This is a genomic window from Adlercreutzia sp. ZJ176 (genome assembly GCF_011038975.1).
Lineage (GTDB): Bacteria > Actinomycetota > Coriobacteriia > Coriobacteriales > Eggerthellaceae > CAAEEV01.
Genome location: NZ_JAAKEC010000017.1, coordinates 1 through 57,671 on the forward strand (window position 1 = coordinate 1; position 57,671 = coordinate 57,671).

Annotated in this window: 45 protein-coding genes; 16 read left to right on the plus strand and 29 right to left on the minus strand. The window is 59.4% G+C overall.

The genetic code is table 11. The features are described 5' to 3' along the window. The 4 genes from ricT to G7Y50_RS09535 all read right to left on the minus strand — a co-directional run. Positions 1-1,544 (minus strand): regulatory iron-sulfur-containing complex subunit RicT (gene ricT, locus G7Y50_RS09520; RefSeq protein WP_165057040.1); only part of this gene is annotated, 1,544 nt, incomplete at its 3' end. Then, positions 1,522-2,679, minus strand: coding sequence for an ATP-binding protein (locus tag G7Y50_RS09525; protein ID WP_165054645.1), 1,158 nt, complete (start codon positions 2,677-2,679; stop codon positions 1,522-1,524). The genes ricT and G7Y50_RS09525, both read right to left, overlap by 23 nt. After that, positions 2,672-3,508 carry a dTMP kinase gene (tmk, locus tag G7Y50_RS09530; protein ID WP_165054650.1) on the minus strand — a complete coding sequence of 279 codons (837 nt, stop codon included), beginning with the start codon at positions 3,506-3,508 and terminating at the stop codon, positions 2,672-2,674. The genes G7Y50_RS09525 and tmk overlap by 8 nt, the downstream gene beginning before the upstream one ends. A 19-nt stretch (positions 3,509-3,527) precedes the next feature. Beyond that, positions 3,528-4,703 carry an NADP-dependent malic enzyme gene (locus G7Y50_RS09535; protein WP_165054653.1) on the minus strand — a complete coding sequence of 392 codons (1,176 nt, stop codon included), beginning with the start codon at positions 4,701-4,703 and terminating at the stop codon, positions 3,528-3,530. 174 nt (positions 4,704-4,877) lie between these two features. Here G7Y50_RS09535 and G7Y50_RS09540 point away from each other — a divergent pair, with 174 nt between their 5' ends. Both G7Y50_RS09540 and G7Y50_RS09545 read left to right on the plus strand, forming a co-directional pair. Continuing rightward, on the plus strand, positions 4,878-5,843 hold the full coding sequence (locus tag G7Y50_RS09540) for a fumarate hydratase (protein ID WP_241156495.1): 966 nt from the start codon (positions 4,878-4,880) through the stop codon (positions 5,841-5,843). Then, entirely contained in the window at positions 5,840-6,391 is a 552-nt protein-coding gene (locus G7Y50_RS09545) for a FumA C-terminus/TtdB family hydratase beta subunit (RefSeq protein WP_165054657.1), read from the plus strand. Before G7Y50_RS09540 ends, G7Y50_RS09545 begins: the two co-directional genes overlap by 4 nt. Before the next feature lie 181 nt (positions 6,392-6,572). Here G7Y50_RS09545 and G7Y50_RS09550 read toward each other — a convergent pair whose 3' ends face one another. The 5 genes from G7Y50_RS09550 to G7Y50_RS09575 all read right to left on the minus strand — a co-directional run bounded on the left by G7Y50_RS09550 (position 6,573) and on the right by G7Y50_RS09575 (position 14,534). Beyond that, complete coding sequence (locus G7Y50_RS09550; RefSeq protein WP_165054661.1) at positions 6,573-7,877, minus strand: ATP-binding protein; 1,305 nt, start codon at positions 7,875-7,877, stop codon at positions 6,573-6,575. 382 nt (positions 7,878-8,259) lie between these two features. Further along, on the minus strand, positions 8,260-10,776 hold the full coding sequence (locus G7Y50_RS09555; RefSeq protein WP_165054665.1) for a DNA topoisomerase I: 2,517 nt from the start codon (positions 10,774-10,776) through the stop codon (positions 8,260-8,262). 211 nt (positions 10,777-10,987) lie between these two features. Further along, positions 10,988-12,283 (minus strand): DUF1385 domain-containing protein, encoded by a 1,296-nt coding sequence (locus tag G7Y50_RS09560; protein WP_165054669.1) that lies wholly within the window; start codon positions 12,281-12,283, stop codon positions 10,988-10,990. A 1-nt stretch (position 12,284) separates the two neighbouring features. After that, the gene (thyX, locus tag G7Y50_RS09565) at positions 12,285-12,965 is read right to left on the minus strand and encodes an FAD-dependent thymidylate synthase (RefSeq protein WP_165054673.1); all 681 of its coding nucleotides are present in this window, start codon (positions 12,963-12,965) and stop codon (positions 12,285-12,287) included. Between the two features lie 324 nt (positions 12,966-13,289). Continuing rightward, positions 13,290-14,534, minus strand: a complete 1,245-nt coding sequence (locus G7Y50_RS09575) for a lipopolysaccharide biosynthesis protein (protein WP_165054676.1) — start codon at positions 14,532-14,534, stop codon at positions 13,290-13,292. A 164-nt stretch (positions 14,535-14,698) separates the two neighbouring features. Here G7Y50_RS09575 and G7Y50_RS09580 point away from each other — a divergent pair, with 164 nt between their 5' ends. Next, positions 14,699-15,619, plus strand: coding sequence for a phosphorylcholine transferase LicD (locus G7Y50_RS09580; RefSeq protein ID WP_165054679.1), 921 nt, complete (start codon positions 14,699-14,701; stop codon positions 15,617-15,619). Between the two features lie 224 nt (positions 15,620-15,843). On the opposite strand, the gene G7Y50_RS09585 is transcribed toward G7Y50_RS09580, so the two are convergent. Next, positions 15,844-17,904 (minus strand): DUF6541 family protein, encoded by a 2,061-nt coding sequence (locus G7Y50_RS09585; RefSeq protein WP_370458022.1) that lies wholly within the window; start codon positions 17,902-17,904, stop codon positions 15,844-15,846. Between the two features lie 237 nt (positions 17,905-18,141). On the opposite strand from G7Y50_RS09585, the gene G7Y50_RS09590 reads away from it, so the two are divergent. From G7Y50_RS09590 to G7Y50_RS09605, 4 genes are all read left to right on the plus strand, one after another. Further along, the gene (locus G7Y50_RS09590; protein WP_165054685.1) at positions 18,142-19,923 is read left to right on the plus strand and encodes a phosphotransferase; all 1,782 of its coding nucleotides are present in this window, start codon (positions 18,142-18,144) and stop codon (positions 19,921-19,923) included. Between the two features lie 99 nt (positions 19,924-20,022). Then, on the plus strand, positions 20,023-21,132 hold the full coding sequence (locus tag G7Y50_RS09595) for a hypothetical protein (protein ID WP_165054688.1): 1,110 nt from the start codon (positions 20,023-20,025) through the stop codon (positions 21,130-21,132). A 2-nt stretch (positions 21,133-21,134) separates the two neighbouring features. Beyond that, positions 21,135-21,413, plus strand: a complete 279-nt coding sequence (locus tag G7Y50_RS09600; RefSeq protein WP_206214824.1) for a hypothetical protein — start codon at positions 21,135-21,137, stop codon at positions 21,411-21,413. 248 nt (positions 21,414-21,661) lie between these two features. Continuing rightward, complete coding sequence (locus G7Y50_RS09605) at positions 21,662-22,030, plus strand: Hpt domain-containing protein (protein ID WP_165054691.1); 369 nt, start codon at positions 21,662-21,664, stop codon at positions 22,028-22,030. Between the two features lie 6 nt (positions 22,031-22,036). Here G7Y50_RS09605 and G7Y50_RS09610 read toward each other — a convergent pair whose 3' ends face one another. The 5 genes from G7Y50_RS09610 to G7Y50_RS09630 all read right to left on the minus strand — a co-directional run bounded on the left by G7Y50_RS09610 (position 22,037) and on the right by G7Y50_RS09630 (position 31,567). After that, positions 22,037-23,830 carry a hypothetical protein gene (locus tag G7Y50_RS09610; protein WP_165057042.1) on the minus strand — a complete coding sequence of 598 codons (1,794 nt, stop codon included), beginning with the start codon at positions 23,828-23,830 and terminating at the stop codon, positions 22,037-22,039. Between the two features lie 2 nt (positions 23,831-23,832). Further along, on the minus strand, positions 23,833-25,938 hold the full coding sequence (locus G7Y50_RS09615) for an N-acetylmuramoyl-L-alanine amidase (RefSeq protein ID WP_206214825.1): 2,106 nt from the start codon (positions 25,936-25,938) through the stop codon (positions 23,833-23,835). Positions 25,939-26,128: 190 nt separating this feature from the next. Beyond that, positions 26,129-27,868 (minus strand): hypothetical protein, encoded by a 1,740-nt coding sequence (locus G7Y50_RS09620; protein WP_165054702.1) that lies wholly within the window; start codon positions 27,866-27,868, stop codon positions 26,129-26,131. Between the two features lie 15 nt (positions 27,869-27,883). After that, positions 27,884-28,846 carry a glycosyltransferase family 2 protein gene (locus tag G7Y50_RS09625; RefSeq protein WP_165054705.1) on the minus strand — a complete coding sequence of 321 codons (963 nt, stop codon included), beginning with the start codon at positions 28,844-28,846 and terminating at the stop codon, positions 27,884-27,886. A gap of 15 nt (positions 28,847-28,861) precedes the next feature. After that, positions 28,862-31,567, minus strand: coding sequence for an RICIN domain-containing protein (locus tag G7Y50_RS09630; RefSeq protein WP_165057044.1), 2,706 nt, complete (start codon positions 31,565-31,567; stop codon positions 28,862-28,864). A 177-nt stretch (positions 31,568-31,744) separates the two neighbouring features. On the opposite strand from G7Y50_RS09630, the gene G7Y50_RS09635 reads away from it, so the two are divergent. Then, a complete protein-coding gene (locus G7Y50_RS09635; protein ID WP_165054711.1) occupies positions 31,745-32,863 on the plus strand; it encodes an acyltransferase in 1,119 nt (372 codons plus the stop codon). Positions 32,864-33,078: 215 nt separating this feature from the next. On the opposite strand, the gene G7Y50_RS09640 is transcribed toward G7Y50_RS09635, so the two are convergent. The 14 genes from G7Y50_RS09640 to G7Y50_RS09705 all read right to left on the minus strand — a co-directional run bounded on the left by G7Y50_RS09640 (position 33,079) and on the right by G7Y50_RS09705 (position 48,111). Then, positions 33,079-34,344, minus strand: coding sequence for a lipopolysaccharide biosynthesis protein (locus G7Y50_RS09640; protein WP_165054714.1), 1,266 nt, complete (start codon positions 34,342-34,344; stop codon positions 33,079-33,081). 1 nt (position 34,345) lies between these two features. Next, positions 34,346-35,314, minus strand: a complete 969-nt coding sequence (locus tag G7Y50_RS09645) for a glycosyltransferase (RefSeq protein WP_165054717.1) — start codon at positions 35,312-35,314, stop codon at positions 34,346-34,348. Positions 35,315-35,541: 227 nt separating this feature from the next. Further along, positions 35,542-35,925, minus strand: a complete 384-nt coding sequence (locus G7Y50_RS09650) for a DUF2304 domain-containing protein (protein WP_165054720.1) — start codon at positions 35,923-35,925, stop codon at positions 35,542-35,544. Continuing rightward, positions 35,922-36,626 (minus strand): glycosyltransferase family 2 protein, encoded by a 705-nt coding sequence (locus G7Y50_RS09655; RefSeq protein ID WP_165054796.1) that lies wholly within the window; start codon positions 36,624-36,626, stop codon positions 35,922-35,924. Before G7Y50_RS09655 ends, G7Y50_RS09650 begins: the two co-directional genes overlap by 4 nt. A 193-nt stretch (positions 36,627-36,819) precedes the next feature. Further along, on the minus strand, positions 36,820-37,413 hold the full coding sequence (locus G7Y50_RS09660) for a DapH/DapD/GlmU-related protein (RefSeq protein ID WP_206214827.1): 594 nt from the start codon (positions 37,411-37,413) through the stop codon (positions 36,820-36,822). 20 nt (positions 37,414-37,433) lie between these two features. Further along, on the minus strand, positions 37,434-38,342 hold the full coding sequence (locus tag G7Y50_RS09665; RefSeq protein WP_370458023.1) for a glycosyltransferase family 2 protein: 909 nt from the start codon (positions 38,340-38,342) through the stop codon (positions 37,434-37,436). Next, complete coding sequence (locus G7Y50_RS09670) at positions 38,248-39,093, minus strand: NAD(P)-dependent oxidoreductase (protein ID WP_206214828.1); 846 nt, start codon at positions 39,091-39,093, stop codon at positions 38,248-38,250. The genes G7Y50_RS09665 and G7Y50_RS09670 overlap by 95 nt, the downstream gene beginning before the upstream one ends. Before the next feature lie 9 nt (positions 39,094-39,102). Beyond that, complete coding sequence (gene rfbC, locus G7Y50_RS09675) at positions 39,103-39,699, minus strand: dTDP-4-dehydrorhamnose 3,5-epimerase (protein WP_165054726.1); 597 nt, start codon at positions 39,697-39,699, stop codon at positions 39,103-39,105. 13 nt (positions 39,700-39,712) lie between these two features. Next, a complete protein-coding gene (gene rfbB / locus G7Y50_RS09680; RefSeq protein WP_165054729.1) occupies positions 39,713-40,735 on the minus strand; it encodes a dTDP-glucose 4,6-dehydratase in 1,023 nt (340 codons plus the stop codon). A gap of 24 nt (positions 40,736-40,759) precedes the next feature. Beyond that, on the minus strand, positions 40,760-41,653 hold the full coding sequence (rfbA, locus tag G7Y50_RS09685) for a glucose-1-phosphate thymidylyltransferase RfbA (protein ID WP_165054732.1): 894 nt from the start codon (positions 41,651-41,653) through the stop codon (positions 40,760-40,762). A gap of 873 nt (positions 41,654-42,526) precedes the next feature. Beyond that, positions 42,527-44,590: a DUF6541 family protein gene (locus tag G7Y50_RS09690; RefSeq protein WP_165054738.1), complete on the minus strand. Its 2,064-nt coding sequence runs from the start codon at positions 44,588-44,590 to the stop codon at positions 42,527-42,529. Positions 44,591-44,681: 91 nt separating this feature from the next. Then, a complete protein-coding gene (locus G7Y50_RS09695; RefSeq protein WP_165054741.1) occupies positions 44,682-45,794 on the minus strand; it encodes an acyltransferase in 1,113 nt (370 codons plus the stop codon). After that, a complete protein-coding gene (locus G7Y50_RS09700) occupies positions 45,787-47,034 on the minus strand; it encodes a glycosyltransferase family 2 protein (RefSeq protein ID WP_165054744.1) in 1,248 nt (415 codons plus the stop codon). The genes G7Y50_RS09695 and G7Y50_RS09700 overlap by 8 nt, the downstream gene beginning before the upstream one ends. Positions 47,035-47,040: 6 nt before the next feature. Continuing rightward, the gene (locus tag G7Y50_RS09705) at positions 47,041-48,111 is read right to left on the minus strand and encodes a glycosyltransferase (RefSeq protein WP_165054747.1); all 1,071 of its coding nucleotides are present in this window, start codon (positions 48,109-48,111) and stop codon (positions 47,041-47,043) included. Positions 48,112-48,349: 238 nt separating this feature from the next. Here G7Y50_RS09705 and G7Y50_RS09710 point away from each other — a divergent pair, with 238 nt between their 5' ends. The 8 genes from G7Y50_RS09710 to G7Y50_RS09745 all read left to right on the plus strand — a co-directional run bounded on the left by G7Y50_RS09710 (position 48,350) and on the right by G7Y50_RS09745 (position 57,627). Continuing rightward, a complete protein-coding gene (locus G7Y50_RS09710) occupies positions 48,350-49,138 on the plus strand; it encodes an ABC transporter permease (RefSeq protein ID WP_165054750.1) in 789 nt (262 codons plus the stop codon). A 33-nt stretch (positions 49,139-49,171) separates the two neighbouring features. Continuing rightward, positions 49,172-51,031, plus strand: a complete 1,860-nt coding sequence (locus G7Y50_RS09715; RefSeq protein WP_165054754.1) for an ATP-binding cassette domain-containing protein — start codon at positions 49,172-49,174, stop codon at positions 51,029-51,031. Between the two features lie 204 nt (positions 51,032-51,235). Beyond that, positions 51,236-52,324 carry a glycosyltransferase family 2 protein gene (locus G7Y50_RS09720; RefSeq protein ID WP_165054757.1) on the plus strand — a complete coding sequence of 363 codons (1,089 nt, stop codon included), beginning with the start codon at positions 51,236-51,238 and terminating at the stop codon, positions 52,322-52,324. Beyond that, on the plus strand, positions 52,321-53,415 hold the full coding sequence (locus G7Y50_RS09725) for a glycosyltransferase family 2 protein (protein ID WP_165054760.1): 1,095 nt from the start codon (positions 52,321-52,323) through the stop codon (positions 53,413-53,415). The genes G7Y50_RS09720 and G7Y50_RS09725 overlap by 4 nt, the downstream gene beginning before the upstream one ends. Next, positions 53,399-54,340 carry a glycosyltransferase gene (locus G7Y50_RS09730; RefSeq protein ID WP_165054763.1) on the plus strand — a complete coding sequence of 314 codons (942 nt, stop codon included), beginning with the start codon at positions 53,399-53,401 and terminating at the stop codon, positions 54,338-54,340. The genes G7Y50_RS09725 and G7Y50_RS09730 overlap by 17 nt, the downstream gene beginning before the upstream one ends. Before the next feature lie 225 nt (positions 54,341-54,565). Continuing rightward, positions 54,566-55,810 carry a DegT/DnrJ/EryC1/StrS aminotransferase family protein gene (locus tag G7Y50_RS09735; protein ID WP_165054766.1) on the plus strand — a complete coding sequence of 415 codons (1,245 nt, stop codon included), beginning with the start codon at positions 54,566-54,568 and terminating at the stop codon, positions 55,808-55,810. Then, positions 55,811-56,413, plus strand: coding sequence for a sugar transferase (locus tag G7Y50_RS09740; RefSeq protein ID WP_165054769.1), 603 nt, complete (start codon positions 55,811-55,813; stop codon positions 56,411-56,413). Positions 56,414-56,526: 113 nt separating this feature from the next. Then, a complete protein-coding gene (locus G7Y50_RS09745) occupies positions 56,527-57,627 on the plus strand; it encodes a glycosyltransferase (protein ID WP_165054772.1) in 1,101 nt (366 codons plus the stop codon). Positions 57,628-57,671: the final 44 nt, after the last annotated feature.

Consider the following 57,671-nt stretch of genomic DNA (forward strand, 5'->3'; position numbering starts at 1 on the left):
GGGCGCGGGCGCGAGCCGGTCGCGCGGGCGCGGCCCTCGGGCTTGCGCCCGTCGCGGCCCTCGCCTGCGCGCGCCCCGCTGCGGGACGCCTTCGCGTCGCGCGAGGTCTGCTGCTTGCGCTCGCCGCCCCGCTGCGCGCCTCCCTGCTGCGCGCCGCGCGCCTGCTCGGCGTCAGCGCCGTGCGAGCGGTTGCGGCTGCGGCGCGGCTTGCGCTCCTGGCCTGCGGCGTCGGCGGGCGCGTGGTCCCGGCGGCCCGCAGGGCGCTCAGTGCGGCCGGAGCGTTCGGAGCGCTCCCCGCGCTCGGTGCGTTCGGAGCGTTCGGGGCGTTCGTCGCGCTCGACCTTGACGGTCTGCGCGCCCTCCCCCGCCGCGATCTTGGTGGAGCGGCGGCGACGCGGCTTGCGCGTCTCGTCAGCCGCCGAGGCCGACCCGCCGTGCGCGGCAGCACCGCCGCGGCCCCGCGAGCCGCCGCGGCTCCGCGACTTCGCCGATGAGCCCGAGGCTCCCTTGCCGCCCTCGGAGCGCTTCGCCGATGAGCCCGAGGCTCCCTTGCCGCCCTCGGAGCGCTTCGCCTTGCCGCCCGGCGTGCGGCGCACCGAGCCGACCTCGGCCAGCTTGTCGGAGCCGGTGAACTGCGAGGTGAGGAACGTCACCGGGTCGGAGGCGTAGCCCGCCGACGCGTCGGCGGTGGCGGCGTCCCACGCGTCGTCGCCCACGACGCTCGGGCGCGCACCCTCCTCGGGCTCGTCGAAGTCGGCAAGCGGCACCTTCACGGGCTTCTCGCCCTCCACCTTCAGCGACACCACCTCGCGCGGCACGTCGAGCTCGACCACCTTGGCCGGCCCCACGGGCGTCTGCACGGTGGCGTTGGCCTTCGGCGCGCGCGACTTGAAGTCCTTGTAGGCGTCGTACTCGTAGCGCAAACAGCACATGAGGCGCCCGCACAGACCCGAGATCTTCTGCGGGTTCAGCGAGAGGTCCTGCTCCTTGGCCATGCGGATGGACACCGGGTTGAACTCGCCGCCCATGCGCTTGCAGCACAGCTCCTGCCCGCAGTGGCCCAAGCCTCCCACGATGCGCGCCTCGTCACGCACGCCGATCTGGCGCATGTCGATGCGCACGTGGAAGTGCGCGGCCAGCTTGCGCACCAGGTCGCGGAAGTCGATGCGGTCCTCGGCCTCGAAGTAGAAGACAGCCTTGTCGCCGTCGAGCAGGAACTCCACCGACACCGGGTGCATCTCGGCGTTCGCCTCCGCCACCATGCGCTTGAACACGGGCAGCGCCTCGCGGCCCCGCCTCTCCATCTCGCGCGACCGCTCGACGTCCTCGTCGGTGGCGAGGCGCAGCACGCGGCGCAGCGGGGTCTTGAGCGCCTTCACCTCGGCGTGCGGCACTTCGATCACGTCGCTGGCCGCCCTGCCGAACTCGGTGCCGCGCGCGGTGTCGACCACCACGGGCGCGCCCTTGGGCACGTCGAGCTCGCCGGGGTCGAACCACAGCGTGCGGGGATTGTAGGCAAGATTAATCGGTGCGACCCGAACCATGCAGAACCTCTCTCACTTCGAACAGCAACGCGTCGATGCACGTCTCTGGGGATACATTATAGGCAAGCGCCTGCTCGGCCACGCGCACGCGAGCCAGCGCGCGCGACGCGCGGGCCACGTCAGAGGTGCGCGCGGCGGCCTCGATGCTCTCGCGCGCGTCGACGTTGATCACCAGCTCGGGCGTACCCGCGCACGTGGCGCACACGTCGCGCAGCCACGAGCCGATGATCGCGGTGGTCTGGCGCAGGTACTCGCTCGTCTTCGCCGTGATCTGGCGCTTGTTGCGCGCCTCGATCTGGCGGATGGCTGACTTCGCGAGAAAGTCGGCGTTCTCGGCCAGCTCGGCCTCCTGCGCGGCGCGCACCTCGTCGAGCGGCGCCTTCGACTTCTCCACGAGCGTGCGCGCGTACCCGATGACGTCCCAGTCGTCGGCGTGCGCGAGCGACGCCATGACCGCGAGCACCTCGCCGCGGAAGGCCAGCCGCTCGTTTCCCGGCGCGCGCAGAAACTCGATGGCGCGCGTGATGGAGCCGCCGCACGCCTCCACGGCCATGCGCGCCTGCGCGGCGGGCGCGCCGGTGTTCTGGCTCACGATGCCCGCCGCCTCGGTGGCCGGGATGTGCCGGAAGGGCACCACCTGGCAGCGCGAGAGGATGGTGGGCAGCACGCTCTCGCGCGTGCGGCCGAGCAGGATGAGCACCACGTCGGCCGGAGGCTCCTCGAGGGTCTTCAGGAACGCGTTGGCCGCGCTCGTGCCGAGCAGGTCGACGCGATCGAGGATGTAGACCTTCTTCTGCGCCTGGATGGGCGCGAGCGCCGTGTCGGCCACGATCTCGCGGATCTGCTCGACGAGGTAGCCCGACGCGCCCGCCGGCGCGAAGAAGCGCACGTCAGGGTGCTTCTGGCGCTTGATGCGCGCGCAGGCGTCGCACGCGCCGCACATGCCGCCGCGCGGGCCGCGCGGGCCCTTCGGGCACAGGAGCGCCTGGGCGAGGGCGTAGGCGGCCGCCGTCTTGTTCGAGCCCGCCGGGCCCGTGAAGAGGTACGCGTGCGTCACGCGCTCGGACTTCACGCTCGTGCGCAGAAAGTCGCGCACCTTCGGCTGGCCGAGTATGTTCTCGAACGCGTCAGCCACGGGCGCGCTCCTGGGACGGCCGGGAGGCTTGGGGCTGCTGGGGTGCCCGAGACGTCGCGCCCGCCCGGGGGACTTGGGGCGCCTGGGACGGCCGAGGCGTCGAGCCCGAGGCGCGCCCGCCGGGGGCGTCGAGCACGGCGAAGTACTCCTCATCGCAGACGCGCGCGTCCCCCATCCAAGGGAACAGGTCGCTCAGCACGTGGAAGATCATCGCCGCCGTGACCGAGCGCGGGCCGTCCGAGCGGATGACCCTCACGCGCGCGGGGTCCTCCTGCGCGATGGCCGCGAAGCCCGCCGCCACGCGCTCGTGGAACGCCGCGCCCGCCTGCTCGAGCCGGTCGGCGCCGGCGCGCCTCCCGCTCACGCGGACGAGCCCCTCCTCGGGGCCGCCGCACGTCATGAGCAGCGTGCGGTCGGGCACGAGCCCGCGCGTGGAGAAGCGGTTGGCCGCATCCACGAACGCGCGGTCGATCCCGCGGCCGAACGCCTGGTAGGCCACCGTGGAGTCAAAGAAGCGGTCGCACAGGACCACCGCGCCGCGCTCGAGCGCCGGCTCGATCACCTCGGCGACGACCTGGGCGCGCGCGGCCTCGTAGATGAGCAGCTCCGCCTCGTCCGCCAGGCCCTCGTGCGCCGGGTCGAGCACCACCGCGCGCAGCGCCTCGCCCACCGGCGTGCCGCCTGGCTCGCGCAGGCGCACCACCTCCGCGCCCCGGGCCTCCAGGGCGTCGGCCAGAAACCCGATGTGGGTCGTCTTGCCCGCGCCGTCTCCCCCCTCGAAGGTGATGAAGACGCCGCGGCTGCTCGGCGCGGATGCGATCATGCCCATGCGCTTCCCGTGCCCGCGCCTAGGCGCCACTCGCAGCGCGAGCCTCGAGCGCGCAGGTGCGCACAGCCGCGGCCACGCACGCGGCCACGCGCGGGTCGAACGGATCGGGCATGATGAAGTCCTCGCAGAGCTCCTCGTCGGACACGAGCGAAGCGAGTGCCTCGGCTGCCGCGAGCTTCATGGGCTCGGTGATGCGCTCGGCGCGCGCCTCGAGCGCGCCCTTGAAGATGCCGGGGAACGCGATCACGTTGTTCACCTGGTTCGGGAAGTCCGAGCGCCCCGTGCCCACCACGCGCGCGCCGGCGGCCTTCGCCTCGTCGGGGAAGATCTCGGGCGTGGGGTTGGCCATGGCGAACACGATGGCGTCCGACGCCATGGAGGCCACCATATCCTGGCTGATGACGCCAGGCGCCGACACGCCGATCACTATGTCGGCCCCGCGCATGGCGTCGGCGAGCGTGCCGCTTCCGTCCTCGAGGTTCGTCCACTCGAGCATGGCGCGCTGGGCGTCGTTGATCCCCTCGTAGCCCGACCACAAGATGCCCGCGCGGTCGCACATGGTGAGCGTGGTGAAGCCGTAGGACAGCAGCAGCTTCGCGATGGCGATGCCCGCAGAGCCCGCGCCGTTCACCACCACACGCGCATCCTCCTTGCGCTTGCCCACCAGGCGCAGCGCGTTGATGATGCCCGAGAGCACCACGATGGCGGTGCCGTGCTGGTCGTCGTGGAACACCGGGATGTCGAGCGCGTCGTTCAGGCGCGCCTCGATCTCGAAGCAGCGCGGCGCCGAGATGTCCTCCAGGTTGATGCCGCCGAACGCCGGCGCGATCTGGATGCACGCCTTGATGATCTCCTCGGTGTCCTGCGTGTCAAGGCAGATGGGAAACGCGTCCACGCCGCCGAACGTCTTGAACAGCGCCGCCTTGCCCTCCATGACCGGCATGGCGGCCAAAGGCCCGATGTTACCCAAGCCCAGAACCGCGCTGCCGTCGGAGACCACGGCCACGGTGTTCGACTTGATGGTGTAGTCGTAGGCGGCGTCGGGATTGTCGGCGATCACCTTGCAGGGCTCGGCCACGCCGGGCGTGTAGGCGCAGGCCAGGTCATGGCGCGTGGCGATGTCCATCTTCGGCGTAGTGGCGATCTTGCCGCGCCACTGCTCGTGCAGCTCAAGCGACTCTTCTGCGATGTCCATGGGTATTTCCTCGCTATCATGAAACGGCGGCACCTGGGCGCCGTCGCGTTTGCTTCGTTTTCCTACCTTAACCTCGATATTGTATACCTTATGCCTTTGCGCGCCGCCGAGGTCGCGCATGGATTACACTATTCACAGAGGACAGCCTGCCCACGCAGGCAAAAGCACGCGACCATGAGGGAGAGACCTATGCCGCAAGGCAGCCAAACCGCGCTCGCGCTTTCGCCCGAGCGCGTGGCGTCGGCGACCTACGACGCCATCCGCGAATGCGCCACCACGCTGCGCCCCGACTACAGATGCGCCGCCCGATCAGCGCTCGACCGCCTGCGAGCCGACGGCTCGGGCAAGGGCGCCAGCGTCCTTGGGCAGATCCTGGAGAACGCGGCCATCGGCGAGGCTGACGCCGTGCCCATCTGCCAGGACACGGGCACGGTGTGGGTGTGCCTGGAGGTCGGAAGCGAGCTCATGATCCCTGGCAACGTGTTCTCGCAGGTAGACGACACGGTGGCGCGCGCTTACGCCGACGGGAGGCTGCGCATGAGCGTGCTGGCCGACGCGCTGTTCGACCGCACGAACACGCGCGACAACACGCCCGCGTTCTGCGAGGTCAAGCTGGTGAGCGGCGCGGGCGCCACGCTGCACGTGCTGCTCAAGGGCGGCGGCTCGGACAACGCGAGCCGCGTGGTCATGCTGCCGCCGGGTGCCGGCGCGCGCGGCGTGCGCAAGGTGGTGCTCGACTGCGTGCGCGAGAAGGCCGCGAACGCCTGCCCGCCGCTCGTGATCGGCTTGGGTGTAGGCGCCACGTTCGACAAGGTGGCAGGCCTCGCAAAGCACGCGCTTCTGCGTGCGGTGGGATCCCCCGCGCAGAGCGAGGAGGCGGCGGCGTTCGAGCGCGAGCTGCTCGACGAGGTGAACGCGCTCGGCATCGGGCCGGCGGCGCTCGGCGGCTCCCCCACCGCGCTCGCCGTGCACCTCGAGACGGCGCCCTGCCACATCGCAGCCCTGCCGGTGGCAGTGAACATGGGCTGCTGCGCCATGCGCTCGAAGTCGGTTGAGCTCGTACCGTGGGACGTTCGCGCCGCAGACGCCGCGGACGGCGAAGGCGGCGAAGGCCCTCTGGCGAAAGGAGGCGCACGATGAGCAACCCGGTCAAGCTGACGCTGCCGCTTGCGCGCGAGGACGTGGCAGGTCTGCGCATCGGCGACGAGGTGCTCCTCTCCGGCCCCGTGTACACCATGCGCGACGCAGGGCACGAGCGCGCACTCGAGGCCCTGCGCGCCGACGGGACGCTGCCCTTCGACCTTGAGGGCGCCACGCTCTTCTACGCCGGGCCCACCCCGCCGGCCGCCGGCCGTCCCCTGGGATCGGTCGGACCCACCACCGCGAGCCGCATGGACTTCGCCACGCCGACGCTCATGGAGGCCGGCATCGTGGCGTGCATCGGCAAGGGAAAGCGCTCGCCGGAGGTGGTGGAGGCGTGTCGCACGACGGGCAGCGTGTACTTCGCGTGCGTAGGCGGCATCGCGGCGCTCCTGGCCACGCACGTGGCGGAAAGCGAGCTCGTGGCCTGGGAGGACCTGGGCACCGAAGCGCTGCGTCGCCTGCAACTCGAGGACTTCCCCGCCTTCGTCGCCGTCGACACCCGCGGCGACGACCTCTACCGCGCCATCGAGCAAGCCGCGCAGTAAAGGCGAAGACGTCGAGCGCGGACAGGCGGCAGGGGGCGCCGCGCGCGGTTCCGCAGCGCAGCGAGCCGAAATGAACGGACATGATGCATTTGCGCCCGCAGTCGAAAGGGAAGCACGAGACTATTCAACCTATTCGAAGAAAAGGCAGAACCTCAGCTCGTTCAGCCTAAACTAAACGAATTCAGAGGCACATTGCCATGTAGACGGGCAGATAGAGAGTCTTTCCCGCCGGCGAGACATTGCTCTCGCAGAGCACCACGGCTCGCTCGATTCGGTAGTTCGGAGAGGAAAGCACCTTGGTTAAGGCACTATGTCGCTTGTAGCTCTTCCCGCTCTTTACCTCAATAGGAAGCACCTGCCCGCTGCCCGTCTCGATTACGAAATCGAGCTCGCCTATGCCCTTGCTGCGGAAGAACCGCAGTTTATGCCCATGGCATTTCAGCTCTTGGGCAATGACGTTCTCGTATATGGAGCCGTAGTTCACCCCCAACTCGTCGCTGAGGATACTCTTCGCCACATCGACCTCGCTCATTGCGCACAGCAACCCCACGTCGTTGGCAAACAACTTGAAGAAGCTCCTCTGCTCGGACATCTTGAGCGGGTGCCTCGGCTCGGTAACATTGACAACCGGCAGCGCCACGCCTGCATCCGACAGCCAGATGAATTCCTCGCTGTAGCGCCCATACGTCCCTTTAGGCGCCAAACTCGCGAAGTTGAAGCGCTTCGATTGCGAGTCGAGCTGGGCGGGTAGCTGGTCGTAGACGTCTTTGATGACAAGCTTGCTGGTTTCGGCGTATTTGGAGATATCTGCCCGATAGAGGGTAACAATGTCGCTTTGAATGCGTTTGACTTCAGCCACGTTGTTGGTTCGCGCAAACTCATTGACCGCTGCGGGCATGCCGCCCACCAGCAGATATTGGTGGAAAAGCGAGAGCAGGCGTTCGTGGATGGGTCCAATGACCGGAGTCAGCAAGTCGAAGCAGTCCTTCACATGGGAAAGAGCCGCATCGCCTACGTCCATCGCCCAGCAAAACTCTTCGAAGTCCAGCGGGAACATCTCGATCGTTCGCAGATAGCCGACGGGTTGGGATCTCACATCCTGCAACTCGATACCAAGAAGAGAGCCCGACAGAATGAAGTCATAGCCCTCCCGTTGGACGAGGTATTTTATGTACGTAACCGACTCTTTGCACTCCTGTACCTCATCTATGAACACGCACGTGTCACCTGAGACAAATCGAGAGCCGCCGAACGCAGACAACACCATGAACAACTCGTCAGCGTTGTGACACCCCTCCATGGCGGCAAGAAGATCTGGCTGTTCGATGAGATCGAAGCGCACGTAGTTCTCGTAACTGCGGGAAGCGAACTCGTTGACAGCGTAGGACTTCCCCACCTGCCTTGCGCCCGTCACCAGCAGCGCACGGCTCGCTTGCGAGCGCTTCCACTCTTCCAGTTGTCGCGTGATCTTTCTCCTGAGGGACATCGGCTTTCCTTTGAGAGATTTTTCCAGCCTGAAAACCTATGAAAACAGAGATCTTTCCAACCAGTGTATCGGCTGTTTGGATTTTTACAACCTGTTTAGAGGTGAAAAAAGCGACTTTTCAACCAGTACAATGCAAGACGAACAATCAAAACAGACCATGCGACAAGTCACAAAGCAGAGGGCGCAGCGGGCGTCCCGCACCTCCGCACGCGAAGAAGCTGCACGACCCGCCGCAGCGCGGGCAGGCGGCAGGGGGTGCCGCGCGCAGTTCCGCAGCGCAACGAGGACTGTTTGAGCGCGGCACCCCCTGCCGCCTGCCCGCGCGTCCCGCGAACGCCAAGAACGAAGAAGCGCCCCCTCGGCGGGGGCGCTTCTCGCCGTGCTACTTCTTCTTGCGCGCGGGAGCCTTCTTCTTCGCGGCGGGCTTCTTCGCCGCCTTCTTCTTCTCCTCCTCGGCCTTGCCGGGGCAGTCGAAGTTCGGGCAGAGCTTCCACGGGCCGCGCGCGGTGGTCACGATCACCATCGGCGCGCCGCAGTGCTCGCACGCCTCGTCGGTGGCGGTGAGCTTGCCGTACTGGGGCAGCGGGTAGCGCGTCTGGCACGCCTCGAAGTTCTCGCAGGTGATCGAGCGCTTGAGCGTGCGCGGGTTGCGTCGCGCGATGAGCTTGGCGTCGATGCCCCGATCGCCGCAGTTCGGGCACAGGCCCACCATCACCTCGGGCTCCTGGTTGGTGGGGCAGGCGGGGTCGATGCACGCCGTGCGCGGCTTCGTGCGGAAGGCCGTCACCTTCACCTGCGGCATGCCGCAGGTGGGGCACGCCTCGGGCACGGACTCCACCTTGCCCTTCGGCAGCGGGTAGGTCACGTCGCAGTCGGGCCAGCCGGCGCAGCCGATGAACATGGACTTCGTCTTCTGGCTCGCGCGCAGCTGCAGGTCGCGCCCGCACTTGGGGCACGGCCCCACGTAGGCGTCGGCCGCCACGGCGTCGGCGAGCGCGTCCTTGACCTCCTCGGAGTGTGGCATGAGGTCGGCCAGCTGCTGGGCCAGAAGGTCGCGCGAGGTGCTCACCACGGCCTCGCGCGTGGTCTTGCCCTCGGCGATGTTGTCCATCTCCTCCTCGAGCTCGGCCGTCATGTCGGGGTGCGTGATGTGCGGCGCGAACTTGTCGAGCGCGTCGATCACCGCGATGCCGAGCTGCGAGGGCTCGATGGGGTCGTTCTGCACGTACTTCACCGTGTAGAGGCGCTCGATGATCGAGTGGCGCGTCGACTTGGTGCCGAGCCCCAGCTTCTCCATCTCCTGGATGAGCTTGCCCTGGCTGTAGCGCGCCGGCGGCTCGGTCTGCTTCTTCGTGCAGGTGGCGCCGTTGAAGGCAACCTGCGCGCCCTGCTCGAGGGAGGGCAGCTGCTCGTCCTTCTTCAGCCCGTAGGGGTAGATGCTGCGGAATCCCGCCTGCACGAGCACGTCGCCCTTGGCCACGAAGGGCTCGCCGGCCACGTCGAGCGTGACCTTGGTGCCCTCCACCACGGCCGCATCCGACAGCGTGGCCAGAAAGCGGCGCGCCACCAGGTTGTAGAGCTTGTACTCGGCGGCGGGCAGGTCGTCCGGCGTGGCCTTCGCCGTGGGGTAGATGGGCGGGTGGTCGGTGGTCTCCTTCTTGCCGCGCGTGGCGGTGAGCTTGCCCTTCGCGAGCAGCGCCTTGCACGTGGGGGCGTACGCCGGGTTGCCCGCGATGGTGCGCACCACCTCGGCGAGGTCGAGCGACGCGGGGTACACCGTGTTGTCGACGCGGGGGTAGGAGATGTAGCCGTCCATGTAGAGGCTCTCGGCGATGCGCATGGTGCGCGCGGGCGCGAGGCCCTCGGCCGAGGCCGCGGCCATGAGCGCGGTGGTGTTGAACGGCACGGGCGGCGGCACGCGGCGCTTCTTCTTCTCCACGGAGGCCACGCGCGCGCTCGCGGCGCCCGCCACGTGCTCCATGGCCGCGGTTGCCTCAGCCTCGGACTTGAAGCGCGCCGTGGCATGCCCCGCCTCGAAGGCGCCCTCCCCCGCCCCGTCAGTGGGGCCGGCCTGCGCGGCGGCGTCGAAGGCGCCCTTGATCACCCAGTAGTCCTGCGGAACGAACGCCATGCGCTCGCGCTCGCGCGCCACGATGAGCGCGAGCGTGGGGGTCTGCACGCGCCCCGACGAGCGCACGTTGCCGTAGCCTGCGAACTTCACGAGCGTGAGGTAGCGCGTGAGCGCCGCGCCCCAGATCAGGTCGATGTCCTGGCGCGAGGCGCCGGCGGCGGCCAGGTTGTCGTCCATCTCCACCAGGTTCGAGAACGCGCCTTGGATCTCGGGCTTCGTGAACGCCGAGTAGCGCGCGCGGCTCACGGGGGCGGTCTTGTTCACCTCGCGGCAGCACGCAAGCGCGTCCGAGCCGATGAGTTCGCCCTCGCGGTCGAAGTCGGTGGCGATGACGATGGAGTCGGCCTTCTTCGCGAGGTTCTTCAGGCTGCGGATGATGTCCTTTTCCTTGGGCAGCTTCTCGATGGGCGCGTACGCCAGATACGGCAGCGCCTCCATCTTCCAGCCCTTGAGGTCGACGCCGTCCTCGGTGAAGGGCTTCTTCTTCTTGAAGGGAGGGCGCGCGAGCGTGGCGGGGATGCTGGCGGGAACGACCTCGCCGTCAGCGGTGACGCCCTGCCAGCCGCCGCGCTTCTTGTACACGAGCTGCGGCGCGAAGTCAGGCTCGAGGATGTGGCCGCGCAGGCCGATGGTCACCCACTCCTCGCCGTCGAGCTCGAACCGGTAGACCGGCGTGTTGAACACCTTGTCGGACTTGGGCTTCGTCGCGCCGAGCAAGTCGGCGATCTTCTGGGCCGCGTCGTTCTTCTCGGTTACCACCAGCTTCACGCGGTTCCTCCTTCTCATCTGCCGCTCTCAGCCTGCACGCGAGGGCGGGCCGCGGCGCTCAATCACACGATGACCCCACTTGTTTATTAACGTGTGCGGGGATGGCTCGCCTTCGGCGAGGCCGTCAGCGAGGCTGCGCGCAGTCGGCGCAGCATGCGATAGCATACACGATTTAGCCGCGCGGCTGGGGAAATCCCGCAAATGCCAACTTTCAGGAGGCGGCCTGAGCGCCCGCGACCTCCGAGGAAGGCGCAGCTGCGGCCTCCGAGGGAGCTACGGCCTGCGCTTCCGCAGCCTCCTCGCGGGCGAGGACGCGCTGCATGGCGGCTATGGCGCACTCGAGCTGCTCGTCGTCGGGCTCGTTGGTGGTGAGGTACTGCATCTGCATGCCCGGCCACAGGATCACCTTCACGAGCGGGTTGTCGGGATGGCTCCCCGCCCACTTCACCGTGATCTCGTAGCTGATGCCCGCGATGACCGGCATGAGCACGATGCGCGACGCGATGACGAGCGCAAGCTTCGGCGCGCCGTCGGGCACCCCGAGCACCGCGATGAGCGCGTTCAGGGGAACGACGGTGTACACCAGGATGGCGATGATCATGACCATGATGAGGAACGCCGTGCCGCAGCGCACGTGCAGGCGCGGGAACTGCCGCGCGTTCTCGGGCGTGAGCGGCAGGCCGTGCTCGTAGCAGTGGATGGTCTTGTGCTCGGCGCCGTGGTACATGAACATGCGGCGGATGTCCTGCATGCGCCCGATGAGCCAGATGTAGAACACGAACACCGCCACGCGCAGCAGGCCGTCCACGACGTTCCATGCAAGCGTGCGCTGGTCGTACTCGCCCACGATGAGGTTGGTGAGGAAGGCCGGCGCCACGATGAAGAGAACCACGCCGAGCACGAGCCCGAGCACGAGCGAGATGGTCATCTCAGCCCCGCTCAGCCCTCCGCCGGAGGGCTCCTTGGCGGCAGGCGCATCCGCGGCCGCGGCAGCGCGCTTGGCGGCGGGCGCGTCCTGCGCGCCTGCGTCCTCGTCCACCACCTCGAGCGTGCGCTGGGCCCCGAGCGCGTCGATCATGGTGTCGGGGCGCCCGAAGTCGTCCTTCCAGGAAAACGCCTTGTCGTTGGCGGCGGGCGCGCCATCAGTCGCGGCAGCGCGCTTGGCGGCGGGCGCGTCCTGCGCGCCTGCATCCTCGTCCTCGTCGGCGAACGCGTGCTGCGCGGCGATCTCGAGCGCCTTGTAGCCGAGCAGGAGCGACTCCACGAGCGCCGTGCACCCGCGCACGAGCGGCACGTGCAGCCAGCGGTTCTTCGCGCGCCCCGACGCAAGGTCGTGCTCCTCCACGTAGATGCCGCCGTCCGGCTCGCGCACGGCGACCGCCCAGTTGAGCTTGCCGCGCATCATGATGCCCTCGAGGAGCGCCTGCCCGCCGACGTGCGTCTTGCGCGCGCCGTCCTCGGAAAACGCGCGCGACAGGTCGCTTCCCCTTCCCTCAGCGCCGCCCACGTTAGTCCCTCTGGGCGCTCGGGTACGGGTTGCCGCAGGTCATCTTGCCTTCCGGGCACGCGCCGCGCACGCAGGGCGCGCCTGCGGCGGCGAACACGTACGGGGCGGTGGGACGCGCGAGCTCGAGCATGCGATGCGCCATCTCGCGGATCTCCCACTGGGCGCGGTTGCAGCAGCGCAGGTCGAAGAAGTGCAGCAGCTCACGCACGTTCATGGTGACGACGATCTTCGTCTCGGCGGCGTTCGGGAGGAGGTAGCGCGCGTCCTCCGCGGGGATCCCCAACTCGACGAGCTTCGCGTACGCGTCCTTCGCCGCCTCGACGGCCTCGTCGAACACCCGGCTCGCCTCGGCGCTCTGCGCGACCGTGCCGGGCTTGATCGTCTCAAGGCCGCTCGTGAACTTCACGTAGCGCTGCGACTGCTGGTTGAAGCTGGCCAGGCGGTGGCGCACGAGTTGATGCGTGAGCGCGCGCGACACCCCGTCGATGGCGAAGGTGTAGCTCGCGTGCTCGAGCGTGGAGAAGTGGCCGCTCTCCATGATGGTGGAGAGCACCGAGCGCACGCGCTCGGCGGGCATGGTCTCCATGAGCTCGGAAGCGCCGACGGGCGCGTAGCACAGGCGCGCGGCCGTGGCGATGGCCCGCTCGGGATCGGGGGTATGGTAGAGCAGCTCAACCTGCATGAAGGTCCTCCTGGGTGTCAGCCGAGCAGGCGCTCGGGTCAAACGACGGCGCGCCCACGGCGCGGCGCGCGTCTTGCTTCCTGACAGTATAGCGGTGCGCGCGGGTGCGTCCGGCCCTCCTCGGACAAAACGCAAACCCTCGGCGGTGAGCAGACGCACAGGTGATGACGCCTGTCGGGGGGCGGGGGCGGGGGCGGTGCTCACCAAGCGAGTTCCGCACGAGCCGGAAGCGCCTGCGGCGCTTTCGAGCGAGCAGGACTGTTCGAGCGACTGAGCTCTGCCCCAGCCCCAGCCTCCGCCGGGCCGGACGCGCTTTCTCACCTGCTAGCGGGTGGCAGCGCTTCCTTGGACAGGTCCCTCCTTGAGCCTTCGCGCCAGAAACGCCAGCATGATCGCGGAGGCCACGGCGTAGGCGGCGGAGACGGCGAAGCTCACGCCGTTCCCGCCGAACGCCTGCACGAGCACCACCGAGCACGGCAGCGACACCAGAAAGCCCGCGCCGTTGCCCACGAGGTTGCCGCGCATGTCGCGCACGGAGATGAGCAGGTCGCTCAGAAACGACACGTACGCCGTGAGCACCACGCACACGAGCGCCGGGTACAGCAGGTACACGTGCGCGGCGATGCTCGGGCCGAACACGAGCACGAGCAGAGGCTCGCCCGCGAACGCGAACAGCACGAAGCAGGCCGCGAACAGCGCCGCGATGCCCGCCGTCACCTTCCCCAGAAGGCCCCAGAAGCCGCGCCGGTCGCCGTCGGCGAACCGCTGCGCGAACACGCCGAGCAGTGGGTCATAGAGGTAGCTCGCGCCCGCCTGCACCGCCACCGCCGGCGTGCACACCGACGCGTACACGCCGAGCGCCGCGTCGCCCGCCCACGCGCCCAGGTACTGGCGCGGCACCGTGGCCACGCAGATGTAAAACACCGCGCCGAGAACCGCCGGCAGGCACGTCCGCGCCAGCTGCCAGGCACGCGCCGGGGTGATGGAGGGGCGCAACGTGTCGAGTGCGCCCGCGCAACGTACGTCGTAGACGATTACCGGGTAGGTCACGGCAATCATGGCGAGAATGGCCAGCGTGAGGTCGCCCGTGGCGCCGAAGACGCCCGCGAATGCCGCCAGGAACAAAACGCCGCGCATCATGAGCGACTTGCCGCAGAAGTCCATGCGGAAGTTCTGCTGGTCGACGCCGTGCAGCACGTCGATGAACACCTCGCCCGCGCGAAACGCCAAGTAGAGAAACACCGGGACATAGGTCGTCGTCGCGCAGGTGACGAGCGTGTACGCCCCCACCACCACGAAGGCCGCGCCGATGGTGATCAGGCGGAACGCCACGTACTCGCGCGCGGACACCGCGCGGTTGACGTCCGAGACCTGGTACGCGCGGATCTTGTAAAGCGAAATGTGCGCGAAGATGTTCGACACCGCCATGGCCAGCGCCAGCACGCCGGCGGCGTCGTAGGTGGGCGACAGCCGCGCCACCAGCACCGTCACCACCCACTGGGACATCAGGTAGACAAGCGAACCTGCCGAGTTCCACAGCATGTTCCTCTTTATCGAAAGCTCCTGCATTGCCTTTGTTCCTTATAGCCAACTCATATCTTTTCCATTTTCCCAGAAAACCTTGGTACAATAGGGGACGCGGTCAGACTGCACGGAAAACTGACGGCACCATGCCCAGCCTCGCCCAGCCTCACCCGCTTGAACTGCAGATTTACCAACCGGGAAGGCGAATCTTGAGAGCGACCATCGACGAGGTCTACGACCCGCAAACGCTGCGCCGCCTGCAGCTTGTCGAGCTCGACATCTTGAAGCGGTTCGACGCCATGTGCGCCAAGCACAACCTCGAGTACTTCGCCGTGTACGGCACCGTGCTCGGCGCCATCCGCCACGGCGGCATCATCCCCTGGGACGACGACATCGACATCGCCATGCCGCGCCGCGACTACGAGCGCCTCGCCGAGCTGGTGCCGCTCGAGTTCGGCGACGGGTTCTCACTCCTCAACGGCCAGATCGACCCGCGCTACCCCTTCTGCACGAGCCGCATCATGAAGAAGGGCACCGAGTTCCGCATGCTCTCCATGAAGGACTGCCCCTTCGAGCTGGGAATATTCCTCGACATCTTCTGCTTCGACAACCTGCCCGACGACGAGCGCGCGCGCCGCCGCCTCGTGCGGAAGTGCTGGGTGCTCGAGAAGATGTGCATCCTGCGCAATACTCCCTTCCCCAACCTGCCGTACCGCGGGCTCAAGCGCGCAGTGACGTACGCCCTGTGCGCCGCAGGGTCGGCGTGCATGAAGGTGTTCCCGCGCGCCAAGCTGCACGAGTGGATGCAGGGTGCCGCGCGCGCCTACGAGCACGAGGAGACCGGCTACATCGGATGGCCGTTCGGACTCGACCCCTCGCAGAGCATCTACCCCAAGAGCATGGTGTACCCGCTCACGCGCGCGCCGTTCGAGGACATGCAGGTGGTCATGCCGAGCGACCCGCACGGGCAGATGCGCCTGTGCTACGGGGAGACGTACCTGACGCCGCCGCCTGACGGGCAGAAGTCCTACATCGTGCCCTACCGCCTGAGCTTCGGCGACGAGGGGGATCCGGTGAACGAAAAGAGCATGCCTTCACCTGATCTCGACCTTGAGGCCGCGCGCGCTTAGTCCTGCTTGATGCGCCCGGCGGAGCCGGGGCAGAGCTCAGTCGCTCGCTCGAACAACCCCTCTCACCGCGTCCGGCGGCGCTGGGGCAGAGCTCAGTCGCTCGGGCAGTCCTGCTCGCACGAAAGCGCCGCTGGCGCTTTCGGCTCGTGCGGAACTCGCTTGGTGAGCACCGCCCCGGCTCCGCTGGGCGCTTCCGCTACTTCAGCACCTGAAAAAGAATCGGCCTAATCCCGCTTGATGCGGTACAGGCGCATGTCGCCTTCTGCCAGCACCGGCTCGAACCCGGCCGTGTCGTCGCTGATGGAGCTCACGCCCTGCCACTGCTCCCAGTTGAACGTGAACAGGTGCCTGCTCCTCTCGAGCTTGGGGTCGCCCTGGTCAAGCAGCAGCAGGTAGGTCGCATCTACCGCGTCCACGGCATCCCGCGCCTCAGGCTCCGCCGCAACGTCGCGCAGCCGCTCGCGGATGATGCGGCTCTCGGGCGTCTCGTCGTCCTCGCCGTAGGGGCCGCTGTAACGGTAGTACGTGTTCATGCCGCAGAGGGCGTAGACGTATTCCGAGCCGTCATCGGGCATGTTGAGCACGAGGTCGTCCCGGGTGATCGCCGCCGCCTCCTGCGCGAACGCGCGCTCCTCGGGGCTGAGGATGTTATCGACCGTCGGGTCGTAGGCGCCGCGCGCCGAGTGCGCGAGATCGCCGAACGCCGTGCGGACAGGCCCTTCGCCGAGCGGGCAGAAGCTCACGACAGCAAACGCCAGCACGCACGCGCAAGCCGCAGCCGCCGAGGAGCGGCCGCCTGCCGCGCCCACGGCCCGAGAACTCGCCACAGCATGCGCCGCCCGCGCCAGCCCGAGGCTCGCGAGCGGAACGGCGTAGAACGCGAGCGACGACCCGAGGCGCGCCGCGTCGGTGTACCAGAAGCCCGCGAGCAGCTGCTTCGCGAGTCCGTCGGTGGCAAGCGTGACCACGTAAATGCCGCCCATGAGCACGTACGCGCACAGGATCCAGGTGTAGCGCCGGTCGCGCCACGCTTGCGCCGCGCCTACCAGCACGAGCACGCCGAGCAGCACCTGGGGCAGCGTCTCGCGGTAGCTGAGCAGCAGCAGGTTGCCCAAGGCGGTCTGCGGGCTCGCGTAGGCGGGCCACACGTGCCAGACCACCTCGTGTAGAAACGGCAGGTTGAACAGCACGCACCAGATGACGCCGATGCACGCCACCGCCGCAAGCGACGCCAGGTTCCTGTTTCGAGGCGCGTCTGCGCCTTCGCCCAGAAGGCGCGGCACGCGGCGGGCGAGCTGCACGCAGTACGGGATGAGGAACACCGCAGCCGTGAACGCGGCGTTCGGCTGCGCGAGCGCGAGCGCCATGACGCCCACGGCGAACAGGCATGCCGCCACCACGCGCTCGCCCCGCGCGGCCCCCTCGGCGAAGATCGCCATGAAGAAGCAGATCGCTGACGGCATGAGCGCGAACGCGGCGAGGTTGGGGTACAGCGGCCCCCAGTTCACCATCTGCCAGGGAAACGCCGCGAACGCAAGCGACGCCACCGCGCCGCACAGAAGCGCGCGCGGGTTGTCGCGAAACACGCAGCGCAGAAGGGCGAAGGCGCCCGCAGGGTACACCAGCCCCGCGAACAGGAAGTTCGTCGCGTTCGCCGCCACCGTGACCGGCGCGCCGAGCGCCGAGGCCGAAAGCGCCGCCGTAACGTGCCAGGCCGCGGGGTAGAAGCTCCACCCCGCGATGGGCATGATCGTCGCGCGCGCCTCAGGCGCGTACGTCGCCACGTCGAGCGACGACCAGCAGCCCGTGTCCGCGAACGTGCGAATCATGCCCAGATGGTGCATGCTGTCGAACGACTGCGCGAAACCCTCGGGGCTGCCCAGCGAAAGCGCGGTGAACCACGTGATCACAGCAAGGCCTGTGCCCAGGTAGAGCGCGAAGCACTTCGCGTCGAAGCGCGCGCGCAAGCAGCGCGGCGCGCCAGCAGCATCAACCACGAAGGCGAGGCGCGCCGGCGCACGCCACGGGCGCGACAGCGCGAACACAAGCGCGCAGGCCGCCGTCGCCGGCACGCCCATGCTCGCCCAGCTCGCGAACACGCCGAGCTGGGCGTAGACGATGCCGAGGGCGCCGAAGATCGCCACCGAGAAGGCAGGTGCGCAGGCAAGCGCCGTCAGTCGTCCCACCCGCACGCTCCTGACCAGGAGGTATCCCGGAACCCACAGAAAGGCCGCCTCCAGTAGGACGCACCCGGCGAAAAGCCCCCAAGACCCCAAGCCGCTCAACGCCTCCTCTCGCCAACATGATCGGCCGCTAACATCGTCACCTGCGCCTCGAGCCCATCACCGGACCAAAAGGCGAATGAGCAGATGAACATGCGATTTGTCATTATCCGCCAAGCGGCGCCCCGTGGCAACGAATCTCTTTTCCATTCGCCTTCTTGTGCAATATGTTCCAAGTTAGTACAATAAGTCAATGTTTTGAACACCCCTTGCATCCGGGAAGGCAAGGACATCACGAATATGAGCATCACCGAGAACGAGTTCAAGGTGCTCGCGGCCTTGAACGGCGGCAACGTCGCCTCGCAGCGCGACCTCGCGGCAGCAGCCGGCGTGTCGCTGGGAACGGCAAACCGCTCCCACCGCGCGCTCGCGGAGGCGAGCCTCGTGGCGGGCTTCGAGCTGACAGAAGCTGGTCGTGCGACGCTTGAGCCCTACAAAGTCGAAAACGCGATCATCATGGCGGCAGGCCTCTCGTCCCGCTTCGCCCCCATCTCCTACGAGAAGCCGAAGGGCCTGCTCAAGGTGCGCGGCGAGGTGCTCGTCGAGCGCCAGATCAAACAGCTGCAAGAGGCCGGCATCACCGACATCACCGTCGTCGTCGGCTACAAGAAGGAGTACTTCTTCTACTTGGAGGACGCCTTCGGCGTGTCGATCGTCGTGAACCCCGAGTACGCGTCGCGCAACAACAACTCGACGCTCAAGGTGGTCGAGCACCGCCTCGGCAACACCTACGTCTGCTCGTCAGACGACTACTTCACCCGAAACCCCTTCGAACCCTACGTCTGGAAGGCCTACTATGCCGCCGCGTACGCCGAGGGACCGACGCGGGAGTGGTGCATCAAGACGAGCACCCGCGCCCGCGACCGCATTGCCGGCGTGACCGTCGGCGGCGCGGACGCCTGGTACATGATCGGGCACGTCTACTTCGACCGCACGTTCTCACGGCGCTTCGCCGAGATCCTCGACGACGAGTACGACCTGCCCCAGACTGCCGACAAGCTGTGGGAGGAGATCTACCTCGACCACGCCAGGGAGCTCGACATGCGCATGCGCCGCTACGAGCCGGGCGTGATCTTCGAGTTCGACTCGCTCGACGAGGTGCGCGCGTTCGACCCGCACTTCCTCGAGAACCTCGACTCCGAGGTGTTCGATAACATCACGCGCACGCTCGGCTGCGCGAAATCCGAGATCCACGACGTGTACCCCCTGAAGCAGGGCCTCACCAACCTGTCGTGCCACTTCCGCACGTCAGACGGCGAATACGTCTACCGTCATCCCGGCATCGGCACCGAGAACCTCGTCGACCGCGCCGCTGAGGTCAAGGCGCAGGAAGCCGCACGCGAGCTGGGGCTTGACAGCACGTTCATCTTCGAGGACCCCACACGCGGCTGGAAGGTCTCGCGCTTCATCCCCCGCTGCCGCCACCTCGACCCGCACGACGACGCGCAGCTCGCGCGCGCCATGCGCACCGCCGCCCGCCTGCACGCCGCCGACGTGAGCGTCGAGCGCGCCTTCGACTTCTACGCCGAGGGCAAGCGCTACGAGTCCCTCCTCCTCCTCGCACGCGGAAGCATCGACGTGCCCGGCTACCATGAGATGGCCGCCGACGCGCAGCGCGTGAAGGAGCTCGCCGACGCCGACGGCGCGCCCGCATGCCTCACCCACAACGACTTCTTCCACCTGAACTTCCTCATCGACGGGGATGACGGCTTGAGCCTCATCGACTGGGAGTACGCCGGCATGGCCGACTACGCCAGCGACTTCGGCACGTTCACCGTGTGCTGCGAGCTCACCGACGAGGAGGCGCATCGCGCGCTCGCCCACTACTTCGGACGTACGCCCACGCCCGCCGAGGTGCGCCACAACTTCGCCTACGTGGCGCTCGCGGGATGGTGCTGGTACGTGTGGGCGCTCGTGAAGGAAGCCGAGGGCGACTTCGTAGGCGAGTGGCTCTACATCTACTACAACTACGCCAAACGCTACCTCGGCGAGGTTCTGCGCCTCTACGAAGAGGCCGCTTAGCAAGCCAAGGTGCGGGCGCCGCCGCCTTGGCCGAACAACCAGGCCGAGCGCGCCCCGCAAGCACCTAACGGACAAGCCATCGAGAGAATCGAGCACAGCATGGAACAGCGCGTCAAGAAGCTTCGCGAGGAGCGCAGAAGGCGGTACTTTGTCCGCGGCGTCGCCTTCGCGGTGGCCTCGGGCATCTGCTACGGGCTCTACACCGGGTTCCTCACCCTGGCGGAGACGCAGGGCGTGTGGGGCGAGTGGTTCGCCGGCGGCCCGTGGGGCGACGGGCGCCCGGCGCTTGCCGCGTTCACCGTCACGTTCGCGCTCGCCGCGCTTGCCGCCGGCATCAACGACCTCTTCAGCGGTATATGGTCGCTCGCCGTCTGCGCGAAGAACCGCCAGCTCGGCGACCTGGCCAAGACCGTGAGGACGAAGCCCGGGCTCGTCATGGTGCTCTGCGCAGCGATCGGCGGGCCCTTCGCCACCATCGCCTACATCGTCGGCCTCAACGCGGCCACCGCGGCGGGCAACCCCGGCGTCATCGTGCCCATCGCGGCTTTGAACTGCGCCATCGGCGCCGTCCTGGGGCGCGTCCTGTTCAGGCAGGACCTGAGCGCCCACAAGGTCGCGGGCATCCTCGTCTGCCTGGTCGCCGCCGCGCTGATCGGCGGCACGAGTTTCGCGTCGATGGGCCCCGAGGCGCTCACGGGCTGCCTGTTCGCGTTCCTCGCGGCCTTCGGGTGGGGCTTCGAGGGCTGCGTCGCCGGCTTCGGCACCGCGCTCATCGACTACCGCATCGGGATAGCCATCCGCCAAACCTCTGCAGGCATCCTCGAGCTTCTTATCATGTTTCCCCTGCTCACAGCCATAGGCGGCGAAGCGGGAAGCATACTCGACCTGGCAGGAGCCGCCTTCACGAGCCCGGCCGTCCTGGTCTTTCTGATGTCTGGCTTCTTCGCCATGCCTGCGTTCTCGTTCTGGTACAAGGGCAACTCCATGTGCGGCACCGCGCTCGGCATGGCATGCAACGGCATGTACGCATTCTGGGGGCCGTTCTTCATCTGGGTCATCATGGGCGTGCTCGGCATCGGCGGGATGTCTGAGAGCTACCCGCCCCTCACGCCGGCGCAGTGGGCAGGGGCCCTCGTCATGGTTGCGGGCATCTTCTGCATCGCCGTCAACCCCGCGAAGCTGCTTCGCGCTAACAAGGAGGAGGAGTAGCCATGGGCAGGGACCTGATGCCGCTGTACTACGCCATCGTCAAGCACTTCGAGGGCGGCGCGGAGGACTGCGCGGAGGGCGTCGTGCGCGCGCTTGAGGCGGACTACGGCAGCTACAAGCTTTTGACGCGCGCCGACGTCGAGGAGGCGCTCGCCACCGCACGTGAGAACGGCCTGCTCGACGAGACGCGCTGCGACCTCGACGAGAACGGGGAGCTGCGGATCTGCTACCGCGTGTCGGACTTCGGCGCCGACATGATGCGCCGCTACCTCGACAGGTAGCGCACGGCTGGTCGGCCTCGCCGGCCGGCGGCCGACCGCGCGCCTGCGCCGGTAACCAGCCTCGCCGGCCGCCAGCTGCCCGCGCGGCCGCGCGGGCAGCATGTGCCAAGAAGCCCCAGGCACCGTAGGTAGCGAAACGGCAACGGATGCGGGCGCCCTACCCTGACCTTTTGACGTAGCGTTAGAATAAGGGAAACGAAACAAGCTGACCACCCCAAAGCCAGCCCTCACGCGGAAAGGACGCTCGCATGACCGCCGACCTCGCCAGCAAGCTCATCCCCTTCGGCATCGACTACGCCGACGCCATCGACCGCTTCGACGGGAACGCCGCGCTCTACGAGCGCCTGGCCGTGAAGTACCTGAGCGACACGCGCTTCGCGAGCCTCATGGCCGCCCTTGAGGTCGATGACTTCGACGAGGCGTACCGCCAGGCGCACACCTTGAAAGGCGTCGCCGGCAACCTGTCGCTGTCCGACCTCTACCGCACGGCGGCCTTCATATCCGACGCCCTCAAGAACGGCGAGCCCGCGCTGGCGAAGTCGCGCCTCCCCCAGCTCGAGCGGGCCCACCATCAGGCCATCAAGGGCCTCGAGCTCCTCCGCGACAAGGCGCTGTAGGAGCCGTTAGAGCTTCGGCGCCGTCCACTCCGCGCTGTCGCCGCCGCCAGCAGAGCCGCCCGACTGGCCGGCGTCAGGCCCTGAGGCTCCGCTGCCCGACCCGCTCGGCGCCGGGGCGGGTGCCGGGGCAGGCGCCGAGCCGCCCGAAGAACCGCCGCCCGAGGTGGAGCCGCCCGTGTACGCAGGCGCCGAGTATGCAGGAGCAGCAGGAGCAGACCCCTCAGCAGCAGGCTCCTCCGCAGGAGGCTCCTCGGCCACTTCAACGGGCTCCTTGCCCACATGCGTCTCGTCGATGTAGAAGGCGGTGCCGTCAACGTCGACGACGAGCGTCGTGCCGATGGAGTCGATCACGTTGAGCGCCTCGTTGACCTGGAGCTCCCGCGCATCCCCTGCAAGCCCGTAGTCGCCGAAGAGGAACGCGCCCTCGAGGGCGTAGCCCTCCCACGGCTCGTACGCGGCAGCGGACTCAAGGCGCAGCAGCTTCTCGGGTAGCGTGAGCTCCTGGTCGTTTATCACGACCGTGCACAAGTCCTCGGCGGACGCGTTACCCTGCAGCTCCGCCTCCTCTCCGGAGCCGTGAGGCTGCGCCTCCCGCCCGTCAGACGCCGCGTCAGAGGCGGTTTCACCGCCAGACGATGCGTCGGAGGCATCCTGCGCACCCTCCTCGGAGAACCCGAAGAGGTCGTCCACCTTCACCGTCACCTCGTCGCCGCGATCCAGGATGCCGGCATAGAGCTGCACGCCATCCATGAGCACGACCGCGGTCATCCCCTCGCCGGCCTGCTCAGCCCGGGAGCTCGACGGCTCGTCGGCATAGGCGACGCCGACGCCCCAGAGGAACGGGTCGGCCGGGGGAACATAGCTCACCGGCATGGTCATCTCGTCGCCATCGCCCTGCGTGGCGCCCGCTCCGCCGCCCGAGCCAGAGCCGCCGGAACCAGAGCCTCCGGAAGGCGCCGGGGGGGCGCTGGGGGTGCTTGGCGCAGACCCGCCAGAGTTACCAGAACCGCCTCCTGAGCTCCAGCCGCCGTTTGAGCTCGGAGCCTGATAGTAGGCTGAGCCCTCCCCACCAGAGTAGTCAGCAGCCGGCTCTTCCTCCTCGATCGGCTCGCGCATGATCTTGTCCGAAGGCACATAGCCCTCGAAGCCGTCCGCGTTGCGCACGAAGAGCAGGTCGCCAAACGAGTCGAGAACGGTGACCTCCTCGTTGAGCTGGAGCGTCAGGATGTCGTCGCCCGTGAAGTCCGGGCGCGCGTAGATGATCGCATCAGCCGCCGCGTATCCGGTCCACTGCTCGGGGGCCTCCTCGGCGGAGGTCCTCACCGCAGACTTCGCCACGTACACCGTCTTGCCGTCGTACTCTGCCCGGTAGTAGGCATCAGCGCGCTTCTCGCTCAGGTCGGAGGCAGGAGCCACGTTTTGCAAGACGTCCCCGCGCTGGGCGACGCCAGACGGGATGAGGACGCCGTCGGCCTTGACGAACGCCCGCTCTGTCACCTTCGCAGGTTGCTCGTCGACAGCCTGCTCGGAGGGAACCTGCGGCTCACCCTGCCCCAAGGAAGTTGCGGCGACCGCCACGCCCGCCCCCACCAGGACCAGAGCGCATACGCCGGCGATGACGTACTTCGCGCGGCTCGGACGGCGGGACGCATAGGAGTAGTTCTCCCGGTCGTACGTTGATGCATGCTGCGGACCATCGCTCCGTCCGTCCAGGTATTCCTCTTGATCCACCGGCAAGAGAGGAGGAAAGAGATCAGATTCTTCTTCGAAATCGCTTTGCGGAAGTTTAGCGTGCTTCATGTTTAACCCTTACAAGCGTTGATGATGCCGTGAACGAAATCATAGGCGGCCGTGCCCGGGCTGAACGCATCCGCGTTCTGCTCCGCAATGTAGAGGATGTTGCGCTGGACGGTGCCTCCGTACACCACGAACTGGTTGCCCGCGGAGTCCTTCAAGATGGCGTAGGACCGCATGGCCATGTCCCGTCTGTACTGCTCAGCAGAAGAGAAGCCCACAAGCACGTTAGTGTAGCTCTCGACGCCGTCCGCCTTGTTGAACACAGGGTTCTGCTTGCCCGCCACATACGCCTTGCCCCGGCTCACGCCCGGCGTGTCGAGAGTGAGGCTGCCGCCCTCGACGCGGTCGCTCCAAGCGAGCAGCGTACCCGTCTCGACGACGATGTAGCCGAGCACCCCACGGCCCGTAAGCGCGGACTTCGTCCCGCTCGCCATGCCCGTTATCATGCGGATGCCCTTCTTGCCGGTAATGCGGATGGAGCTGCCGGCGTACCTGAGGAGGTCATCAAAGCCGTAGTACCGTTTCGCCACGTATGAGCCGCCCTGCGCAGTGACGGTCCACACATACATATGCGTCGGATACACCGCGTGCGGGTCAGCCGAGGCGGAGTTGAACTCGTAGAGGGCCACCGAGTGCGCGCCCGAGCCCGCCACGTCGACGAACCCGTATCCGCCCTCCACCTTCAGAGGCTTCGCCACGCCGTCAACATACGCCACACCCGAGTTGACGAGGGAGCTCGGGACGTCGGCGAGGCTGAACTTGACGGAGGTCGCCTTGCTCGTCGCGCCGACCAGCTCGTTGATCATCCGCGTGAGGTCATCGCCGTAGGTCTGGCTGGTAGCCCACTTGCCCGTGAGGCCCTTGACAGTCGGAGCGCATCCGCGGGTGACGGTACCAGAGTCGAACGAACTCACGCGCGGATCGACGCACTCGTTCTTGAGAGGCTCCGTGGTGGCGTAAGCCTTGAGATGCTGAACCTGCGCGCGGAGGCCGATGCGGACGGCGTTGGCGCCATGCGAGCTGAAGTCAGCGCCCGCCGCACCGCCGTCAGTGGCTCCGAGCCCGCTGAAGTTGCACTGCTCAGCCTTGACCTGCCCGCCGAACCGGAGCCAGCCCGTCTCCTTCATGGACTGCGCGAACACGACCTCTGCGCGGACGCCCTCAGCAGCGGCCTCCTCGCTCACGATCCTGCAGAACTCCTCGATCGTCGCAGCTCCGTACTTCGCATAGGTGTCAGACGGATACGGATGCTTCTTCGAGTTGAACCAGGAGACCATACGCTCAACGGACACATATGACGCGCCCATGATGGCAGGGTCGCTCTCGTAGGTGGACTCGACCTTGGTGGAGACTTCCTCACCCGTCTTCTCCAGGTTCGGGTCCGCCACCTCCTTCGAGAGACCGTAGTATGCGGCGATGCCCGTGGCATCTGCCACGCCTATCGACTTGCACCACGAGGCGTCACCCAGCTTGGCGGCGTCACCGGGATTCGTCAAGAAGCCGTGCTCGATGATGATGCCCGGAATCCCCTTCCAGCGGGACCAGTAGTTGATTCCGTACCAGTCGCAGATGCCGCCCGGATGGGGATAGTTCTCGCCGTCCGTGCAGTTACGCGTCTTCGTTCCGCGGTTGTAGAACCCGAGGGCGGACAAGTTGTTGAGGATGCTGTTCCCCAGGTTCCTCCCCGCCACGTGGGTCTCGTTGTACAGGTACGCGCTGCTGTTCGGAACCCAGACTTCGCTGCCGTTGGCCGAAGAGGCGCCCGCCGAGTTGCAGTGGAAGCTGATGATGACGTCAGCGCCCTGATCGACGCCAGACTGGACGCGCGGCTCAAGGCCGCGGCTGGCGCTGAACTGGGAGGTGAACACCACCTTCACGCCCGCGTAGGTTTTCAGCTCCTCGGCGCAGGCCTGCGCGATCCTCAGGTTAGCCGAAGCCTCCTCGACGCCGTTCCCCCAGGCACCTGGGTCATACGCCCCGCTCCAAGGATCACGGCCATGCCCGACGTCGATGGCCACGACGAGTCCGTCGGAAGCCGCCTCAGCCGGACGCGGCGCAAACGTCGCAGGCAGAAGCGCCATGCTCAGAACGAGCAGAAGGCAGAGGGCCACCGAGACGGTTTTCTTTGCCCAAGCATTTGAGGACGACAGCTCACGAGTAATCAGATGCATGTCAAATCCGTTCCACTACGCGAAACCAACAGAAATGCGGCCCTCGAAAGCTCGCACGCAAGCTCTCGAGGGCCGCGAAACAAGTGACTAGCTTGGTTAGTTTATCAGAGCAACGCACCTGTCCTGCGCCTTAAGCCAAATCACGAGAAACGAAACACAATCGCCCGAGCGCTTTGGCGGCACTTGGACAGCATCGACGCGAAGACAAGTCCCCGGCTCTCCGCCGTTTGCTTATGTCTGACTCCCGCTCTCGCAGCTCATGCCTACCAGGAGACTCGCATGGTTCTATTCTCTCGGACATCCTCCTTGATTGCATTCCCCGCCCGCGAAGGTGCCTCCCAAGTCTACTCCAGCCCAGAACAGCCAACACAATAAAATATGGCATATAGAGGAACAGGTATCTTGCCCTGCATTCGAATAGGGTCAAGAACACGCTCAGCATAAACAACGCAAGAAAGGCTACCGTTTCGCCATCATCTGGATTTCTCTTTAACACGCACAGCACAACGCCCAGCAGTACAAACATCCATACAATCTGAGCGATGGGCGCAAAATTTGCAGTGCGTTCTATTATGGGATTCGTATCGTCTATTCCATAAATGGATTTAAGCAATTCGCTTCGCCCGTGCGTGTCTAGGTAAAATGAACCCTCCATCTCCCATGCGAATGTGCCATCAGCATAATTGCTTAACGTCTTTTTTGTAAGCAGCTTAGCAACGCCAACAGGGCCCAATTTGTCAACGCGCTCGAGCCAAACTTGAATATTTCCCATCATCCTCTCATCAGCCCGCTCAAACGACATCGAATAATAAACGTCGTCTTCGCTCCAAATCCCCATCGTTTCAGAGTTAAACCCCATCATAAGAAAATGCGTTGAAGAAAAAGCGGCGTTATCATCAATACATAGATCAAAATCACTTACCCTTGACGTAACGTAAAACGCCAATCCGAGACTTAAGAAAACAGGGGCGAGGAGAGCAATCGTCTGCATCATTCCGGACTTGAGGTGCAAGTCGGCAGCAGAGCGAGCTCGACAGCAAAACCGAACACCCTCGACCACCAAAATCGCAAGAAACACGAAAAGAACGGTTGGCTTAATCGAATACCCAACTACAGCGGAAAACGAGATGATAGACCATTTCAATATGCGCCGATCCACGCAAACATATGAGAACAGCAGCACCGTTGTCCAAAGCATGCCATATGTGTCAGAATAAGGAACCAAAATCCAAGGCGAGAGCCCGACAAAAACGGAGCTCAACAGCAAAAACGCATAACCAACCCCACATCCCCCTAAACGTTTGGCAGCAAAAGAGGTCAGCGCTATCGAAGCGGTAGTACACAAACAACTGCCCACGACAACGCATAGATAACCGTTGTCGAACCCTAGCGAAGCCCCCCAACTTGCAATGCGCGCGAATAAGCCCACTAAAAAAAGCTGATTAGGATAAGTTGAGTAATACAATGCGGGGGGATCGAAAATATTTGCGAGAATCGCTACATCCCAGCCGGTAACAAACCAACACGATCTCACCACAAATGCCTGGACAACGAGAAGCATGATGGACGAGAATACGACAACTACGAAGAAGAGCCGATCGTTTTCCATCTTTACCGGCAAGCTGTATCGCGCTACAAGCCTTTTCGCATTTTGCAACAATAAAATGAATCCGAGGCCAACGAGAGCGGCAATCAAGACATAAGCAGGACTAAGAAAAGCAGCCTGCGCTTTACACGCATACGAAACAGCCGGAGAAAGAACGATAACCGCAATAACAACCAGCGCTATGTAGAGAATCCCAAGATTTCGAGCAACACGCAATATCGTGTCGCCGCAGCCAGTATCGCCGTCCTTCTTTCTAACGGTCATAAATCGCCCCATCCGCTATTTTCCCGACGAAACCCATGTGCGCTCTTGTACTATGAAGCGAGGACGAGCTTTGGTCTCCAGATACACTTTTCCGACATACTCACCAATAACACCTAAGGCAAGAAGCTGCAATCCGCCAAAAAAGCAAATCAAGCACGTTATACTAGCCCAGCCTGAAACGGATAAGCCAAAGAGTGCGGTAAATAAAGCCCATAGAACGCCAAGAAAGCCCAACAAGCTCAATGCAGCACCGCAAGAAGCTATAAGATGAACCGGTTTAATTGACAAACTCGTAATGCCATCAAAGGCAAGGCTTAGCATCTTGCTTAACGGGTAGTGACTCTCTCCTGCATAGCGCTCAGACCTCTCGTATTCAACGGTTGATGACGGAAACCCGACTAGGGGGACCAAGCCGCGCAAGAATAGATTCACCTCCCCAAATTGAGCCAACCCATCAAGCGCTCGAGCACTCATGAGGCGAAAATCAGCATGGTTGAACACCACATCCGCTCCCATAGATTTCATGACGCGATAAAAGCTCTCGGCAGAAATCCGCTTGAACGCAGTATCCGTTCTCCGACTAGACCGCACCCCATATACCACGTCGCTCCCGTCGAGAAATGCATCGACCATACGACCTATTGTGGCTATGTCATCTTGCCCATCGCAATCAACGGTAATGCAGATGTCGCATTTGCCACGAGCCTCCATCATGCCGGCAAGAACCGCATTCTGGTGTCCCCTGTTGCGAGCAAGCGACATCCCTTCACACGGAGCCCTCTCCATCGATAGAGCTGAGATAATTTGCCATGTTGAATCATGCGAGCCATCGTCGACAAAGCAAATCTTGCTCTGAGAATCAACCCTGCCCGACAGGACAAGCTTTTCCAACTCATCAAAAAACAGCGGGGCCGTAAGCGGAAGAACTTTCTCCTCATTGAAGCAAGGAATGACAATCCAAAGCAACGGAGAGCTCATGCCGAAACCCCCATGTTAATACCCGTAATTTACACGTGCAAAGCCCCGCATAATCGGATTGCTGCTAGACCAAATTGAATAAGAATTCCTTACGACTCGATTACCCATATTCCCCTCAATAACGGTCACGTATCCACCATGCACGCTTTCCACGATTCCCACATGCGAAACGTATTCTCCACCAGGGAAAGGAGCCCATGTGTTAAAAACAAGATCTCCGCGCCTTGGACTCCAGGTTATTTTCCCTAAGCTCTTGTACTTGTAGTATGCCTCCTGCGGATAGGAAGTTAGGAGCCCCTCGGCGAAAGTCGGCTCCAGCCCAGCCTGGCGAAAGACATACCAGACGAAATCTTGGCACCAATAACCACGGCTACCGTTGATCAATGTGCCTCCTGCAGACAGCATAGCATTCTCAAACCGAGCCCCACCGTACGTTCCGATGTATGAAGATGCTGCAGAAAGAAGGTTGTTGATCTTTTCTGCAGGAGAGACATAGCGGGCCGGTTCCAGCATAAACGATTGGGCAAGCGATCCGTTTCGGCCGCTCACAACAGCTGATGATCCAGAAGCAACGGTGTCTCCGGCGAACGCAAGAGCCCTCCCTGACGACAGAGAGATGATTGTATATCCGCCTTTCATATCGGGGAGAATCTTCCAACGTTGATTGGATCCGTTATGCCATGCCCATTGGTTAACAAGGCCGCTAGCTTCTACAACGTCAAGGGCCTTCCCTGAATTGCACGACATAAAGCGGACGACGTAATCCCCTTCGTTAACAGCATAAAACTTTTGCCACTCTTTCGATGCTCCCTTTGACCAAAAAACGCACTTCGCTCCATCGCCAACACTGCCGCCCGAGACGTCAAGCGCAATACCACGATTTGACGACGAAACGATTTGATAGGCTCCATCGCCAACAAAAGTTGACACTGGAATGAATTCTACCGAGAGAGCTTCATCGAACAAGCCCATGAATAGCTGAGAACCGCTTGAAAGTCCGGCTGATGAGCATACAAATTTTTGAGTTACAGTATTTTGCAGCAACCATCCACCTATGTTAGAAGGAAGCAATCGCCAAGCATTCCCAACAGCAGCGCTTGAGTCGGAACCCCATTGAGCAAGCAGCGATTCATCCCCCTTTGGAAGGTCAACCAATTCCTTGCCGTAGTTTGTCGAAGCCAATTTGAAGCTCCCGGAAGCGGAATGGGAGAGAAGCCACCTCTGCCACAGGCTTCCTCGATCGGTCCATAAGATCACCTGAGCCCCGTCGGCAGAACTCGCATTCGCAACATCGAAAACCAGACGATCATCCGCGTTTGCAGCAATGGAATAATAGCCCTCCTGCAGAACGCTCGCGTCAACGAACCTGAACAATTGCCCTCTGCTGCCATCGGAAACCCACTGAGCTATGGAAGAACCTGACCTGGCAGAAACATCTTGAACGCCAAGGGCAAGACCGGAATGATGGGAGAGGATGCGATAATAGCCATCTTTGTCGGCAACAAGGATCCAGCGTTGATTCGCATTGCCGTTCTTGCTCCACTGGATAATGGGAGCACCGACATGCCTAGCGGCATCATACACGTCAAGCGAAAGGCCCGAATGAAGAGCGGCGATTTCATACATTCCGTCGTTTGTATAGGTTACTTTGAACTTTTGCCAAGAACGTTGATTCGATTGCCACAACTCCAGCTTTGCTCCACCGCATTTCGACGCTGAAGTCACATCAAAAACCAAGCTGGAATCAAGAGCAGATTGAATAATGTATGCACCATCAGCAAGAGTCTTTGACCCAGTGGGTTGAACGAACTCGGTCAATGCAAAACGCTGATTAAGGGATCCCGTGTCTTCCCAAACGATAATATTGGCTCCGTCGGAATACCTCCCGTACGCAACATCAAGAACCAATCCAGATAATGCGCTAATAAACGTATATGAACCATCGAAATTGCAGCGAATCCTCCACTTTTGATTACCTTGCCCATTTGGAGCCCACTGAATTACGTTAGCACCAGGCTCTTTTGAAGCCCATGCAACATCTAGGCTTTTTCCCGTACTTACGCAGACAATATCATAGAAACCAAGGCCATCAGAGGTAAGCATGAAGCGCTGCCAGTCACCGCAGTTCGAAGACCAAAGTTCAATATTGGCTCCCGAGTCAGGCGAAGCTCCCGTAACGTCAACTACAAAAGAAGCGCTTTGATACGCATGTATCGTATACACCCCGTCTTTGACGGGCGTCTCTTCACCTTGCGCAGTGCTTTCTTTAGAAGCAACAGGCCGTTGGTCATCGAAATGGTCAAGCGATATCGCGGAATCCTCTTCGCTTTGCCCCGAATCGCTTTCATTCGAAGCAGACGAAGGTGGGTTACCCTCATCCAAAGTGCAGCTCTGCAAATCTCCGCTCTCTCCCTCGGCCCCCGAGTTGACAGGAGGCAGGAGGCTTTCTTTCGCTCCATCAGGATCGCCATCGGTGGCAGCACCTTCATCTTCGTTAGCAGAAGCGCCTTCGTCCAAACACTCGACCCCCGGATTATTATCCAAAGGCAAACGGGTGCTTTCTTCAGACGCAATATTTGCCTCCCCCGTCAAGGAACCATCAGAAACGGAGCCAGAAGCATATGCAACACACGGGTTAAAAGCAAAACAAAAGCAAACCGCACAAACCGCAACGACCACGAAAGCGCAATTACGGCGCAAGCTTATATTTCCAAAACGCATATCGCACCCTGCCTTATACATGTTTTATAAGAACCTAGACTACTGTTTCCTTTTTGTGCGATTATGTAGTTTAATCCTGTTTGTCAATGAAGTCGAGTTTAGAAGCTGCAGAACTACATGAACGGTCGTCCCCCTCTACCCCCATCCCATACCTTACATCATGGTGTTTCCTACGAAATGAAGCTCTTTTCAGCAACAGCAATGATTCTCGTAGTTGTTGGCCATTGCTCGTCTCAAGGTTTTGAGGGGCCGTTTGCACTGTTCCCCCCCTACAATTATCAAGTCGCTTCGTTCGTTTTCGTATCTGGCTACTTTTACAAAGAGAGCAGTGAGAACGATGTTCTTGCCTACGTTGCCAAAAAAGCAAAGCGTTTGCTTGTCCCCCTTCTCCTAATAGATATCGCCTATGGCGTTTTCATTTCGTTCGCTCATAAGACGTTAGGAATTCAGTACGGCGCGGAGCTGAGCTTTAACTCGGTTATAATCCAGCCATTCACCTCGGGCCACCAATTCTGGATCAACTGCCCCATGTGGTTTATCGCACCGCTTTTTTTCTGCGAAGTAAGTAATGTGGTTCTGCGAAAAGCGGCGGCGAGTATCGAAAATGGAGTTGCAAAAGAGTCCATTTTTTTATTGCTATACTTGTGTGCAGGGGCAATAGCAATTCACACTGGAGGATCAGATGGCTTGGGCGAAAGCTGGCTGCTACTTCTGATGCGCACTTTTTTCTTTCTATCCTGCTTTGGAATGGGACGTTTTTATCGAACCGTGCTAGAACAACACGATACGCTTTCCAGCATTCCCTATTTCGCTCTTGTATTCGCCGTTCAGCTCATTTGCGCATGGCTTAATCATGGCAATTTATCATATTATCCATCTTGGTGCACGTTTCCCGGCAGCCCAACAATTACGCTTCTTTCCACGGCAGCTTGCATCGCCTTTCTTCTCAGGCTATGCAGAATCATCGGCCCCCGTATTGGCAAAAGCAAGGGCGTTCTATGCATTGCCAATAACTCCTTTAGCATAATGTGCCACCACATGTTGGGCTTCTTCCTTCTTAACACCATTTTCCTATTCTGCTCGACATATACGCCTATTTGCTCGTCATTCGACATCATCTCATTCCAAACAGTATGGAACTATCACTACGATCCGCAATCATTGCCGCAATTTGCGAGCGTATACGTTGTTTTCGCAATAGCATTCTCCATCGGAATTCATAAAAGCTGGGTAGCGCTGAAATGTATGTTCCGAAATATAATACACGTTCGGCAAAGCCGAAGAACGACATGCTAGCTTTTAGAAACTTCCGATACTTTCCACTTCTAGCTCCGTCATCGCCGCTGGAGACCAGATCGACACGTTCGCTCCGACAGGCCGGCAGCCCTATCATCAAAGCGCGCAGGACATCGCAGCACGTTGCCAAACCTACATCATCCACCCAGGGACCGCCATCCTTTCCACGCCGTCAGCCAAACGCACATTTACCCTATCAGGACAGCACACAGTGCCTATCGGCGAAGAATGGGGTTTGCACCGTGCGATTTTGCCGTACGTGCATAAAACAATATCCTGGCCAAGCATCCCACCGAAAAAAAGCCCAATGCAATAATCTGGACACAGCTTGCACCATTCATACCCCAAGAATTAATGGCAGGAACACAACCGATTATCACAATTGCGCATGCAATTGCGCTAAGCAAAACCAAGGATTTCATATCTCTTTGAATAACGAGTACGGCGGATAGAAACCAGACTATCGCCGTTGCGATCGAGCAACCAACCAATGGCCCTAGCAGATTGGCATAATCGGATATCTCATTGCCAAAAAAAAGAACGAGAATAGGATTCCCGACGGTAAAAGCGGCAAAAAACGCAAACACCGCCAATAAGGCAATGAAAAAAAGTACCTTGGCGATCATTGCAAAATAACGTCGGTACTCATTGGCGGACACACTTGCGGCAAGCGGAGTAACCAGAGGCGAAAAAATGAAGCTTGCCGATACCTGCACTATCACAACAGGCATTGCGACCGAAGCATAAAAGCCCAAGGCTTGATCACCGAGCAGCGACTCGATGAAATAGCGTGGCGCTTGACCCACGACATTGAGAAGGAAGCCGTAGATTGCAATAGGCAGGCAGGCAATTAGCAAGTCCTTTGTGGCATTCCTTGCAGGAGTGGCTTTCTTTGCAAACTCAAGGGCGTGTTTTCTGTCGAATACAAGTACTATCAGAAACGAACAGACAGCTAATGCGCATATCGCAAACAAAAGGCTGCCGGTCAGCTTAATAGCCGCATAGAAAAGAAGCAGGGTTGCAATTCCCTTGACAACAAAAGATATACCAACATAATCCAAGCGCATAGACTTTTGCAGTATTCCCTGGTAGACATCAGAAAGAGCCTCACTTATCTTAAAGATCATGTAAACGCTTATGCATGCCGAAACATAGAATCCATAGTCATTAACCAGGCTGAAGCAAACACAGCAAACAAAAGCAATGCTGCAGGTGAGAATCCGTGAGTTGATATACGCTCTGTCGCAGAACACATCCTCTACATCTGACGTTTGAAAATTACGCATGGTGTAAGTTGCGACGACAGAAAAACTATTTGCAACCGTCATAGCCAGAGAGAAAACGCCAGCACTTGCAAATCCAAGCGACTTGACAACAACATAAGTTAATAGCCACTGACAAAACAAGTATATGAAATTACCGGCAGTATTCCAGACTATATTCGCCCTGAGGCTAAGTGCCTGCTCCTTTTCGTCATTCATTTCACCTCGACGACTCACTCTCCATTGATTCGACAGCACATCTTTCTCGACTCTTTTTTATGTACGAATTCGCCACTCTTCTTTGAAGCAGTCTATACAGCGGTGTTTTCATTGCTACGAATTCTCGAACCATAAAAAGAACTCTTGCCAACACGAAGGTTTCTCCATATGGCGTTGTCGTCTTCAATTCTCCGTAAAATCGATTGTGATCGCGATAAAGCTTTGCAACCGATTCATCATTGCCGGTTGTCGAAATACCAGAACCCCATTCGTAAACAAGTACAGGTGCATCCAGGCAGAATACCGGATTGGACATGAGCCAGACAGTTTGGGCAAAGTCCTCACAATACCTAATATCAAACTGAATCAGCGTACCGAGAAGTTTTCGCAGAACACTTGTTTCAAAAAATTGAGCGCAGCCCGGGATCCAATCCGCCATTACCACCTGGTGTGCAAAAAGATCTTTAGGAATAGCATTTCCCATGGGAGGGTAGTCAGCATAGTTCTTTGGAGCGCAATATGTCCCCATCTTTCCATCCAGGACAATTCTGCCAAAACCCGCAGCTACACCATAGGTGCGACAAAATGATACGATGTCGAGCAGAGTACTTTCACAATATAGCTCATCACCAGCACCAATGACTTTAACATATCTACCAACTGCAAATTGAAGGGCCCCGTAAATATTGCGCACTGTCTGCCGGTTCTCTTCTTGTCGCACGATTTGATAGTCGACTATGCCCAAATCAGCACAACATTTGCAGAGAAACGAAGAGGGGTCCTCCGTCGAATGATCATCCGCAAGTATTAACTGATACGAGCATCCTCTTTGCTTGGCAATCGAACGTATCGTTTTCAATATGCTCTCTTCGGATTGGTTATATATTGTCACAATGACAGAAATTTCTGAGGTTCCCATTTTCTCTCCAACCGAGCGCATGGCTACATTTATATCGTATGTCTTTAACATTTTTACACTCCATCGCCGATGACAATGCGAGATGCCGAAAAGAGCAGGCCAAAATCTCTACAGGTTATTGGCGGATCATTTTCTCAAAGCTATTTCTGCCATGTCAAAACTATTATTGCTTAACGCAGCCGAGCAATACCAGACGAAAACGAAATGCTGATGAGTGAGAGCTTGCATATCCGCCTTCGAGCATTCTCGACGACAGGCAAATTCCCCAAGCCAATCATCTAGCAATGAGGATCCGTCGGCCTCTCGTCAGTTACGGCTCCGTCGCCGACATGACGCTCGAACCTCTCTATGGCTAAATGCTGGGTAAGCTCCTTTATCTTCGTGTCCGATTGCGATAACCGCACGCTCAGATTGAACACCTGTACGAGCAAAACGAAGATGAAGAAAAGGAACACGAAGTTAACCGGCGAAGAAACGCCCACCAAACCCGCAAGAACGAAAAACACACCGGGAAATACGCTAACCAAGAGCAAGAGGACGGCGAAGCAATACCAAAACACGGAATCCTCGAGCCGCACTTTGGCGTTTCTTATCTTTCTCGTCATGAATGCAAAAGTGAGAATCGACACCGCAACGAGAACGATGCGCAGAACTGGGGTCACGCCGCCTCACCACCTATCTGCTTGCGGAAATACTGCACGAACAGAATCGATATGGTCATCCTAAGCATATACGTGGCCGAGTTCCATGGGCTGAGATAGCTCTCGCCCGCAGTGCGATCAGACATCCTTACCGGCACTTCACATACTTTAGCGCCAGCCCTCTTCATCAGATAGGAAACTGTATCTGGTTCAGGACCAAAGTTAAGCCCAAACGCGAGCTGATTAATCATGCGAGCGTTAAAAGCTCGCATGCCGGAGGTTGGATCTTTGATGGTCTTTCCTGTCGACACGCGAATCGCGCCCTCGATGAGATTGCTACCGAGCATGCGCAGCGAACGAGGCTTATGGGCATTGACGAAGCGTGAGCCGATGACAATGTCATTGTGTTCGATGGCTTCCATCAATGCAGGAACGTATTCTGGCAGATGCTGCCCGTCCGCATCGAACTGAATGGCGCATTCGTAGCTGTGCCGGAACGCATATTTCATACCCGTTTGAAACGCCCCAGCGAGCCCAAGATTGACAGGCAGATCGAGGAAAGGGTAGCCGTTCCTCCGACACACTTCAGCAGTCGAATCACTCGACCCGTCGTTCACGATAATGAAGTCAACTTCGGGTATCGTCCTTTTTACGGATTCAATAGTCGACTCAATGGAATCCTGCTCGTTATATGCAGGTATGATGAGAATGGTCTTTAACACGGTACCTCGTTCATATTCCATGGCCGAAATCTAATTCTTGCCATTCTATCGCAACAAGGTCATACGCGAAACCCCGCATCGAATCGGTTTCAGACGTCCTCCGGGCCCTCGAGATGCGACACCCTTAAAAGGACGGCATGCATGTCACATGCCAAACAGCGGCGATCTCAGTATGCGAAAGCCGCACGCCCAATCACCCGCATCGAACCCATGTTTCGCTAACGTCATCAAATCTCTTGATAGGCCTTGCAGGAGAACCCACCGCAATGCACCTTTCTGGCAAATCGCGCGAGACCGTCGCGTTAGCCCCTACAACGGTTCCGCTGCCTATTGTCACACCCTGGAGAATGCATACATTCTCCCCTATCCAAACGTTGTTGCCAATAATCACTGGCGAACCCACCAGCGGCCTGTCGTTTGGTGGCAGATCGGGATTGCAGCCGTCGACCCCATATGATCCATGGCTCAAATCGGAGATGAACACTTTCGACGCCATGAGGCAATCGTCCCCGACCTCGATGAGGCGTAGGGCAGCAAAGTGGACGTTGTCGCCAATATGGCAATTCCTACCCAATTTTATTGCGCCATCTTCGAACATCTCGAATCGACACCCTCGTCCAGTTGTAAAACCCGAGGCAAAAGAAAGATTTCCTTTTTGCCTAATGTGAAAAGGACGCCTGATCAAAGTTGCCCTCGGATAAAATAGCTTCGTAAACACAAACGAAACCCCCATCGAAATGATGTCAGAAAACGCATGCTTGCCCAGTTCGCCCAAAACAGAAGTCATCAGCACCCCATTTCCACGCCCTATGAGAGCTCGTTGCTCTTTTCACTGAGGGAGTACACCCGATAAATCAGCTTTGCGACCTGAGAAGGCCACAGGGAGGATAGTATCTCCAGATCTTCAGCCTGACGAATCCCGTCTTTAAGATTGAGAGACGTCGAGGACTCCTCGTAAATGCGATGGCCCATGAGACGCTCAGGCACATACACGAACCGTCCTGGCGTTTCCGCAAGATCAACCCACGTCTTATAGTCGCAGCTATTCTTGTACTGCTCGTCAAAAATAGATGGACCCAGATTCTGCTTGACAAGCATAACCGCTGGACAGCAGATGGGGTTTCCAAAAGACAACACGCGCCTTTTGACAAAGGAAGACCGGTTGAAGACGGAGCTGGAAAGCGGCGCGTTGAGCAGTCGCTTTATGTTGAGCAGCGAGTTTTTCGCCACAGCGACGCCATCGCGGATCTCAAAATAATCAGCGAAGGCGAACTCGACATCTGCCGCATTGTAGCGGTTTATCGCCTCGAGCATAGTGGACAAGAATCCCTCTTTGTAGAAATCATCTTGATGGGCAATGGTGACCAAAGAGGTCTCCGCCGCGTCGTATCCGAAATTCCAGTCCCCTCCCGCTCCCCGAGGGTTCGGGTTGACCACCATGGGAACTCCACATTTTTTCGCAACTGACTCGATGTGGCTATTGGGCGTAGACGTCGAGATCAATACCGGACTCAAGCGATCCTGTGCCAAAAGTGACGTCACGGTCTCCTCTAGAAAGGGGTTTTCCTTATATGCGCATACTACAAAAGTATGATCACTTGGCGAAAACGGCATGGTCCTCCTACGATGCGATCTCTGAGGCGAGAATCGCCTGAATTGCAGACGGATCGCCCCAAACTCCCGGCGAGTCGTAAGGACGATCGGGGAAAGCTCCATAATCGAGAGCTATATCGAGCTCGTTCTCCCGAATAAAGCCTTCAACGCGATCCGCCAAACTCTCCGGCCTGCCCGTGCAGCAGTTGATCACACCAGTCACCTTGTCCTGAAGCACCGCAGATGCAATCTGACTCGCTAGTTCTTCTATCGTAATGAAGTCAAACTTGTTTTTTCCCGTCGTAAACGGAAACAACTTTTCTCCCGAGGCCGCTGCACGAAGTATCTTGCCAAAGATGGATTGCGCCTTCTCGTCATCTCCATAGATATAGAAAGCTCTCAGCCACTGGAAAACCACCGATTTATTTGCGAGCGACAAATCCAGGCTCCTGCGAAGGGCCTCTTTCGCTATGCCGTAAAGGCTTTGCGGATTGCAAGGGGTATCCGCGGTAATAGCCCCCTCCCAATAACCAACCTCATGCATCGTTCCCATAACAGCAATATGGGACACACCAGCTTCAACAAGATGCATGAGCAAACGGTAATGAGAAGACAGGTCAAGTATATGACTCTTGTCGTTGTGCGCAAAGCCGTTTCGCCAAGCCAAGTGAAGGCAAACATCTGGTGCGAAGTCAATATGCTCACGAATATCGAAATTCATATCGAAAGCGTCAGCAACAATCCTCTCGACGCCCTCCGTCTTCGGCGCCTCGCTTCTGTCGAGGGCAATCACGCATTCGCCACGTCGCACGAGCTCAGCCACAACATGAGAACCTATATAGCCCAAAGCGCCTGTAACAAGAACGGTTTTCATAATCCAATCCTAGGAAATCGAAGGGAACAGAGAGTCAAAAGACGGGTATAGCCGATCTTTTTCGCTGAGAGTGATCATACTCTCATCAAACACTTCACACCCTTCGAGAGCAGGCCATTGAATACCCAAAGCGGGATCGCTCCACAGCAGGCCGCCCTCATCATTTGGGTGGTAGACATCGTCGCATTTATAACAAAAGACCGCCGTATCAGAGAGTACCAAAAAACCATGCGCAAACCCTCGAGGAACAAAAAACTGCCGTCGATTCTCAGCGCTGAGAACAACCCCCTCCCACTTCCCGAAAGTGGAACTATCCTTCCTCAAATCCACCGCCACATCAAAAACCTTGCCCGCAACTACCCGCACAAGCTTTGACTGAGGGTGGTTTACCTGAAAATGAAGTCCGCGCAGCACACCTCTGGAAGACAAAGACTGATTGTCCTGCACGAAATCACAGATAATGCCTCCCGCCTCGAAGTCTTGCCTCTTGTAGGTCTCCATGAAGGCACCGCGCGCATCGCCAAAGCTCTTCACATCCACGACAACAACGCCCTCTATCGAGGTCTTTGTAAACGTGAAGTTGCCCGAAACGATTCTATACGCCATAAGCCTAACTTTCTCACTGTTCCTGCCGGCTGTACTTCTTTTCAACGGCCTCTTTGTCAGCCAGCCACCAATCTTGGTTTTTCCTATACCACTCAATAGTCTCGTCGAGACCGAGGTCAAAGTCGGTATGCGAAGGACGCCAATCCAATTCACGGCAAAGCTTAGAGGCGTCGATGGCATATCTCCTGTCATGACCCGGCCTGTCACGCACCCAGTCAAAGCCGTCGGGATCTTTCCCCATGCGTCCGAGAATACTTCGAAGAATGTCGAGGTTGCTGCGCTCCCCATCGGCTCCGATAAGATACGTCTCCCCGACTCTTCCGCATGTCAGAATAGACCACACCGCCGAAGAGTGATCCTCGGTATGTATCCAATCACGAACATTAAGGCCGTCACCATAAAGTTTCGGGCGTCTCCCCGTAAGAATGTTGGTTATTTGGCGTGGAATAAACTTTTCAATATGCTGCCGAGGGCCATAGTTGTTTGAACAATTTGAGATGGTCGCTTTCACTCCATAAGTTCGGCACCAGGCCCGCACAAGCATGTCAGAAGCCGCTTTGGAAGAGCTGTAGGGACTGGAGGGCCGATACGGAGTCTCCTCGGTAAATCGAGCAGGATCATCTAATGCAAGGTCGCCGTATACTTCATCGGTCGAAATGTGATGAAACCGAGTCCCGTTCTTGCGAGCCGCCTCCAAAAGCCGGAAGGTTCCTTCAACGTTCGTCCTCACAAACGGAGCTGGATCGGCAATAGAGTTGTCGTTATGCGATTCGGCAGCGAAGTGCACGATAGCATCAGCACCTGGCACAATGCGGTCTAGAAGATCCCCATCGCAAATATCACCGTGCACAAAAACAAGGCGATCGTCGGAAATGCCAGAGAGATTCTCGAGATTTCCCGCATAGGTAAGCGCATCAAGCACCACAACATGTACGTCAGGCTGGTTGTCGATCACCCAATGAACGAAGTTGCTGCCAATAAAGCCAGCTCCACCCGTCACAATTATATTATGCGGCGCAAAAGCTTCTTGAAACATAGCCCAGACCTTGCCCTTCATCTATTAGCGCAGAGGCACAATTTGACCATCAAAAACCTTTTTGAGATGCTTGCCATAACCACTTTTTCCATACCTCTCAACCGCCGCAAAAAGCATTTCGCGAGTTATCCACCCATTATTGAACGCTATCTCTTCCAAGACAGAGATAGAGAGTCCCTGACTACGTTGAACCGCGCGAACGAACTCCCCCGCCTCAAACAATGACTCAGTGGTGCCCGTATCGAGCCAAGCAAACCCTCGCCCCAGAGTTACTACGTTCAGAGAACCGTCTTCCAAATACATTTGGTTGAGAGACGTAATCTCCAGCTCTCCGCGATCAGAAGGAGAGACCTTTTTCGCAAAAGCACATACACGCGAGTCATAGAAGTACAAGCCCGTTACAGCGAAATTCGAACGAGGATTCGCAGGTTTTTCTTCCAAAGAGACCACATTAAAGTTCTCGTCGAACTCCACCACGCCGAAACGGCCTGGATCTTCCACGTGGTAACCAAACACCGTAGCCCCGCCATGAACGTCAGCATCATTAACCGCTTTGCGAAGATGATGTCCGAGCCCATTCCCGTAGAAAATGTTGTCGCCAAGCACGAGAGCACAAGAATCACCATCTATGAAGTCTTCAGCGATGATGAACGCTTGGGCAAGACCGTCCGGACTTGGCTGAACGCTATACGAGAGGCTGATGCCAAACTGCGAGCCGCTGCCAAGAAGTCGTTCGAAATTCGGCAGATCATCCGGGGTTGAGATAATCAAGATGTCCCGTATACCCGCCATCATAAGAACCGACAGCGGGTAATAGATCATGGGCTTGTCATACACAGGCAAGAGCTGCTTGCTCGTAACGGTAGTTAGCGGATAGAGTCTCGTGCCCGAACCACCTGCCAGCACTATTCCCTTCATTGGGCCGCCCTTCAGATTGACTCGCCAATTAGTTTGATAACGGTAGATATTGTATGGCAATACCCCCAACCGCAGATGCCGCATATGCAAATCTTCAGAAGAGCAACCCTATCGAAGCCCCCTCGCAGAGCACGCAGAGCCAAAGAGCACGAATGCTGCTGTTGTGGCCAGCATATACGATGCATACAAGAAAACCACACCCGCCATCTCCACGCCTAAACGAGAAGCCCCCCGCAACGGATGCAAGCACAGCAGCTGACCCATATCCGATAAGCCCACATGCCTGCGCCCACATAATCCAACGCAAGAGCGCTGACAGGGGTCCAAATGCAAAATAATCAAGCACAATCTCCACCACCTTCTCGGCAGAAAGGCCCTTGAAGATAAGCACAGCATGATCCAACGCTCCTACAGCCTCGTTAGCACTAGCCCAACGAGATGTTTACAACTCCTGACAATTCTGAAAACACCATAAACAACGCTCTTTTTGAGGCCGTCAAAAAGAAGAGAGACAATGTTGAGGCAACGCCCAGAAACAGAGACCTGCCCCAAAGCCATGCTCTTCACCTTCGCCATCTGCAGTTTTCAAAGGAATCAGGAATGGACGTGACCCCTTGAGAGCCAAGCAGGTAACCATAGATGCGAAATTCGGTTCGCTGCGCATGTTGGCGAGCTCAAACTCCCGTCCCACCCAAACCACATAGGGAGTGCCTAATTCGCGACAAATGCGATCGAGCCCTCCGAGAGACATGCCCGAAAGTCACTGGACTTTTCCAACTCTTCGAGATCTTCATATTCTCGAAAGGCCACAATCCTCCTCACCATTTAATTAGCCACCTGGATAGCCTTTTGCAACGACGAAGAAGAGTCATGTCACACCATGGAGGACCCTTTATCTCTTACGATCGCATAGAGTCGCATATCCCCCTCAGCAAGAGCAACCTCGAATCCCGGTGTTTCGTCGCTTATGCTCATCAGCCCATCCCACCAGTCAGCCCACCAGCGCCACGTGAAGAGCCATACCCTCTCCGTATCATCAATGGTTGCCCCTTGGTCAAGCAGAAGCACGTACTCTGCACCTGCGTCCTCGACCGCCTCAGCCACCCGATCATTCGTCGTCAAGTCACACATGCTTTCACGGAACAGCTTGCTATCCTCGGATTCGGCAGAGGGATTCCAAATGCGAGTGTTGCGATAGAAGGTGTTGATCCCCTCTTCTGCGTAGAGGAATACCGATCCGTCATCTGGCACGTTGACCACAAGAGCGTCCTCGCCCACTATCTCCTTGACCCGCTTTGCGAAAGTCATCTCCTCCGCTGTCAATATGTTTACCTCAGCGCTGTCCGAGTAGACGAGACCTGCCTGAAACTCAACCCACTCGAACGCTGACGTTCGCCCTCCGGGCAGGGTCACCGGCGCATAGTTCACAACCGCAAAAAGCGTGATCAGCCCAAAGGTGAGCGCTTTGCTAGCAAGAGATGAAGTCAATAAGTGCCCCATCGCATTTTGCAACAGCTGAATCACGGCTGCAACGCCAAGAGCAGCCAAGGGCACGCTGAACACCGCCGTATTCGCAGCCAAACGAAAAGCATCGTGGTACCAGCACCCCGTCACGACGTTTCGGATGAGATCCGGTGAATCCGTCGCAGAAACGACGAACGTCACCATAGACACGACGACTGAGATGACAATCCACAGATACCGCCTATCGAACAGAGCGTAGACCGAGCCCGCAAGGCAAAGCGCCGCAAAGACCAGCTGAGGACATCCATCTGTCAGGGAAAACGACAGCGCCGCTATGATGGCATCGGCTGTCGAGTCGAACAGAATAATCCCCGGCTCTTGCAGCAATCCCTGGATGAAGGAGGTCTTGTACAATGCGCACCAGATGAAGAGAATCGCCACCGAGCACAGTGAAAAGCCAATCACCCGGCCAACCGACTCGTGACCTGAGAAAAAAGGACGCTCCCCCGCAAATCGAGCTGCATGCACCGCGCAAAAGGGAGCCAAAAACACAACGGCAGAAAACAGCACGTTAGGTTGGAGGAAGAACAGCCCCCCGCACGAGGCGATGAAGGCCAGCACGATAACGATACGCTGCGACTTGGATACATCCCCTCCAAAGAAGTGGACGAAAAGGGCCATGACAGAAGGAAGGGCAGCCAATGCGGCAAGGTTGGGATAGATTGGCCCAAAGAACAGCAGCTTCCACGGAAAGCCTGCGCAAGCAGTGGCGAGGACGGCTCCCGCCAGAACGGCAATGGGACGATCCGCGAAGATCACCCGGAGAAGAAGGGCCATGCCAAGAGGAAAAACCACGAACGAAAAGGCGAAATTCACCGCGTTCTCCGCCAAGGAGACTGGTACGTCCATCACAGAGCTCAAGAAAGACGCCAGGTCAATCCAGCAACTCGGATAAAAGCCCGATGCGAAAGAAGACCAGTTTCCCTTCTCGATAAAACCCGCTATCGAGTTCATGTGGCTCGCATTGTCGAACGCCTGGAAGAAGCTGTCCGGCGACTCGATCTGAGCCAAAAAGAAGAACGAGCCCAGCAAGATCCCCACAACAAGAGCAACAATCCAGACGAAGAGATTGGTGCACCGCTCGCTCCACCCGAAAAGAGAAAAGCTGGTACCGCTGGATAGAGGGAGCGAGATGCCAGGAAAAACGACTCCACCTCTCTTAAGCAAGCGGATAATCACGCAAAACACCGCTGTCAACATCGCAACGGTAGCAAGAACTGACAACCATGAGCTGAAAACCCCCACGATAGGATGAAGCACGCAGGTCACAGCCACGAAAAAAGAAGACACGACGGGGGCCAGGGACAGGGCATAGAGCCTACCAAACCCCAACGACCGCAAGACAGCGAATCCCGGAACGCAGAGAAGCGCCGCGCAAATCACGATGAGCGCTATCAGCTCAAACCAGAGCATCGATTCCTCCCTCTCCTTGAGAGCACGCCAGGCGGCATCTCTTCGCGTTCAGCCCAAAGCTGGTCAAACACTGCCATTTCGCAAATCTGGCCTAACGCAACTTGTCCCAACATTTTACGCAACGATCGAAGAGCTTCTTTGCTGGATTGATGAAAACAGCCTCTAGGACAACCGCGAGCATCAATGAGAGTACGAGCACGCACAACGTTGTGAGCCAATGGAAGGGGATGCTCGCTACGCCTTCGATCTGCGGAACCAAAGACACGTACAGACCTAAGATAACGTTATGAACCAGATACACGCCGAAAGAGTGCTTTGCCACAAAGGAGAAGATCTTACAGCTACCCACGCGATCACCAAGGGCAAGCAGGCCGAGATAAAGGGCGAAGGAAACCAGCAGCATCGCCGGAGACGTGTCAAAGAACGGTGAATTTCCGTAGATTCCCATGTTGTCTCGGGCAAATCGAACGGAAACGACGGTGACGTAGATCATGAGGGGAAGTGTAGCCCACAACAGGTTTCGCCATTTCTTTTCACAGAAGAACTCCTCGATAAATCGTCCCATGCAAAAGGCAAAGGCCCCTCCCCCCAGAAGATAGCCCCAACCAAAGCTATAACCGCACAAGACAGCAACGAGCGAAAGAAGGTTATAGATCATCCCGATCCAGAAAAACACCTTCATCGAAAACCGGGAAAGCCCGTTTAGGCCTTTTGCCAAATAGGGCGCCACGAGCAGATAGCCGAACAATGCGAACACGAACCAGTACTCGATGCCTCCGTATTGGAAGGACGTGTTGCGAATGAACTGCTTGACGAGAAACCCGAAACCCTGCCAGTCCTGCAGAGTCTCATAGAGCGTCCTCAGCGCAAATACGATAATTGTTGGAATGAGGATATTCCTGACTTTGCTGAGGTAGTACTTCTTGAGGTCGGCATCGGTAGCCCGTACCTTAAGATTAAACTTCCCCGAAATGAGAAAGAAGATAGCATTTCCCGCAAAGAACACGGTCTGCCCCACAAGCACGTAGTAGTATCCAACGGAACTGGGCATATTCACTACGCACAAGCTGTGAACAGCCACTACGAATATAATCGCTACTGCCCTTGCAAAATCGTATCTAAAATAGCGTGGAGAGCTTGGCTCGACTCTCCCGGAAAGCCCTGAGTCGCCCTCTGTTTTCTTCCCGCTAGATTCTTTAATCATTCTGGCATTCCCCGAAATCATCATTCACGGCAACGCACCGCCTGTTTAGCTCGTATTCCTGCCTCAGCAAGAGCAACGATCCCGTCAGAGCTTGCTCTGCGCTGGCGTTCTCCATGACACCATCAAAGATGCGATCCAGAAAATAGCTCTGCTTTGCGGAGGAGGGTGGAAAAACCCTCGATGCTACGCGAATAATCGGAGCCGTCAGTTTCCCGAAAGAGACTCGCGCAAAAGCGCCCCTCCCCTCAAGATAGAGGACGCTTTGCGCAGTGAATCGAGAGCCGAAATCCGAGTCACCCCCGCTCACCAGCAAGTTAACGAGCCTCTGCGTTCCTTTTGGGCAACGAGACGCAACGTCGCTCAGGTTCCAAAACTTCTCGGAGAGCACCTCGCCGAAGCGCTTGCAGAAGCGGACCCTCTCCTCTCCGCCAACATCAAGCAAACCAGGCATGATGAACCCAATCATCCACGTCAGAAGCTCCTCAGGGCAGAGCTCTTCAAAGCCGCGCCTCGTCCACACGTCCAAGATGCGGTCAACTATGCGGACATGCTCGGTCATTATCTTCTCGAGTGAACTCCAGCGAGAAGACATAAGGGAGTCTTTGCGGGAAAGACGATAATTGTAGAGCTTGTCCGACGAGAGGACAGTCCGCCTTGAGAGGGGGAAAAGCTCGAAAGCGAACACCTGGTCCTCTCCGTAGCGGATGGCCTCGTCGAACCGAATGTGCTCCCCGTCTAAAAGAGACTTCCTTGCCGCCACGCGCCACGAAAACGGATGGGTGTTTTCCTTGAACAGAAGACCAGGAGAGAAGCCCTCATACGTTGCATCTCTTGGGCTCAGATTCTCGTTGAGCCAATCGTTGGAAACGGCGCCTGGAACCGCATTTGCGCCAAACACCGCAACGTCCGCCTCCGATTCGTCAAGAAGCTGGAACACTTTGGCACATGCGCCCCTCTCCAGATAGTCATCAGAGTCGACGAACATCACGTATTCGCCCTGCGCTGCGTCAATCCCCGCATTGCGAGCCGAAGAGAGTCCTCCGTTCGGCTTGCTGATCACCTGAATCCGGCTGTCAAGCGAGGCGTGTGCGCGAGCAATCATGGCCGACCTGTCAGTCGATCCGTCGTCCACGCAGATGATCTCGATGTCAGCAAAGGTCTGACCGCGAAGCGAATCAAGGCACATCGACACATAGCGCTCCACGTTATAAACAGGCACCACAACCGAAATGCTCGGCATATGTCGTTACCCCCTCATCCGACGAGCAAGCGTTTTGAGAAGCGAACCCATGCCACCATGCCGATAGTAGTTCAGTGCCCGCTGCAAACCGCTCTCCTCGCTGCGGTTCATCTGAACCACATGAAACTCATCGACTGATTCCATCAGGATCTGCAGGCACTCGGCCTTCCAGTCATCGAAGTAAGCGTAGTCAATCCAGCCACGCTCGGCATCATCCCGAAACTCCTTGGCCATAGTCGGCAGAAACTTCAGCTTGAGGTCGTCGGAAAGACGATCGTAGTTCCACATATACGTGTCGTACTTCATGCGCTCCACCACAGGACGCAGATGCGCAAGCTCAGTGCGCTCCTCCACATAACGCGAAATCTCAGCGTATTCGCCACAGACCGTGAACACCTTGCCGGGAGAGTTGACCGACGAGGCCTCATTGTCCTGACGATAGTGCAGAACGGCGTCATGCAGAAGGTAAACTCGCTGCGCGCAAGCCCACACCTTGAACGTGAAACTCGCATCCTGGTAAGACGCACCAGGCGTCTCGAGGAAATCGATGCCGCTCTCCTCGAGGAAGCTCCGGCGGTAGATGGCCGACCAGATGGAGGGCTTCTCATAGAAGATAGCCTCGCTGCCCTCATCGCGCGGCGCATACACCCTGTTCGCCCACTCGGGCTTGACCAGCTCCCAAAACTCATCGCGCTCCTCGGGAACCGACCAGTAGAACCAGAAGTTCGCCTTCACCACATCGGCGTCGTTCGTCCGCGCTGCCTCATAAAGGCGCTCCATGGCGTCAAGCTCGATAAAGTCGTCTGACTCGACAATGCCAACGTACTCCCCGCGCGCAAAGCGAAGGCCCTTGTTCATCGATGCCCCGTATCCGGAGTTCGGCTTGTCGATCACCTTGAAGCGAGCGTCGGCATCCATGAACTTCTGGATAATGTCGCGCGAGCCGTCAGTCGATCCGTCGTTTATGCAGATGACCTCGATGTCTCGCAGCGTCTGATCCGCAATGGACTGAAGGCACTCCTCGAGATAACGCTCGACGTTGTAAATGGGGACGAGTATGGATACGGCAGGTGTCATGCTTGACATCTCTCCAATCATATATAACATCACGATGCTTATCCGCATGAGCGAAGACATATGCTAGCATTCTACCTTTTTTAAGAGCGCTTGCGTGCTCTTTTTCCTGCGCGTTCTTTCACCCTTCCGCTCCTCTTTGTCATCCGACACAAGAAAAAGCCTTTTAGGCTCAAAGATCGCAAGTGCGATACAATAAGTTCTTACAGCCCATCACGAAGGAAAACGTCTGAGGAGATCCATGGCTCTTAGCGAAGCGAAGAAAAACCTTCTTAGGAGAAACTGGTTTACGATCACCTCGCTCGTCTCGAGGGATTTCAAGCTCAAGTATCGCAGGAGCGCGCTCGGAGTCGCGTGGTCAGTGCTCAACCCCTTGCTCATGATGTGTGTACTTGCAGCCGTGTTCTCCATGTTCCTCAGGTTCGGAGACATTCCTAACTTCCCGCTCTACCTCATCTTGGGAAACACCATCTTCGCGCTCATGGCCGACTCGACGTCAGCGGCCATGTATTCCGTTATCGAATCGGCGCCTCTCATCAAGAAGATAAGGATCGACAAGATCATCTTCCCCCTTGAAAAGGTCCTTTTTCAGGTTGTCAACTTCGTCATCTCGCTCATAGCGGTCATCATCGTGATGCTCGTCTTCCGCATCGCCCCTACGCCGAGCATTCTCCTTCTACCGCTGCTCGTCATCTACGTCGCGGTGTTCAGCGCGGGACTGAGCATGGCGCTTTCGGCACTCGCTGTGTTCTTCCGCGACGTACTGCATCTCTGGAGCGTCGTCATCACGGCCTGGACCTACGCCACGCCGTTGTTCTACCCTATCACGATTCTCCCCGATTTGATGCAGACGGCTATGATGTACAACCCTATGTACCACTATGTCACCTATTTCAGAGACATTGCCCTCTACGGTACCGTGCCAAGCTTATCGGCCAATTTCATATGCCTTGGAATGGCGCTCGTATCCTTCGCAATTGGCCTTGCCATTTTTAAGAAGAACGAGAGCAGATTCATCCTTTACGTATAGCTTCTCTACGAGCCCTATAGTAAGAAGGTAGCGATGCCCGAAAACGTGAACACCACCCCTCTTCAAAATCTTGAAGACCCTTCTTTTGACGAACACTCAACCGCTGAAAACATGATCAAGGTAGACCATGTGTCCATGATCTTCAACATGGCCAGCGAGCAGCTGAACAGCCTCAAGGAATACGCCATCGCATTAGCGCGACACGAGCTTAGATTCAAAGAGTTCAGAGCTCTCAATGACGTGTCTTTCGAGGTAAGGAAAGGTGATGTTTTCGGCATCCTCGGGACCAACGGGTCGGGTAAATCCACGTTGCTCAAGATAATCGCAGGAGTGCTTGATCCAAGCGAAGGATCCATAGAAATCAACGGGAGTATTGCACCGCTCATCGAGCTCGGCGCAGGGTTCGACCTCGAGCTCACAGCACGTGAGAACATCTATCTCAACGGCGCATTGCTAGGATACTCAAAGAAGTTCATCGACGAGAGCTTCGACGAAATAGTCGAGTTCGCCGAGGTAAAAGAGTTCCTTGACATGCCCATGAAGAATTACTCTTCGGGCATGGTGGCACGCATCGCTTTCGCCATCGCAACCGTCATCATACCTGACATACTCATCGTCGACGAAGTTCTTTCCGTAGGCGACTTCATGTTCCAGCAAAAGTGCGAACGTCGTATCACCAAGCTCATCAAGGAGCACGAGGTCACCGTGCTGATCGTCTCCCACAGCAACGATCAGATAGAGCGCCTGTGCAACAAGGCCATCTGGATCGAAAAGGGCCATACACGCATGATGGGGGACGCCCGAGACGTTTGCCGTATCTATCGAGTCCTCGGCGGCCACATCGGCAGCGAGAAAAGCGAGCGGCAAGTTTTTGACATGCTTAACGCTAAAACGCCCATACCCGAAGGAGTCTTGAAAACTATTGCGGGAGAAGACCGATACGGAACGGCTGCCAATCTCATGGAGAAGGCGGGTTACGAGCCTGGAGGTGTAGCCCTTATTGTCCCTGGAGAGCATGCTTCCCCCTGTCTGATGGCAACTGGCCTCTCAGGTATACTCGATGCGCCCATATTGCCAACCAAAGCCGAAGTCCTCCCTGACACAATTTCCCAATGGCTAAAACGCTATGCACCGTCAAGGATCGTCATTCTCGGAAGCACGGCCCTCGTATCTCAGAAAGTAGAGGACTCGCTTGCCGTCTTGTTCAAGCACTCGCAAATTGAGCGCATCGAGGGAGAATCATGGGACGAGCTTTCAGCCAACGTTTATGAATTCGGAAAAGGTCAGGGTTCCGGATGGGGCAAAACCGCGCTGCTCACCTATGACGGCTGCAGTGGTGACCTCGTATCATTTTCTCCCCTTTCGTGGACAAAGCGCATGCCTACTTTCTTCATCAAAGAGAACGGACGCGCAACCGAACCAGTTGAAAAGATTATCGCAAGCAATAATCTCAACCACATACTCGCACTTGGTGGCGACTGCCACTTTTCCGATGAATACCTCAACGACCTCGTCGATAAAACGACTTGGAAAAGAATCGCGGGACGAGACTGCTATCACGCGAACAGGATGATCAACGAAATCGTCGAGGAGACCTTCTTCGACGAGAGCAGTCCGACCGCACTTGAGTATATCGTCTGCACAACCTGGGATCCCGCCGATGCCTTTTCCATTGGAGCATATGCTGGAAAAAAGAACTCTCTTACCATTCTCGAGGACCCCCAAAACCTCGACAGCGTCGCGCAGGCCATCGAATATATCGGCCTTAAACAAAACGATATCAGACAGCTTACCTTCTTGGGCGACCATACGCGATTCAGCGATCTTGACAAGAGCTTGCTTGGCAAAGCCCTGTCTCAGACCGAAGACAGCCCGTCGAATACTGACAATTGAGCCGTGATCATCCCGCCATCATTGTCCCACCGCTGCATAAGCTGCGCTTTGAAGAATGCAGACAATCGGGCTTTCCGGCCTTGCGCCTAAGCTAACTGAGAGACTCGCTCTTTCTCGTCACCAAACGCGTATATAATGTATGCTTGTCGCATAAGTCATCGCTCGCCGCAGTGCAATGCTTCATCCAAGGAAGGGGGTCCGCCGTTGCAGACCGTATCGGTCATCATCCCCGTCTACAACGCGCTGCCCTACCTTGAACAAGCGCTGGAGAGCGTTCGTGTGCAAACCTACACCAATCTGCAAGTCATCTGCGTGAACGACGGGTCAACCGACGGCTCGCTTGAGACAATCAAGCGCTTCGTCGAAGCTGACTCGCGGTTCCAGCTGATAGACCAAGCAAATCAAGGTTACGGGGCAGCATGCAACCACGGACTTCGCGCATCAACGGGCGAGTGGGTGGCCATCTTGGAGCCCGACGACTGGCTCGATGCCGACTCATTTGAAAGCGCGCTGGCTTTTGCCACTCAACACGGGCCCGATGCCGACATAGTCAAAGCACCCTTCTGGCGGGTGATCTCCACCGGACCTCGGCAGCAGCTCAGCCTCTCGTGCAACTTCAAAGGTCGGAAGGTGGCATCACAGCCCTTCCGCATCGAAGAGCAGCCGTGGCTTCTTGAAGAGCATCCCTCCATTTGGTCAGCCCTGTACAGACGGTCCTTCTTAGAGGAGAAGGACATCGTGTTCCCCGAGTATCCGGGAGCCGGCTGGGCGGATAATCGCTTCTTGATCGACACCATATGCCAAGCAGAGCGCATCCTGTATACCGACAAGGCATCCTATCGCTACCGGGAAGACTCGACCGAGAACTATGAACAGTTCATCAAGAGAAACAAGCTGCTGCCTTTTGACCGTTGGCAGGAAATGGCAGATCGGCTCGACTCCCTCGGCATAACCGACCGAGGGGTTTTGGCCGCCCACTACAAACGCGGCTTCGCCTACATGAACGACGTGGCAAACGCAATAGGACTCGATGACGAGGACGTGGCGCGAGCTGCAAGCGCCATGCTCCAGCGAATGGAGCCTGATGTCGTGTTCGCTGATGTCGAGATAGCCCCCGATTACAAGAAAGCATTCGCAGCTGCCGCGGGCATTTCCCTGTCCAAGATCAGCACAACATCGTACCGGCTTCGCAGATGCCTTGCGATGCTCCGAAAGCTTAAGGCCCTTGGCGCAGGCAACGCAATCGCCTTGGCTCGCTACCGCTTGGCAGAGAGAGCGGGAGTCCGACCATGACCTCGCCCGAAACGACGTCCCAGCCGACGAGAGATCCCCTGCTCCCCGTGCGATCCGTTGCTCTCGGGGTAGTGGCTCTGGACGAGGAGGCCTACCTGCCCAGCCTGCTCGATGACATCATCTCGCAGGACTTCGACCACGGGTCCATGGAGGTCATCCTGGTCGACGGGGGGTCTTCGGATTCCACCAAGGAGATCATGCGCGAGTTCGCCGCGAAGCAGAGCGGGTTCTCGCGCGTTTGCGTGTTCGACAACCCCAAGAAAACGCAGCCTGCCGGCTGGAACATGGTGCTGCGAGAAATGACGAGCGATGCGGTGATTCGCGTCGACGCCCATGCCTCCATCGCCCCTGATTTCGTTTCCCAAAGCGTGCGCGTGCTCAATGCCGGCGAATCGATATGCGGCGGTCATCGCGCCACGGAAGTACCCCAAGCGTTGAAGACGCCGTGGCGAGAAACGCTGCACGCGGCCGAGGAGGCCGCTTTCGGCAGCAGCGCAGCGTCATACCGTCGCGAAGGCGAAGCGCGCTACGTGGACTCCGTCTTTCACGGCGCCTATCGTCGCGAAGCGATAGAACGCATAGGCTTGTTCAATGAAGTCTTGCTGCGCACCGAGGACAACGACTACCACTATCGGGCAAGGAAAGCCGGCTACCGGATACGATTCGATCCCGCCATCTCGTCAGTCCAGTTCATGAGGTCATCCCTCCCTAAGATGCTGAAGCAGAAGTACGGGAACGGCTACTGGATAGGCCGCACGCTGTTCGTACAGCCAGGCTGCATATCCCCGTTCCACCTGATTCCGCTCGTGTTTGCACTTGGCGTAATAGCCCTTGCTCTTGCGGGAGCGCTGACAAGCTGGGCCCCGTTCGCAATATGCGGCGCGATCTACGCCACTCTGTGCGCAGCCCTCTCGATACGCACCGCCGTTCAGTCAGGCAAGGCAAACCCCACCATGCTCGCCCTGCCCTTGGTGTTTTTCGGCATTCACCTATCCTATGGACTTGGCAGCTTGTCGGGAGCCTTGAGTGGCCTTGCACGCCCCTTGGAAAAAGAGCACACGAAGGAAGCAAGTGATGACGAACGCACATGAGGCCCGAAAAAAGCGCATTGCCGCCGTCGTAGTCACCTACAACCGCAAGGACCTCCTCTTGGAGTGCGTGGAGCACCTGCGCAAGCAAGATCTCGGCGCTTATGGCGATGACTGCTCACTCGACATTTTGATATGCGACAATGCGAGCACCGACGGAACAGCGGAAGCCCTGAGCTTCCTCATTGAAGAACGAGCTGTTCGCTACTTCAACACAGGCGCAAACCTGGGCGGAGCCGGCGGCTTCAACTACGGGATGAAACAAGCCGTGCTCGACGGCTACGACTACCTATGGGTCATGGATGACGATTGCATGACACACGCCGACTCCCTGAGGGGCCTCCTGTGGGCCATTGAGGCAGTCGGTGGCGATTTCGGCTTTCTGTCCAGCGTGACGCGCTGGACAGACGGCTCCATCTGCCGCGCGAACATCCAGCAGCATCCTTGGGCACATGACATCACTGACTTTTCCCTCCCCCTGCAACCATGCACCTATGCGACGTTCGTAAGCTTGCTCGTACCCGCCGCCATGGTGCTCAAGGAGGGGCTGCCCATCAAGGAGTTCTTCATCTGGTCAGATGACTGGGAGTTCACGCGGAGGCTTTCACTCAAGTATCCTTGCTATGTGGTGGGAGAAAGCGTCGTGACCCACGCCTCGAAATCGAACGGAGCCGGTGCTATAGCCACCGTGTCCCCAGACAGGCTGGACAACTATCGGCGGCTCTACCGAAACGACGTGTACGTGTACCGTAAAGAAGGTTTGAAAGGCTATGCGTACCTGGCGACGAGGGCATTGCTCCACATAGGCAAGGTGCTTGTCCTCTCCAAAGGCGACCGCCTGATGAAAATCAAGATCATTCTTGCAAGCAGCTTGGAAGGCATGAGGTTCAATCCGCCGATTGAGTACGTCAGCACCAAGGAGGCTTAGCCCAGGGTATACCTCAAGATCGTGGATTTGATACGCAGTTTGCTCTAGTCTGCTGCATGTAAACTCGCTTCGGAGGAAAATATCTGATTTGGGTTCGGCTTTTGCCGCGATGCATCGCATGCGCTGCATCGCGGGCCGCCGGCATCGCGCACGCGTTATCGCGTGCCGCCGCTGTCGCGCGCAGCAAGCTCGACCCGCCAAGGCAACCAACGACGAAGGACCCTCATGGCTGAAGCCGTATCGCGTCACATAGCGTTCTCCCCGCCTGACATCACCGAGGAGGACATCAGCGAAGTCGTCGAGGCGCTGCGCAGCGGCTGGATCACCACCGGCCCGCGCACCAAGCAGTTCGAGCGCGACCTCGCCGTGTTCACCGGCGCAGCAGGCGTGGCCACCTTCTCCTCGGCCACGGCAGCGCTCGAGTGCGCCCTGCACGCCCTGGGCATCGGCCCTGGCGACGAGGTCATCACGAGCTCTTACACCTACACGGCCTCGTGCTCGTGCATCTGCCATGTCGGTGCCACACCCGTCCTTTGCGACACGGCGCCCGGCTCCTTCGAGATGGACTACGACCGGCTCCCGAGCCTCATCACCGAGCGCACGCGCGCGATCATCCCCGTCGACATCGCCGGCCGCATGGCCGACTACGACCGGCTGACCGCAGCCCTCGAGAGCGCCTCGAGCCGCTGGAGGCCGGCGAACGCCGCGCAGGAGCGCTTCACGCGCCCCGTCATCATCGCGGACGGCGCGCACTCGCTCGGCGCCGCCTACCACGGCCGCCCGTCGGGCTCCGTCGCCGACTTCACCGCATTCTCGTTCCACGCCGTGAAGAACCTCACCACTGCGGAGGGCGGCGCGCTCGCCTGGCGCGAGGGCGCGGCTGACTCCGACGAGCTCTACCACAAGCTCATGCTGCTCTCCCTGCACGGCCAGAGCAAGGACGCGCTGGCGAAGGACCGCGCGGGCGCCTGGGAGTACGACGTCGCGTTCCCCGGCTACAAGTGCAACATGACCGACCTGCAGGCAGCGCTCGGGCTCACCCAGCTCAGGCGCTACCCCGCGCTCATGGCGCGGCGCCACGAGATCATCAGGCAGTACGAGGATGGCCTCGCCGAGCTCGACGTGGAGACCTTCGCGCACACGAGCGAGGTGTCGGGCGGCAGCTTCAAGTCAAGCGGTCACCTCATGCTCACGCGCCTTGCGGGCAAGAGCATCGACTTCCGCAACCAGCTCATCGAGCGCATGGCCGCTGCCGGCGTGGCGGCGAACGTGCACTACAAGCCGCTGCCGCTGCTCACGGCCTACCAGAAGCTGGGGTTCGACATCGCCGACTTCCCCTGCGCCCTCGCCCAATACGAGAACGAGGTGACCTTGCCGCTGCACACGCTGCTCACCGACGACGACGTGGCCTTCGTGCTCGACACGTTCAAGCGCGCCTACACGGGCCTGGAAGCCGAAGGCGTTCGCTAGATGTACCAGCGCTTCGGAAAACGCCTGTGCGACATCGTGGTCAGCGTGGTCGCGCTGCCCTTCGTGCTGCTCATCATCACCGTGCTCGCGCCGCTCATCCGCTTCGAGGACGGCGGCCCCGTGTTCTACAACGCGCCGCGCGTGGGCAAGGACGGACGCGACTTCACGATGTACAAGCTGCGCTCCATGCGCGTGAACGCGCCTGACCTGCTCATGCCCGACGGGTCGACGTACAACGGCGAGGACGACCCGCGCATGACGCGCGTGGGCGCCTTCATGCGCAAGACGAGCCTCGACGAGATGCCGCAGTTCCTCAACGTGCTGAGGGGTGACATGAGCGTGGTGGGCCCTCGCCCTGACCTGCGCCGCGAGACCGAGCTCTACCAGGGCGAGGAGCACCGCAAGCTCACCGTGAAGCCCGGCGTCACCGGCTACGCCGCCGTCTACGGCCGCAACTCGCTCCCCTGGCACAGCCGCCTCGCCCTCGACATCTACTACGTCGATCACCTGAGCTTCCCCCTCGACGTCAAAGTGTTCTTCAAGACGTTCTCCACCGTGCTGGGCCAGGAGGGCGTGTATGTGGAGGAGAGCTCAAAGAACTAGGGGCTTGCAGGTCCTCGCGAAGGAACACCCGGGCTCAACGGGATGCGATCCGGCGTCCCCTTGCGCTAAACTGTTACGTTGAACCGTTCATCGGCAAGGAGAAGAGCACCTCTATGCACAGCGATCCAAGCACCCTCGTCACCGTCATCGTGCCCATCTACAACGTTGAGAAGTATCTCGAGCAGTGTCTCTCGAGCATCGCTTCGCAAACTCACAAGTCGCTGGAAGTTCTCTGCATCAACGACGGCAGCACCGATTCGTCGCGAAGCATTGCCGAGCGGTTCGCGAGCAATGACAAGCGCTTTACCGTCATCAGCAAACGCAACGAGGGCTATGGCGCCAGCTGTAACCTCGGCATCGAGAGGGCGCGCGGAAAGTGGATCTCCATCATCGAACCCGATGACTGGATCGACCCCGCCATGTACGAGGACATGCTCAGCTTAGCTGGTCGATTCAAGGAAGAAGTCGATGTGGTGAAGACGCCTTGGATCGAAGTCCGCTTCTGGGACAACCCGAAAACCCAGGCGGAACGGCCTTGCACCATATACAGGCGAATGGAGACGTCGACTAAGCCCTTCACGATCAAGGACAGCCCCGTCCTCCTGGAAACGCACCCCTCGATATGGTCAGCGCTCTATCGCAAGGATTTCCTTGACGAGAAGAGCATCCGGTTCATTCCCTACCCAGGCGCAGGATGGGCTGACAACCCCTTCCTCATCGAATCGCTCTGTCAGGCAAGCAGCATCCTCTATCTCGACGCCCCGTACTACCACTATCGATTCGACCTTCCTGGATCGACCCTCAACCATCAGAGCGATGAGGCCATCGCGAGGCCGTTCGACCGATGGATTGACATGATGCGCATACTTGACGAACTAGGCATCGACGATCGAGGCGTACTCGAGGCCCACCACGTCAGAGGGTTCGATTACGTCGCTGGAGCCATCTACGATGACGGCTGGGGCAATCCCCTCGTCCAGTCGAAAACGCGCGAAGTTTTCGAGATGATGGACGAGTCGATCGTCGTGGAGTGCCCGAGGATAAACATGCGCAAGAAACGCCTCTTCTTCAAGGTGATGGGAAGGCCTGCGCCCCGCCTCTTCCGCTTGGCAAGAGTCAAGTTTCTCGCAAGCGAGACGATCCACCTGCTCAAAATCTACGGCATCAAGCCGATCATCGAGCACTCCTCCTTCCGCCTTCCTTCGGAGGCATAGGCCAACGAAGCAGGTCCTTCGTCTTGCTTCTGCGGAGCCAGCAT

What these genes read in the sequence shown, in the direction of transcription:
- G7Y50_RS09695 (WP_165054741.1), bottom strand. Translation starts at nt 45,794, where the DNA reads ATGATTAAAGAATCTAGCGGGAAGAAAACAGAGGGCGACTCAGGGCTT.
- G7Y50_RS09745 (WP_165054772.1), top strand. Translation starts at nt 56,527, where the DNA reads ATGCACAGCGATCCAAGCACCCTCGTCACCGTCATCGTGCCCATCTAC.
- G7Y50_RS09605 (WP_165054691.1), top strand. Translation starts at nt 21,662, where the DNA reads ATGACCGCCGACCTCGCCAGCAAGCTCATCCCCTTCGGCATCGACTAC.
- G7Y50_RS09575 (WP_165054676.1), bottom strand. Translation starts at nt 14,534, where the DNA reads ATGCAGGAGCTTTCGATAAAGAGGAACATGCTGTGGAACTCGGCAGGT.
- tmk (WP_165054650.1), bottom strand. Translation starts at nt 3,508, where the DNA reads ATGGGCATGATCGCATCCGCGCCGAGCAGCCGCGGCGTCTTCATCACC.
- G7Y50_RS09545 (WP_165054657.1), top strand. Translation starts at nt 5,840, where the DNA reads ATGAGCAACCCGGTCAAGCTGACGCTGCCGCTTGCGCGCGAGGACGTG.
- G7Y50_RS09665 (WP_370458023.1), bottom strand. Translation starts at nt 38,342, where the DNA reads ATGGAGCTTTCCCCGATCGTCCTTACGACTCGCCGGGAGTTTGGGGCG.
- G7Y50_RS09735 (WP_165054766.1), top strand. Translation starts at nt 54,566, where the DNA reads ATGGCTGAAGCCGTATCGCGTCACATAGCGTTCTCCCCGCCTGACATC.
- G7Y50_RS09715 (WP_165054754.1), top strand. Translation starts at nt 49,172, where the DNA reads ATGCCCGAAAACGTGAACACCACCCCTCTTCAAAATCTTGAAGACCCT.
- G7Y50_RS09610 (WP_165057042.1), bottom strand. Translation starts at nt 23,830, where the DNA reads ATGAAGCACGCTAAACTTCCGCAAAGCGATTTCGAAGAAGAATCTGAT.
- G7Y50_RS09740 (WP_165054769.1), top strand. Translation starts at nt 55,811, where the DNA reads ATGTACCAGCGCTTCGGAAAACGCCTGTGCGACATCGTGGTCAGCGTG.
- rfbB (WP_165054729.1), bottom strand. Translation starts at nt 40,735, where the DNA reads ATGTTTCAAGAAGCTTTTGCGCCGCATAATATAATTGTGACGGGTGGA.
- G7Y50_RS09620 (WP_165054702.1), bottom strand. Translation starts at nt 27,868, where the DNA reads ATGACCGTTAGAAAGAAGGACGGCGATACTGGCTGCGGCGACACGATA.
- G7Y50_RS09640 (WP_165054714.1), bottom strand. Translation starts at nt 34,344, where the DNA reads ATGAATGACGAAAAGGAGCAGGCACTTAGCCTCAGGGCGAATATAGTC.
- G7Y50_RS09625 (WP_165054705.1), bottom strand. Translation starts at nt 28,846, where the DNA reads ATGAGCTCTCCGTTGCTTTGGATTGTCATTCCTTGCTTCAATGAGGAG.
- G7Y50_RS09535 (WP_165054653.1), bottom strand. Translation starts at nt 4,703, where the DNA reads ATGGACATCGCAGAAGAGTCGCTTGAGCTGCACGAGCAGTGGCGCGGC.
- G7Y50_RS09590 (WP_165054685.1), top strand. Translation starts at nt 18,142, where the DNA reads ATGAGCATCACCGAGAACGAGTTCAAGGTGCTCGCGGCCTTGAACGGC.
- G7Y50_RS09710 (WP_165054750.1), top strand. Translation starts at nt 48,350, where the DNA reads ATGGCTCTTAGCGAAGCGAAGAAAAACCTTCTTAGGAGAAACTGGTTT.
- G7Y50_RS09660 (WP_206214827.1), bottom strand. Translation starts at nt 37,413, where the DNA reads ATGACTTCTGTTTTGGGCGAACTGGGCAAGCATGCGTTTTCTGACATC.
- thyX (WP_165054673.1), bottom strand. Translation starts at nt 12,965, where the DNA reads ATGCAGGTTGAGCTGCTCTACCATACCCCCGATCCCGAGCGGGCCATC.
- G7Y50_RS09730 (WP_165054763.1), top strand. Translation starts at nt 53,399, where the DNA reads ATGACGAACGCACATGAGGCCCGAAAAAAGCGCATTGCCGCCGTCGTA.
- G7Y50_RS09705 (WP_165054747.1), bottom strand. Translation starts at nt 48,111, where the DNA reads ATGACACCTGCCGTATCCATACTCGTCCCCATTTACAACGTCGAGCGT.
- G7Y50_RS09725 (WP_165054760.1), top strand. Translation starts at nt 52,321, where the DNA reads ATGACCTCGCCCGAAACGACGTCCCAGCCGACGAGAGATCCCCTGCTC.
- G7Y50_RS09670 (WP_206214828.1), bottom strand. Translation starts at nt 39,093, where the DNA reads ATGAAAACCGTTCTTGTTACAGGCGCTTTGGGCTATATAGGTTCTCAT.
- G7Y50_RS09690 (WP_165054738.1), bottom strand. Translation starts at nt 44,590, where the DNA reads ATGCTCTGGTTTGAGCTGATAGCGCTCATCGTGATTTGCGCGGCGCTT.
- G7Y50_RS09700 (WP_165054744.1), bottom strand. Translation starts at nt 47,034, where the DNA reads ATGCCGAGCATTTCGGTTGTGGTGCCTGTTTATAACGTGGAGCGCTAT.
- G7Y50_RS09645 (WP_165054717.1), bottom strand. Translation starts at nt 35,314, where the DNA reads ATGTTAAAGACATACGATATAAATGTAGCCATGCGCTCGGTTGGAGAG.
- G7Y50_RS09595 (WP_165054688.1), top strand. Translation starts at nt 20,023, where the DNA reads ATGGAACAGCGCGTCAAGAAGCTTCGCGAGGAGCGCAGAAGGCGGTAC.
- rfbC (WP_165054726.1), bottom strand. Translation starts at nt 39,699, where the DNA reads ATGGCGTATAGAATCGTTTCGGGCAACTTCACGTTTACAAAGACCTCG.
- G7Y50_RS09550 (WP_165054661.1), bottom strand. Translation starts at nt 7,877, where the DNA reads ATGTCCCTCAGGAGAAAGATCACGCGACAACTGGAAGAGTGGAAGCGC.
- G7Y50_RS09600 (WP_206214824.1), top strand. Translation starts at nt 21,135, where the DNA reads ATGGGCAGGGACCTGATGCCGCTGTACTACGCCATCGTCAAGCACTTC.
- G7Y50_RS09540 (WP_241156495.1), top strand. Translation starts at nt 4,878, where the DNA reads ATGAGGGAGAGACCTATGCCGCAAGGCAGCCAAACCGCGCTCGCGCTT.
- G7Y50_RS09630 (WP_165057044.1), bottom strand. Translation starts at nt 31,567, where the DNA reads ATGCGTTTTGGAAATATAAGCTTGCGCCGTAATTGCGCTTTCGTGGTC.
- rfbA (WP_165054732.1), bottom strand. Translation starts at nt 41,653, where the DNA reads ATGAAGGGAATAGTGCTGGCAGGTGGTTCGGGCACGAGACTCTATCCG.
- G7Y50_RS09635 (WP_165054711.1), top strand. Translation starts at nt 31,745, where the DNA reads ATGAAGCTCTTTTCAGCAACAGCAATGATTCTCGTAGTTGTTGGCCAT.